Here is a 57,671-nt window from a genome sequence, read left to right as displayed (position 1 = left end):
GCCCCGGCCGCCCGCGCCACCCGATTTCGCGGCGCTCCGCCGCGTCCGGCACCGGGCGGCGTGCGCCCCCGGCGCGGGGCGCACGGGCCATCCAGGTGAGCGGCCGGCGGCCGCGCGAACGGCCGAAGTCCCCGGCGGCCAGGCCCGGGTGCCCCCGCCGGCGTACTCGAAAATCTGTGAATGCGACATGCGGCCGAGCTGCCATATCAAATACCCCGCCGAGTTCGATTTGCCGTAGCCGCGCTTCGCTGCGGCCACCGGGCGCGGTCGGTGTCATCCTGGTATGGCTACCTTTGGCGGATTTCATGCGGAGGGGTCCCATGGGCAGGGCAGACACCACCGGGCACGTGCGCGAACGAGCGGCGGACGCCCCCGACCTCTTCGCGGAGCTGCGGGAACGGGAGTTCGGATACCTCGACGAGGGCGGGCACACCTATCTCGACCACACCGGCGCAGGACTCCCGCCGCGCTCCCTCGTCGCGGGCAGCGCCCGGCGCATCGCCGGCGGGCTGTTCGGCAACCCGCACTCCGAGAGCCCTGCCTCACGGGCCTCGGGCGACCGGCTCGCCGAGGCCCGTGAGGCGGTGCTGCGGTACTTCAACGCCGACCCCGCCGAGTACGCCGTGATCTTCACGCCCAACGCCACGGGCGCGCTGCGCCTGGTCGGCGAGGCGTATCCGCTCGGGCGCGGCAGCAGGCTCGTCCTCTCCCTCGACAACCACAACTCCGTCAACGGCCTGCGGGAGTACGCGCGGGCGCGCGGCGCGGCCGTCGAGTACGTCCCGCTGCGCACGCCGGACCTGGGCATCGACGAGGACCGGATGCACGCCGCGCTGGCCGTACGCACCCGGCGCCCCGCGCTCGCGCACCACGGTCCCCGGGGGCTGCTGGCCTACCCGGCGCAGAGCAACTTCACCGGCGTACAGCACTCCCTGGACTGGATCGCCACCGCCCAGGCCCACGGCTACGACGTCGTGCTCGACGCGGCCGCGTACGTCCCGACCAACGCCCTCGACCTCGGCCGCCACCACCCGGACTTCACCGTCGTGAGCTGGTACAAGCTCTTCGGCCACCCCACGGGGCTCGGCGCCCTCGTCGCCCGCAGGGCGGCCCTCGCGAAGCTGCGCCGGCCGTGGTTCGCCGGTGGCACGATCTACGCCGTCAGCGCGCAGGCGCAGTGGCACGTCCTCGCCGACGACGAGGCCGCGTTCGAGGACGGGACCGTCAACTTCCTCGCCATACCGGACGTCACCGCCGGCCTCGCCTGGATCGAGGGCATCGGCATCGACCGCGTCCACGACCACGTCGACGCGCTGACGGCGCATCTGCTCGCCGGGCTGCGGACGCTGCGGCACGGCGACGGCACGCCGCTGGTCCGGGTGTACGGCCCCGACCGGGCCGGCGCGGCACGCGGCGGCACCGTCGCGCTGAACGTGCTCGACGCCGAAGGGCGGGTCGTCGACGAGCGCGTCATCATCCGCGACAGCGGCGCGTCCGGCATCTCCCTGCGCACCGGCTGCTTCTGCAACCCGGGCGCGGGCGAGGCGGCGTTCGACCTGTCGCCGCGCCGGCTGCGCCGGGCGGCCCGCAGACGGCTCGGCTCGCTGGAGGACTATCTGAAGATGCTGCACCTGCCGTCGGCGGGCGCGGTGCGCGTGTCCCTGGGGGCGGCGTCGCAGCCCGCGGATGTCGAAACGTTTCTGTCGTTCGTGACGCAGACCTACCGGGACCGCGTCCCCGACGTGGCGGATCTCGCGCCGCGGCTGGGCTGCTGACCCCGCGGGCCCCGGACCCCGGCCCGCGTCAACGTCCCTGCCGGCTCCGCTCGGCGCCGTCCCGGCACTTGCGCACGACCACCCACCACGTCAGCGCCAGGAACAGCACCGCGAAGCCGGCCAGGATCAGCCACCCGCGGGCGGCCGGGTGCGCGAACGATTCTCCGTACGACGCCAGCAGCGGCCGCCCCGCGGGGGACGCGCCCGTACGCCACAGCGACTCCAGCCCCACCCCGCTGCCCAGCGCCTCGAACGCCCACCGGTTGGTCATCGCCAGGCTGATCGCCTCGCCGCCCAGCGTCATCCGCGGCACCGGCACGAACGCCCCCGAGAACAGCACCTGCGGAAAGCACAGCAGCGGCAGCATCAGCGTCGCCTGCCCCGGCTCCGCCACCGCCGCGGACGCCAGCAGCCCGAGCGCGAGAGCGGCGGCGGAGGCCAGCACGCTGGAGGCGAACAGCGAGGCATACGTGTCCCAGCCGGCCGGCGGCAGCCGGTCCAGCGCGCGCAGCACGGCCAGCAGCAGCGCGTCGGCGAGGGCGAGCGCGGGGAGCATGGTGGTGAGCTTGGAGGCGACGTACGGGCCGATCCGCAGGCCCGCGAGCCATTCGCGGCGCAGCACGGCGAGTTCGGTGCAGATCTGCAGCAGGCCGTACGTCAGCCCGAAGAAGAACGCGCCGAAGGCGATCCAGAACATGATCATCGCGGTGGACGCGGGGTCCGGGGACGCGGGGTCGAAGGCGCCGCCGCGGAAGAGCACCGCGAACATCGCCACGATCATGACGGGGGAGCCGACGAGGACGGCGACGGAGAGGCGGTTGTGGAGGAGCAGCGCGGTGCCGCGCCGGGTGAGCAGGGCCCACTGGCGCAGGGCGCCGACGCGGTGGGGCCTGGTGGCGGGGACGGCGGACGAGGGGGCCCGGGCGGGCGCGGCGGGGTCTGCCGGTGCGCCGGGGGCGGCGGGCGTTGCGGGACGGGCCCGGGCTGTCGGGTCGACCGGTGCGGCGCGGCCGGCCGCGGCCGCGGGGCCGGACCGGGCGGTGGGCTCGGCCGCGGTCGCGGTGGCGAGCCCGGTGGCGGCGACGGCTCCGGCCGCCGCGACGGCTCCTGCGGGTGCCACCTGCGCGGTGGGTGTCAGGTGGCCGGCGGGTGCGGCGTGGCCGGCGGGTGTCGCGTGGGCGGCGGGTGCCGCCTGGCCGGCGGGGGTCGCCGGACCTGCCGGTGCCGCCGGGCCGTTCGGCCGCGTCGCCTCCCTCGTCTCCCTCGTCTCTCTCCGGGCCGCCCGCCCCGGCGGTGCCGCCGGGCCGGAGGGCGCCCCGGGACCCCGGGTGCCGCCCTCCTCCGGGATGTCACCGGCGCCCGCTCCCGGCGCCCGTGCGCCGGCGGCCACCGCCCCGTACACCTCCTCCGCTGTGGCCACGCCGAACGTCTCGCACAGCGCGCCCGGTTCACCCGCGTAGGCGACCTCGCCGTCGGCCGACAGGAACACCACCTGGTCGCCGCGCGGCAGATCGGCGAGCACGTGCGTGGTGAGCACGACCGTCGTGCCGTCGTCGGCCAGCCCGCGCAGGGTGTGCATCAGCTCCGCGCCGGTGGCCGGGTCGAGCCCGGACGTCGGCTCGTCGAGGAAGAGCACCCGGGGCCGGGTCAGCAGCTCCACCGCGATGCTCGCCCGCTTGCGTTCGCCGCCGCTCAGCGCCCGTACCGGCGTATCGCGCCGCGAGGTGAGCCCCAGCGTGGCGAGCACCCGGTCGACCGTCGCGTCGACGGCCGCGGCCGGGGTCTTCGGCGGCATCCGCAGCCCGGCCGCGTACACCAGCGTGCGGTGCAGCGGCAGCTCACGGTGGATGATGTCCTCCTGCGGCACGTACCCGAACTCGGGCCCCGGCGGCCCCGGCGGTGCCCCGTCGTGCCACACCTCGCCCTCGCTCGGCACGCTCAGCCCCGCGAGCGTCTGCAGCAGGACCGTCTTCCCGGCGCCGCTGCTCCCGGCGATCACGGTGAGGGTCCCGGGCGCGACGTCGAGCGACACCCCGCGCAGCACCCGGCCCGCCCCGCGGACGTCCCGGCTCACCCGCCGCGCCCGCAACCGCAGGCCGCCGGCCGGCGAAACGGACACACCGGCGGGACCGCCGGGGGAGACACCCGGGCGCAGGGGCGGCGTCGACATGAGTGCAGCATGCCAAAGGTTCGGGGTGCCGGACCCCCGCGGCTCGCGCGGGGTACCAACGATCGGACGATCCGTCAGCCGCCGTCGCCCGCCCGCGCGGCCGCGTCCGGCCGCCAGTCGTCGGCGAGCAGGCCGAGGATCATCTCATCGAGGAAGGTGCCCAGCACCCAGGCCGCGGAGCGCAGCACGCCCTCGCGGACGAAGCCGTTGCGCTCGGCGGCGCGCACCATGGCGGTGTTGTCGGCCAGGGTCTCGATCTGCAGCCGGTGCAGGCCGCGTACGACGAAGCCGTAGTGGCAGAGCGCGGCGACGATGTCGGTGCCGTAGCCCTTGCCGCGCGCGTACGGCATGAGTCCGAGACCGACGTGCCCGGACCGGTGATGGGCGTCGATGCCCCACAGCGACGCCGTGCCGACCAGCGCACCGCCGTCCAGTTCCACCACCGAGAACGGGACGACGCCCTCGGCCTTGTCGTCCACGAGCAGCGGGTTGTCCTTCGACGCGGCCGCGATCGGCCGCCACGGCGTGGCCTGGGCCCGGGAGCCGGCGACGACGTCGTCGTAGAGGTCGGCCTGGAGAACCGGGATGTCGTCCGCGTGGCGGGCCCTGAGCCCGACCTTCGTTCCTCGTAGCATCCCTGTTTCCTAACCGGCGGGACCCACCGCCCGCAAACGCATTCCCCCGGCGGGCCGGGCCCGTTCGGGGGAAAGCGGACGTCGCGGCTTACGGGTCGCTCACGGCAGCGGGCTCGGGCCGCCCGGCCGCAGTCCGCCGCGGCGGACGTAGAGGAACAGGACGGCGCAGCCCGTGAGGACCAGCCCGATGCCCAGCGGAATGCTGTAGGCCGACAGGACGACGATGCCGGAGAGCTGGAGGACGAACTCCAGCACGAGGATGAACCTGAGCATCCGGATGCCCCCGGGCGGGCCGGTCATCGGGCCGCCCCGGATAAGCCTGTTGTCATACCTGTCCCTCCCTGGTGTGGCCTGCATTCTGCCGCGTTCCGCGCGGCACCGGCCGGAAAGCGAGGAAATCGGGTCAGGCGATGAGGAGACGGAGGCCCAGCTCGGCCGCGTCGAGGGCGAGGAGGTCGCGGTTGCGCTCCCTCCAGCGGCCCGAGGCCAGGTCGTCGCGCAGGCCGTTCACCGCCCGCCGTTCCGCCTCGGGGCCCACCCTGGTCCACACCGACACCGCGCGGCGCACGCGGTCCTCCAGGTACGCCTCGGGCCGCCGCCAGTGCGCCTCGAAGAAGCCGTCCGCGCAGTCCCACGGGATGAGCACCGGCTCCGCGCGCCCGCCGATCGCGCGGGTCAGGTCGGCGAGCGACGGCCAGTCCGTGAGGAGTCCTGCGAACTCCGGCAGGTAGTCGCGGGTGAGCCAGAACCGCTCGCGCCGGCCCGGGTCGCAGGCGTCGTACGTGAACACCACCACCCGCCGCGCCACGCGCCGCATCTCCCGCAGCCCGGCCACCGGGTCCGGCCAGTGGTGCACGGTGCTCACCGCCATCGCCGCGTCGAACGCCCCGTCGGGGAACGGCAGCCGCTCCGCGCTGGCCGCCACGCACCGCGCCGCTCCCGCCGGCCGCTGCGCCCGCATGACCGCCGACGGTTCGACGGCCGTGACGTCCCGGTCCGGCGGCTCGTACGAACCGGTGCCGGCGCCGACGTTCAGCACCGTACGGGCGTCCCCGAGGGCGGCCCAGATCCGCGCGGCGATCCGCGGCTCGGTGCGCCGGGTCGCGGGATACGCGGTGCCGATGGCCTCGTACAACTGTGGTCCGAACACTCTGAGTTGCTCCTCCGACGTCGTCCTGATGCCCCGCGCCCGCGCCGCCAGCTCCGCGTCGATGGCCGTCACCATGGCGGCGGCGCGCTCGCGCTGCGCCAGCAGCAGCGCGCGCAGCCGGCGCAGGTGGGCGACCGCATCGGTGGCCGGGTCGTCGACCAGCTCCGCGATCTCCCGCAGCCCGAACCCCAGCCGCCGGTACCCGAGCACCTCCCGCAGCCGCTCCACGTCGCCCGCGGCGTACGCCCGGTAGCCGGCCGCGGTCCGCGCGGAGGGCCGTACGAGGCCGATCTCGTCGTAGTGATGCAGCGTGCGCACGCTCACCCCGGCCAACTCGGCCACGCGCCCCACGGTCAGATGTTCCGCCACGCCCCCGACGATGCCCCCTCACGCCACGTGAGGGTCAAGCGGCCTTCCTCGCGCCCGCCGCCCCGCAGTACGTTGGCCCGGACGCACGCTGGCTCCACCGCGCTCCACCCGCGCTCCACCCCGCGACTCCCAGGGCGGTCCTGATGGCAGACCACGCACCGGACGCGATCGACACGAGCCGCCCGCATTCGGCGCGCATCTGGAACCACCTGCTGGGCGGCGAGGACAACTACGAGGCGGACAGGGCCGCCGCGGCGGCGATCCTCTCGGTCTTCCCGGGGATGGCCGACATCACGCGCCACTCCCGGCAGTTCACGGGCCGCGCGGTCGGCCACCTGGTGCGCGAGGCGGGCATCCGCCAGTTCCTGGACGTCGGCAGCGGACTGCCCACGGCCGACAACACCCACGAGATCGCCCAGCGCACGGCGCCGGAGTCGCGGATCGTCTACGCCGACAACGACCCCCTGGTCCTGGCCCACGCCCGGGCCCTGCTCACCTCCACCCCCGAGGGCCGGTGCCAGTACGTCGACGCGGACGCCCGCGACACCGGCCGGATCCTGGAAGAGGCGGCGCGCACGCTGGACTTCACGCGGCCGGTGGGGCTGATGCTGATGGGCATCCTCGGCCTGATCGAGGACTACGACGAGGCCCGGTCGCTCGTACGCCGCCTCCTGGCGGCCCTGCCCCCGGGCAGCTACCTGGCCCTCAACGACGGCACGACCACGGACCCGGCCTACGTCGAAGCGCTCGCCCGCCACAACCCGAGAGCGGCGGTCCCGTACACCCCACGCGCCCCGCACCAGATCGAGCGCTACTTCGAGGGCCTGCGACTACTCCCCCCGGGCGTGGTCCCGTGCCCGAGATGGCACCCGGACCCCACCGAGGAGCCGCCGCCGGAGATAGCCGCCTACGGCGGCGTAGCCCAAAAGCCGTGACGCGAGCGGCGGTCGCAGCCGTCGGGCGCGGGCAGGGGCGGCGGGGGGCTTGCGGGTGGGTATGAGGGCTGGCGGTTCTCGTCCGCTCCGGCTCCTGGCGGTGGCGGGCGTCTTGCAGGTGCTCGCGCTGCCGGTCCTTCTCGCCGAGTGGCCGCTGCGCGTGCTGTCCTGCGAGGACTTCGCCCGCGAGGGCATCGACGGCGAAGGCTCGTACCGAGTCGAGCACAGAGTCAGCCCGCTCGGCGTCCAGTGCCGCGTGGAGCAGGAGGGCGAGGTCGTCGCGTACGCCGACTTCCCCACCCTCCCGGCCGCTCTGGGCGTGCTCATCCTGCTCGCCTCGCTGTCGGCCACCGCCCTCGCCGCCCGGCGGCTCCGCGCCGCACGACCGGCGACCGCCCACCCGGACCAGGCCCGTTCCGAGCGGTGACCCGCACCCGGCTGCGCTGTTCGTCAGGCGGGGAAGGTGGCACCCCAGGTGGCGGGGCCGACGATGCCGTCGACGGTGAGGCCCTTCTTCGACTGGAAGTCCCGGCACGCCGCGTACGAGTTGGGGCCGTAGGCGCCGTCCGCGGTGAGGCCGTAGCCGTGGCGCGCGTTCATCTGGTTCTGCCAGGTGGCCACGCTCGCGTGGCTGAAGGTCGGCGGCTGGCGGAAGTTGACGCCGGGGTGGGGGAGCGGGCCGCCGCCGGGGTTCGTCGCACCGTTGAGCACGCCGTTCACGTACAGGTTCCCCGGGCAGCCGGTGCTCAGGTGGTCGCGATGACCGCAGATGGCGCGGGCCGCACCACCCTGCGTGCGCAGCCGGTTGACGGCGTAGCGGAAGGCGTTGATCAGGCCGGTGGTGATGGTGTCGTAGTCGCCTGAGGTCCCGCCGACGAGACCGCAGACGGCGTACCAGTTCTGGTTGCCCGGGTCGGTGCCGTTCGCCGCGGTGCGGCGGTTCTCACCGCGGCCCTGGAACACGTAGTCGTGCACGCAGACGAGGTGGCTGTACGCGATGTCCGCCCAGCCGTTGCTGTCCATGTGGTAGTTCTGGATCCCGCGTACCTGGGCGGCGCAGTCCGCGTGGTTGGCGCGGGCGACGCGGACGGCGTCGACGTGATGGATGGTCACCCCGCCGTTCTGCGGCGTGATGTTGCCGTTGGTGTTCCGCGGAGCACGGGCGCCCCACGTGGACCGGCTGACGAAGGTGGTCACTGGCCCCTCCGTCCGGACAGCGCGCAGTCGACGGTGGCGTTGAGCGGCTCGGTCTGCGCCTGCCGCAGGCCGGCGGACGGGTAGACCGCGCCGGGATGGTCGGGACGGTTCACGATCGGCAACTCGCGCGGCCCCGCGGCGAAGGCCGGACCGGAGCAGATCACGGGTGCGCCGGCCACGGCGACCGCGGCTATCCCCAGGAAGCCACGGCGGGATGGTCGTTGCGACATGTCGTCTCCAGACGGTCGTGGGGGTTTCGTCGGCTGACTCGCATGCGTCACAGCTTTCTCGCACACCAGAGGTACAGGACCCCGGTAGCGCCACGGTTGCGCCGCCGCGGCCCGGGTGACGCGGCGGGTTCCCTCTCCGGCCGCCGGCCACGGGCGGATCCCGGGTGCTGAACCGTTCGCCCTCCTGTGCCGTTGCCCTCCGTGCCGGCGTCCGTATGCGCGAGGAGGAACGTCATGGTGCAGCGCTCACCCCGGCGGCTGACGGAAGCAGACCTCGAAACCCTGGCTCGGGCTCTGATCCTGCGCGACCTGGGAGTCGACACCCGCCCCGAGCACACCCGCCCCGAGCACACCCACCCTGAGCACACCCGCCCCGAGGACCGCGGCCGTGAGGACCGGCGGACCGGAGTCCGCGAGGGCGGCGACGGCCCGGCGCCGGCGGCCGGGCCGTCGGCCGGCTCGCAGCTCCTGCGGCTCGGGACAGAGCTGCTGCGCCGGGGTCTGTCGCCGGGAAGTCCGCCGGCGCACGGCCGGGACCGGGGTGACGTACGGGCGCCCGGGCGGTCTTCGTACGAGAAGGAAGGTCTCGACCAGGCCGTGGAGGGTCTCGGCGACCGCGACCGTGCCGTCTTCGATCGGGTGCTGCTGCGGCTCATGGAGGGGGCGGAGGTGCGGGCGGCCTACGAGGCGAAACTGCGGGAACCGGGTACGTCCCCCGCGGACTGGCCCCCGCTCATGCGCTACGTCACGGACGCGCAGGCCGAGCTCCCGCAGAGCCGGGAACACCCACGGAGCCTGATCCGCGCAGACGTCGCCTCCTTCCTGCCCTCCCCGCCTGAGGGCTCTCCTCCCCGTGCGTCCGGCGAGCCCGCGCGTGGGCGCGGGCCGGCGCCGAGCAGCCGGGCGACGCGGCGATCCCCCTCGACGAACCGATCGAGGTGAACCGTTCTTACGCCGGGTCCGTGGCCAGTCCGCAGGAAGCAGATCTCGGACTCCGCGGAAGGGAACCCGGCATGGGCAGAAACAGAAGCAGCGGCAGTCGCAGCGAGACGGATCGCCACAGCCCCTCGACGTCCGCCTTCATCATCAATCTCAGCGACCTGGAAGACGGCCGCCGGCGTTACTCCGTCTACGACGCCCTGGAAGAGAGGATGCCCGCGGACCCGGTCCCGGAGAGCGGGAGGCGACGGTCCTCCTACGCCGTCAACGTCGTGGGAACCGGACCGGACGGAGCGCCGGGAGTGGAGGAGTACCAGGCCATCCCCGCCGACGATCACAAGCGCTCCGACAAGTGGCACTTGTACCAGAAGATCGAAGGGGGGTGGAAGGCCGTAAGCGACAACCAGGACATGATCCTGGGGTGGGTCAAGGCCGTCGCCACCGCTGCCCAGGCAACGGGCTACGCGATGCAGGCGTTTCCGGCGACCAAGGAGGCCGGGCAGATCGTTCAGGCCGGCGGCGCGGTGGCGGCGCTGACCGGCAACGCGGTGCAGGCGGGTCAGTTCGCCTACTCCGCCACCCAGGCCAGGACCGACGAGGAATGGCGGCACGACGTCGGGGGAGCGGCCCGCCATGCGGCGGTCGCCGCCGCGGGCGTCGCGGCCGCCGTGACGCCGCTCATCCCCGGCGTCGACCAGAACGGGGCCCAGGCGGCCTTCGCGGTGGTCAGCGCGGCGGTCGACCAGGGCAGACCCAGCAACCGGCAGCGTGCCGACGCCGAAGAGCGGCTCGACCAGTCCGGCTATGCGCAACACCCCAACGTCGCCGACTACTGGGGGGCACAGGCGGCCTCGGCAAACGCACCGCAGGCGAGCGACGTGGCGTACGCGCCGGCGGAGACGGGCGGGATGTCGTTCGCCGCCGTCAGCTATGCCGGGCCGTCGCGCACTCTGACCGCGATCTCGGAAGTGGAGCCGCACGACACGGCACGGGCCTCCGGCTCCATGACGGATCAAGGAGAACCCCAGGTGCCCGGCTGGAATCCGGGTTTCTCGATGACACCCCACCAAGGGTCCCAAGGGCTCCGCCGTCGCGAGTCGAGCGTCGTGCCGCCGGAGCAGGCCCCGCACATGCGCGGCGGCCACGGCACGGCCGGGCGCCATTCGAAGAAGTCCGGCCGCGCCAAGTAGGGGACCGGACGGCGAAGCCGCCCTCCCGGTGAGCAGATCCGTTCGGGAAGGAGCCCGGCGGTTCCGCCCCGGCCCGGTCACCGACCGGCCGGCCGCGGGGCCGCCGGGTGCCCGTCCGCGGCGTGCCTGGCCGGGCTCGGGCCGCGTCCCGAGGAGCACCCGAAGCCGGGAGTTGAACCCTTTGTCCCCGGGGGCCGTTGCGGTGTGCGTCGATGCCATGTGCCGACACCGGAGGAGGAGAACATGAACCGGGGCGACGAAGCCGGCGGGCCGGGCGAGGAGCACGGCACATTCGTACCCGCGCTCCCGGACGGCCCCGACCGGCCGGAGCCGGGGGAGCCGCACTTCGCCGTCGTCATCTCCGGCGACGGCACCGCGGACATCGGCGGCGTGCCCGTCCCGGTGCCGCCGGGCGAGGCGCTCGACGTGGCGATCCTCGACATGCTGCACGAACGCGCCCGCGGCAGGGGCGCCTCCGTGACGGCGGCCATCTCCGATCCGTCCGCGGGCTACGTGGCGATCGTCGAGGTCCGGCCCGACGGGTCCAGCAAGCTGGTGGAACAGCGCGCCCAGGACGCGGACGACGACGCCCCGGCGCCCGTCGTGCCCGCCGGTCCCGTGGTGCTCGACAAGCCCACCGGCCAGGGCGAGTCGCCCGACCAGGACGCGGCGTCCGGCACACTCGGCGCCGCCGCGCCGTCCGGGCCCGCCGCACCCCCGCCCGCGGCCGGGGAGCCGGAGGCCGGTCCCCTGCCTTCGCGGGGCCGCAGGCCCGGACGGCGGCGGGAGTCCCAGTCCGATGACGAGTTCCAGCGTCCCGGACTGTTCCAGCGGCCCCTGGGCCTCGGGATCGTGGCCGTGAGCGTCGTGACGCTCGTCATCGGGTCGCTCGTGGCCGTGGCGAGCGGATCGGACGGCGGTACGGAGCAGAACCGGGCCGCGAACGCGGACGAGAACGCGGACGAGGAGAGCGGCAAGCCCGAGATGTCCCTCCGGCCCCCGGGACCCACGCGCACCCCCAGTTCCTCACCCTCCCCCTCCGAGTCGCCTTCGCGCTCACCTTCCGCGTCGTCCTCTCCGTCGAAGTCGCCTTCGCCCTCGCCGTCGTCCGCGAGGCCGACGTCCCGGCAGCCGGAGACGGAGGCGCCCGAGCCGGAGAGGCCCAAGCCGGCCGCGGGCGGCGGCCCGCGCGTTCCCACGGGCGAAGTGCTGATCAGGAACCAGAAGTACGGCTACTGCGTGGACGTCCCCGGCGGCGGCAAGGGGAAGCCCCGCGGACCGGTCAACGACGAGCCCTCCTGCATCGCGACCAGCAGGGACAACCAGCTCTGGACCCTGGAGCGCAAGCACCGGGGTGACGGCACGGGCGGCGCCGACCTGTACCTGATCCGGAACGTCAAGGACCGCCTCTGCCTGGACCTGCCCGGCGCGGGGCCCGCCCCGCTCTCGGCGGGAGTGCAAGAGGACCACTGCGACGGCGGCAAGAACGAGAACCAGCTCTGGTGGTTCGACAAGCGCTCCAACGGCACCTTCTGGATCCGCAACCAGCAGAGCGGTGACATGTGCCTCGACGTGTCGCGGACCGACCCGGCAGCCGGTGACGCCAGGCTCACGATCTACCCGTGCAACGACCACGACGACCACCAGTGGCGCTTCGAGAAGAGCTGAGCCGGGGCGGCCGTCCGCCCCGGGACCGAGCCAAGGATGGAGTGGCCCGACCGATGTCCGACAACCCCCGCCCCGGGCGATCCGTGTTCGGGAACCCCCGCCCCGTCCGTACCGCCCTCGCGACGGCTGCGGTGACGGGCGCCGTCGTCACCGCGCTGTTCGCCGTCGCGCCGCGGGGGACGCTCTCGCCGGCCGGCGGGGAAGGCGGCGGCGGACCGATCACCGGGTTCGCCGGCAAGTGCGTCGACGTGGCGAACGGGAATCCCGCCGGCGGCACCGTCGTGCAGCTCTACGGCTGCAACGGCACCGAAGCCCAGCGCTGGTCCAGCCCCGGCGACGGCACGCTGCGGGCGTTCGGCAAGTGCCTGGACGTCGCCGGCGGCGGCACCGCCGCGGGGACGTCCGTGCAACTGTGGGACTGCAACGGCGGGCCTGGCCAGCAGTGGAGGTTCTCTCCCGCCCGGGACATCGTCAACCCGGCCGCGGACATGTGCCTCGACGTGCGCGCCTATGTCAGCGATGACTGGACGCCGCTGCAGATATGGACCTGCACGGGCGCCGACAACCAGAAATGGACGGCGGCCGAGGCGAACAATCCCCCCGCGCCGGAAACACCCGCGAACGACGGCGACGGCGTGGATTCCCCGTCGGAATTCGCCGTCACCGAGGACCAGTTCAACGCCATGTTCCCGGACCGCAATCCCTTCTACGGCTACGGCGGGCTGCGCGAGGCGGCCGCCGCCACTCCCGCCTTCGCCGCCGCCGGCGGCGACACCGCGAGAAAGCAGGAAGCCGCCGCGTTTCTGGCGAACGTCAGCCACGAGACCGGCGGTCTCGTCCACGTCGTCGAGCAGAACGAGTCCGCCTACGCTCACTACTGCGACGCCGGCCGGCCCTACGGCTGCCCGGCCGGCCAGGACGCCTACCACGGCCGCGGCCCCGTCCAGTTGAGCTGGAACTACAACTACAAGGCCGCGGGCGACGCACTCGGCCTCGACCTGCTGAACGATCCGGGACTGGTGGCGAGCGATCCGGCGGTGGCCTGGCGGGTCGGCCTCTGGTACTGGACCACCCAGGCCGGTCCCGGCAGCATGACGCCGCACGACGCCATGGCCGGCGGCCACGGCTTCGGGGAGACCGTACGTTCCCTCAACGGCGCCCTGGAATGCGACGGCGGGAATACCGCCCAGGTGCAGAGCCGCGTCGACAGCTACCGTCGATTCACGCAGATCCTCGGCGTGGATCCAGGGCAGAACCTCTTTTGCTGAACCGCGCCGCGGCGAAGAAACCGGGATCGGCCGGAACAGACCCGTGAACCGCTCGCTCCGCGCATCCGTCGTGCCTGTGCAGGCGCCCTCTCCAGAAAGGCGAGTCCCATGCGCGTGAGACCATTCAAGCCGATTCTGCTGGCATTCCTCATCGTGGTGGCGGGTGTGTCGGTCATGTTCGCGACGGCACAGGAGTCCTCCGGCGGCCGTGCGGACAGCGTCACCGCCGCGGCCGGGGACGGCGGGTACTCCGTCACGCTGCGGAACGAGACGGACGAGCCCGTCTGGGTGGGCTCGACGGTCAGCGCCGACGGCACGGAGCCCCTCGTGGGGCTGCCGAAGCTCGACCCCGGCCAGTCCGGCACCGTGACCATCCCCCAGGACACGGCCGGGCACTGGCGCGGCAGGTTCTTCGCCCGCCAGGGCTGCGGCACCGACCAGGCGACCGGCACGTTCCGCTGCGCGGTGGGCGACTGCGGGCCGGAGGAGGACCGCTGCACGACCGGGGAACAGCCCACCGGCCTCGCGGAGTTCAACTTCGACACCCGCGACGACTCCGCACCCTGGTACAACGTCTCCTACGTCGACGCCGTCTCGGTGCCCATCACCATCACCCCCGACGGGGCGCCGCCCACGGACGGCGGCGCGTGCGCCCCGGTGGGCTGCGACGTCGACCTGCTGTCCGCCTGCCCGCCCGAGAACCTGACCACGGACGAGTCCGGCAAGCCGCTGGTGTGCGTCAACCCGAACCGGGACGCGAAGACCCCCTACAGCGACGCGCTCGCGGCGAAGTGCCCCACGGCGTACTCCTGGTCCAAGCACGACGCGGAGTCCGGCAACCAGGTCGTGCGCCAGTGCAGCGAGTGCGGCGGCTTCACCGTCACCTTCCACGGCGACGGCGCTCCCGCCCCGGGGGAGGACCCGGCCCCCGACCCTCCGCCCGCCGACGGCGATGACGCACCCCCCGTGGAGGGGATTCCCGGGCAGCACCTGAAGGGCGTCGCCCTCAACTCCGGGCCGGGTGTCGCCGAGGCGCTCGCCGACTCCGGCGCCACCTGGTACCACAACTGGACCTCCTCCAGCGGCGCGGTGCAGCCGCCGGAGGGCGTCGAGTACGTGCCCACGATCTGGGGCCCCGGTTCGGTGACCCCGGCCGAACTGGACAGCGCCCGGCGGGAGGGGAAGCACCTCCTCGGCTTCCACGAGCCGGACAACCCCGGGCAGGCCGCCATGACCGTCGGGCAAGCCCTCGATCTGTGGCCGCAGTTGGAGCAGACCGGCCTGCGGCTGGGCGCCCCGGGAGTCGCAGGCGACGCCGCCGAGGCCGGCGGCTGGCTGGACCGCTTCATGAAGGGAGCCGAGGAGCGCGGCCTGCGCGTCGACTTCATCCCGGTGCACTGGTACGGCTCCGACTTCGGCCCCGACGCCGCCTACCAGCTCGCCGCCTACCTTCAGCGCGTCCACGACCGGTACCAGAAGCCGGTCTGGCTGACCGAGTACGCCCTGATCGACTTCGAGCAGGGCACCTACCCCAGCCAGGAGGAGCAGAAGAACTTCATCACCTGGTCCCGCGGGGCGCTGGAGGCCCTGGACTTCGTCGAACGCTACGCGTGGTCCCCCCTCACCGAGGACACCGGCCCGACCGGCCTCTACGACGGCACGACCCCGAACGCCAGCGGCGACGCCTTCCGCGCCGACGGCTGACCGGCGGACGACCGCGCCGTGGACTCCGCCGCGGAGTCCACGGCCCGGTCGGGCGCGGGCCGCCCGAGGCCCGTCCGGCACAGCCCGGCCGGGGCCTAGCCCCTCTCACTGATCCACTCGCCGCCGCCCGGCGGGTAGTCGTAGTGGGGGCGGTCGGCGGCGGCGCTGGTGCGGAACGGTATGCCGTCGTCGTCGATGTGCACGCTGCCGGTACGGGCGCCGCTGGACCAGTTCAGGGTGAGGTCCCAGCGCACGTCGTGCGCATCGGTGCGCGCGGTGATGACGAAGACCTCCGGATCGGACTCGCTGACCTTGAAGGGGAAGTCCTGCCCGCCCGGGGTGATGGCGGGGCTGCCCCCGTCGAGGTCGAGGCCGAACGCCGCCTGCCTGACCTTGCCGCCGCAGCCGACGCCCATCGCGTACTCGTTCCAGGCGAGCGGGGTGCCCTTCGAGACGACGCGCACGTGCAGGGATTCCAGGACGACGGTGTCGTCCCCGGTCCCCTGCACGGTGAGGACGACGCGCTGCTCGTCCGCGGAGACCGCTCCGTACGCGCCGGCCCAGCGGCGCGCGTCCTGCTCGGTGGCGGGCGGGCCGACCTGTTCGGGCTCTCTGTCGACGAGGAACTCCTGGCTGCACGGAGTCTCGTAGTGGTAAGGGTTCGCGACGACGGTGAGCGGCACCTCGTCGGTGTCCTCGGCGGCGTCGCGGTCGTCGCCGCCCAGGGCGGCGGGCTCCGACGCCGGGGCGGAGGGGCCCGCGGTCCCGCTCCGGGAGGCGGAAGGGGAGGCGGAGGGGGAGGGCGACTCCGATGCCGGCGGCTCCTTGCCGCCGTCCCCGGCGGCGCCCGTGTCCTCCGCCGGGGTGGCGGCCCCGACTCTCTCTCCGCCGCCGCCCGAGGACGGCAGGTTCACCGCGAATGCGACGGCGCCCAGGAGGACGACCGCGGTAGCGGAGGCGAGGAGCGCGGTGCGCCGTCCGCGGGTCCGTACGGGGGCGGCCGCGCCGGCGGCGCCGAAGGACCGGTCCCCGCTTCCGCCCGGCTCGCGCGGCGTCTCCCCCGTCCAGGCCGGCGTCCCCGGACCGCCCTCGTGCTCCGCCGCTTTGCTCCGCCGGGCCGCGTCCGCCACGATCCACCGCCGGTGCAGCTCGACCAGTTCCCCGGGACTCGCCCGGCACAGCCGGGCGAGCCGCTCGGCCGGCGCGTAGTCGGGCGGAACCGCGATGCCACTGCAGTAGCGGTGCAGTGTCGACGTGCTCATGTGCAGCCGCCCGGCGAGCGTCGCGTAGCTCAGTCCCGAGCGCTCCTTGAGCGTCCGCAGCAGCTCCGCGAATGCCTCCGCTTCACCGGAAGCCCCCGCCCCTCCTGTTGCACCTGACACGTCTCATCCCCTCCCGGCATGACCCGTAACGTCCCGTATCCGCGTCCCATGAACATCACCTTTCCCCTGTTCAAAGGCCGTTCCAACGTCCCGCCGTCCCCGACCGCCCCAGCCTGCCTGGCGGCTGAGACGGATCTCGGCACAAGCTCCGGAAATCCCACGGCACTTCCACCGAGCAACCGACGGAGTCCATCCACATGTTCTGCGCCCGCAGCATCCGCACCCGCTTCCTGCCCGCCGCCGCCGTGATCGCCGCTCTCTCGCTGACCGCGTGCGGCGGATCGGATGCCGAGGGGGCGGGCGGACTCGACACGGGTACGCCGGCGGACACCTCTGCCGATACACCGTCAGGCTCCTCCTCCGGTTCCCTTCCCGAAGACGACGCGGAGAGGGGCGTGCCCGGTTCGCCCGCGGCCGGGGACGGCTCCCGGGCGGCGGGGGAGGGCGGCGCCGCCGCGGACGGCGACGGGACGGCCACCTGCGACGGCTCCCGCACCAAGACGGTCGCCGCCCCCGTGCACCGGCCCGTGAACCACATGCTGCTCACGGTCACCAACACCGGCAGCGGCGACTGCCGTCTCTACCACTATCCGGCCGTTCGCTTCGGTGCGGCCCAGTCGGTGCCGCCGGTCGTCGAAGCCTCACAGCCGCAGAGTGTCGTGACGCTTGCCCCGGGCGAGTCCGGCTACGCCGCCGTGAGCCTGGCCGCCGTCGACGGCAGCGGCACGAACTCGCGCACCCACGAGTCCCTGACCGTCTACTTCCGGGACCGTGCCGGCGGCGACGCCGGCCCGGCGGCCCGCCCCCCGCTGCCCGCCGGGGGCGTCCGCGTCGACGACACCCTCATGGTCACGTACTGGCAGCCGGAGCTGGACGCCGCCCTCGCGTGGTGAGCACCCGGGAGTGCCCGGATCGCCCCGTTCCGCAACTCACCGCGACCCGACCTCTTCGAACCGGAAGGGCTCTGATCATCATGACGAAGGCCAGACGCGTCCCGCGGCGGTACGGCCCCGGCCGCCCCTGCCCGCTCCTCGGGCCGCCGGCGTGCCGCCGGTGACCTCGACCGTGCGGATCGGTTCCGCGCCCCCGGCGTACGAGGAAGCCCTGCGCTTCGCCGTGCTCGGACCCGTCAGGGCCTGGCACGGCGAACGCGAGCTGGATCTGGGCTCGCCGCAGCAGCGCGCGGTGCTCGCGGCGCTCCTGCTCAGACGGGGCCGGCCCGTCACCGTCGGCGAACTCATCGACGCCGTATGGGGTGAGGAGCCGCCGCCCGCCGCCCTGTCCGTGCTGCGGACGTACGCGTCCCGGTTGCGCAAGGTGCTCGAACCCGGGCGCGTCGACGGTGCGTCCCCGCGGGTGGTGGTCTCCGCCGCGGACGGGTATCTCCTCCGCGTGCCGGAGCGGGCCGTGGACCTGGGCGTGTTCGAGCAGCGCGTCGCCGCGGCGAAGAGGCTGCGTACCGCGGGCGAGGTGTCGGCCGTCGCGGAGCTGCTGAGCGCCGCGCTCGACGTGTGGGAGGGGGCGCCGCTGGCCGGACTGCCCGGTCCGCTGGCCGAGGCCGAGCGCTCCCGGCTGGCCGAGGTGCGGCTGGCCGCGCTGGAGGCCCGCCTGGATGCCGACGTCCGACTCGGGCGCCACCGCGAGGTGATCGCCGAACTGACCGCGCTCACCGCCGAACATCCGCTGCGCGAGCAGTTGTGTGCGCTGCTGATCCTGGCGCTGTACCGGTCCGGGCGTCAGGCGGAGGCGCTGGCGGCGTACCGCAGAACGCGCGGCACCCTCGTGGCCGAGCTCGGCATCGAACCCGGCACGGCGCTGCGGGAGCTGCACGACCGCATCCTGACCGCCGACGCCTCGCTCGACGTCCCCGCCGAGGCGGCCGCGGGGTCCCGGGAGCCCGCGAGCCAGGACGCGGACCCGCTCGTGCCGCCCGCCGCGAGGCAGCTCGCCCGGCCCGCGCAACTCCCCGCCGATCTGCCCACCTTCACCGGCAGGACGGCCGAACTGGAGGCGGCCGAGGCCCTGTTACCCCGCCCCGGTGAGCGGCCCGGTCATTTGCGGATCAGCGCGATCGGCGGCATGGCGGGCATCGGCAAGACCGCCCTGGCCGTGCACTGGGCGCACCGGCTCGCCCACCGGTACCCGGACGGCCAGCTCTACGTCAACCTGCGCGGCTTCGACCCGGCCGGCCCGGTCGTGCCGCCGGCGGAGGCCGTCCGCAGCTTCCTCGACGCACTCGGCGTCTCCGCGCAGGGCATCCCCGCGTCGCTCGACGCCCAGGAAGCGCTCTACCGCAGCCTCCTCGCGGACCGGCGGATGCTGATCCTCCTCGACAACGCCCGCAGCGCCGAGCAGGTCCGCCCGCTGCTGCCCGGCTCCGCCGGGTGCCTGGTCATCGTCACCAGCCGCAGCCGGCTCACCGGTCTGGTCGCGGCCGAAGGGGCGCGCCCGCTGACGCTCGGACCGCTGACCCCGGCCGAGGCGCACGCCTTTCTGGCGCGCCGTATCGGCGCCGCGCGGCTGGCGGCGGAACCGCGGGCGGCGGAGGAGGTCATCGCGCGCTGCGCCCGGCTGCCGCTGGCCCTCGCCATCGTCTGCGCCCGGGCGGCCGCCCACCCCGCGTTCTCGCTCGACGCCCTCGCCGGGGAACTGCGCGACAGCCGGGGCAGCCTGGACGCGTTCACCGGGTACGACCTCGCGGGGGACGTGCGAGGGGTCTTCTCGTCGTCGTACGACGCCCTGTCCCCGCCGGCCGCCCGGCTGTTCCGCCTGCTGGCACTCCACTCGGGCCCCGACCTCTCCGCGCCCGCCGCCGCAGCTCTCGCCGGGGCCTCCCTGAAGGAGACCCGCCCGCTGCTCGCCGAGATGGCCGGCGCCCACCTGCTGACCGTGCCCGCGCCGGGACGGTACGTCCTGCACGACCTGCTTCGCGTCTACGCCGCCGAACGCGTCGCCGCCGAGGAGCCGCGGGCGGAGCGCGAGCAGGCACTGGAGCGGCTGCTCTCCTGGTATCTGCACACCGCGGACGCCGCCTACGTCCACCTCACCCCGCGGCGCCGCCGCATCCCGCCGCGGCAGTTGCCCCGCGGCTGCCGCCCGCTGGCGTTCACCGTGTACGACCAGGCCCTGGAGTGGTGCGAGACCGAACGCCCCAACCTCGTCGCCGCGGTGCACCAGGCGGCCGGGTCCGGGCGGCCGGGCCTCGCGTGGCGGCTGGTGGCCGCGCTGTGGGGGTTCTTCTACCTCCGCAGCCACCGGCACGACTGGCTCGACGTGGCCCGGGCCGCCCTCGACGCCGCGCGCGCCGCCGGCGACCGTACGGGAGAGGCGTGGGCCCTCGCCGACATGGCGGCCGTACTGACGGCATTGCAGCGGTTCGACGAGGCGATAGACCACCTCCGGCTGGCGATGGCCCGGTGCCTGCGACTCGGCGACACCTACGGCAGGGTGCAGGCCGTGGCCAACCTGGGCAACGCCTACCTCCAGGCCGGCCGACCCGACAGGTCCGTCGAGTACAGCCGTCGCGCGCTGGCCGTCCACCGGGCCGCCGGCGACGCCTGGGGCGAGGGCATCATCCTGGCCAACCTGGGCGACGCCTACCGGCGACTCGACCGGTTCGACGAGGCCCTCGACTGCCTGGAGCAGGCGCTGACCGTCCTGCGCTCCATCGGCAACCGCTGGGTCGAGGGCGTCACCCTCGACACCCTCGGCGCCGTCCACCACCGGCTCGGCCGCCGTGCCGACGCGGTCGCGTACTACCGCCGGGCGCTCGCCGCACACCGGGACGTCCGCAACCGCTGGGGCGAGGGCCACACCCTCTGCCACCTCGGCGACGTCCACCGGGAGGGCGGCGACCCGGCGGCGGCCCACACCGCCTGGCGGCTGGCGCTCGCGGCCTTCGAGGAGTTCGACCATCCGGATGCCGAGGAGGTACGGGTGCGGCTGCGCGGCCTGGACGCCGGCACCTCCGGTCCCGCGGCCCTGCCGTGACCCGGCCGGCGGCCGCGCCGCCGCCGTCACGGGGCCGGCCGCGGGCCGAACGGGTCGGCGGTCTCGACCGGGGGAGACTCCTTCGCACGGTGGCTGCCCGGCTTGCAGCCCGCGAACGGCCCCATCGGGTCGCGCAGGGAGCTCATCACGGGACCCAGATAGTCGCGGTGCCAGTTGGCGGCGCCGCACATCCCGGAGCCGGGCCCGGTCAGGTCCCCCCAGGCGAGCCACAGGCCGTGGAGCAGGGCGACCGCCTCGGCGTGCTCCCACCAGCGGGAGCACCAGGGAGCGGCCGAGGTGACCTCCCGGCCGTAGACGGGCAGCAGCACGTGGTGGGTCCAGAGGGTCAACTGCCGCAGGTTCCGGAGGTATTCGGGCCCGCTCATATAGAGGATGAACTGCGGCGGGGCCGGGTCCTGCCGCTGCTCCCCGGAGACGGCTCCTCCCGTCCCGTCGGACGCCGTTTCGGCGGGGGCCTCGTGCGGCCCGGCGACCGCACCTCCCGGGGTCTCAGCGGACATCGCCCTCCTGCTCTCTCGGCGGCTTCGGCTCGGTCGCCGCAAGGACGACACGTGCGCACGCCGTGACCGGTTCACGCCTGAACCGGTCACGGCCGGCTTCCGTGGTGGCCTACCGACCCGCGGCCGGCGGGGAGCCCGCCCGCGGCCGGGCCGTTCCCCGCCCACTCGCCCCCTCCACCGCCCCGCCCCACCGACGCACCGACGTACCGGCTACGGAGGTCTCACCGTGCCCTTCCCGCCCCGTCTGCGGACTCCCGCCGGCACCGACGCGGTGCCCGGAGGCCGGCGCATACCCGAGGTCGACGTCCTGCGCGGGTTCGCGCTGCTGGGCATCCTGCTGGTCAACGCCCAGGCCATGGCCGGACCACGGCTGGACCCGGCGGGCGGGCCGGCCGCGTCACGGGCGGACGAGGTGGCCGCGTGGCTGCTCACGATGCTCGTCAGCGGCAAGTTCTACCTGCTCTTCGCGTTCCTCTTCGGGTACTGCCTCACGCGGCAGCGGCTGTCGGCCGAGCGCGCGGGGGCGCCCTTCGCACCGCGGCATCTGCGCCGGCTCTGCTGCCTGTTCGCGCTGGGCACGGTGCACGGCGCCGTCCTCTTCCGCGGCGACATCCTGGTGACGTACGCCGTGCTGAGTCTCGTGCTGTACGCGGCCCGGGACATCGCGCTGCGCACGGCGGTGCGGACCGCGGCCGGCCTCGTCGCCGTCGTCGCGGCGTTCCTGCTGACCTGGGGCCTGTGCACGGTCGCCGTCGCGGCGCCGCCCGACCCGCGGCACGCCGCCGCCGCGACCCGCGCCGCGGCGGCGGCCTACCAGGGCGAGCCCGCGGCCGTCGTCCTGGCCAACCTGCGGTCGCTGCGCGACACGCTGGGCTGGAACGTCCTGTACGGCGCCGACGTGCTGGCGGCCTGCCTGTTGGGCGTCGCCGCGGGGCGGCGCCGGCTGCTGGCCGGCACCGGCAGGCACCGCGCGCCGATGGTGCGGACCGTCGCCTGCGCCCTGCCCCTGGGCCTGGCCGGCGGCGTACTCACGGCGATCTGCCGCAACGGGCCGCTGGACGCCCGCTGGTACGACGTCGGATCGGCCGTCGGCGTGCTCACCGCCCCGGCCCTGACCGCGGCGTACGCGTGCGGACTGCTGCTCCTGCTCGGGGCCCGGCCCGGCCGCCGCGTCGCCGGTGTCCTGGCCGCGGCCGGCCGGCTGTCCCTGACCCACTACCTCACCCAGTCCCTGGTGATGGCGCTGGTCTTCACCGGCCACGGCCTCGGCTGGTACGGCCGCCACGGCACCGTGGCCGTCCTGGCCGGGGCCCTCCTGCTGTACGCGGCACAACTGTCCGCCGGACCCTGGCTGCTGCGCCGCGCCCGCTACGGGCCGGCCGAGTGGCTGCTGCGCGCGGCCACCCTGGCGCGCCGCCCCTGAACGCGCACCTCGCCTGCCGCTACGACGGCTTCCGCAGCGATACGGCGTCCCGCTGCCACCGGTCGGCGGCGTCGGCCGGGGGAGGGGCCGCACCGGCCCAGGCGTGGGCGGCGCGCTCGGTGATGGCCGCCGTCTCGGCCTTCGCCGCCGCCGAGACGGCGCCGGCGCCGGCCTCCTTGTACCAGGGGCGCAGGCGGATCAGGGCCGGTCGCACGCCGGTGGCAAGCAGCAGCGCGGTGCCCTTGGGCAGCGCCCGGATACGGTCCGCGGGCAGCACCGGGTCCAGACGGTAGGAGTAGGAGCGGGAGGTGCCGTCCTTGCTCCGGGAGACCGACGGGGTGCGCACGTCGCGGTTGCCGACGAGCTTGGAGACCTTCTCCACGAAGTCGGCGTCGTCGAGTCCCGCGCCGAGCAGCTTGATCGTGGCCGCGCTCCACATCGCGTCCATGCCCGCCTCGCCCCACACGCGGCTGCCCTGCCGGTAACTCTGCAGCAGCGTCACGACGTTGATGCCGCGGGAGCCGAAGTGGCTGTAGAGGTCCGGCAGATCGGAGATGCGGCAGACGTTGGCGGCCTCGTCGAGGACCGCGGTCATCGGCGGGTCGAGCCGGCCGCCCATCCGCTCCGCGGCGACCACACCCGCGCGCATCGTCGCGTCGGCGAGGCCGGCGATCACGCCCGCGGCCGAGCCGCCGCCGTCCTTCGACAGCAGGTACAGGGTGTCCCGGCCGAGCACGTGCCGGTGGGGCCGGAACTGCGGCAGCCGCGGGTCGGGCGTCACCCAGGCCACGATCTCCGGGTCGAGCAGGCAGGCCACACACTGCCGGGCGGTCTCGTAGATGCCGTCGCGGGTCTCCACCGCGCCGCGGACCGTGCCCTGCAACTGCTCGGCCATGGCGGGCATGCCGGCGTCCCGGAGGAGGTCGACCGGGGTGCGGTCGGCGGGGTCGGCGAGCCAGCCCAGCAGGTCGACGACCGAGGCCCCGCCGCGCGTCGCGGCGAGGAAGAGCGCGGTGAGCGTGTTCTGCGCCGCGGAGATCCAGAAGTCCTTCTTCGACTGGTCGTCGTTGACGGAGGCGACGAAGTGCCCGGACAGGCGGCGGGCGCCCTCGATGGTGTGGCAGTCGGCGAGGATGTCCCACCACATCTCGCGGGGGGCGTGGGCGATGCCCTGCGGGTCGAACGTCCACACCTTGCCGGCCTTCTCGCGCTCGGCCCGGGTGACCGCGTAGACGTCGGACTTGTTGGAGGTCAGCAGCACCGCGCCCTGGGCGCGCAGCACCCGCGGGACGGCGATGCCGGTGGACTTGCCGGCGCGCGGCGCCATCAGGTCCAGCTCCACGTCCTCGTACGAGGAACGCAGCTCGGGGCCGCCCGGTTCGAGGTCGCCGAGGAGGTTGCCGGTCTCGTCGGGGTGGAGGCGGTCCCGGCCCTTGAGCGAGGGGCGCAGCTCGCGGGCGCGCCTGGCGATGCCGGGCTGGCACATGGCGGCCAGTTCCCGCTTCCCGGCCAGCCCCCTGGACCGGGAGAGGTACCGCATGCCCGTCCTGACGGACACCACCAGGGCGGCGCCGGCCGAGCCGAAGACCACGGCGATGCCGGTGGTCACCGCGGCCGGCGGCGCGTCCGGCCAGAGGCCGGCCGTGCCGTCCGTGAGCAGGGTGGCGAACGTCGCCCTGCCGAACGGCGGCGGGTCCCACCCGGCGCCGGACAGCGCGGCACCCAGGGTGCCGCCGAGCCAGACGCCCGTGAAGAGCACCAGGCACACACCCGTCACCAGCACGATCGCCCACGGCAGCAGCTCGCCGCCGTACGTCCGGCCCCTGTCCGCGCTCATGTCGTCCGCCGCCCGGCCGCCGGCGACTGCCCGGCCGGGCCGGGGACGCGGTGGTGCCGCTGCCCGGCGACCGGTTCGTCCGGTGCCCAGCGCTTGTTGGTGTCGTGCAGGCGCCGCTCGGTGTCGGTGATGGCGACCTGGATCGGGATGCCGGGCCGGCCGCCCACCTTGATCAGGAACCGGCCGCGGCCCGGCGGCTCCTCGCGTGCCCCGTGCGCGGCCCAGCCCGGGGGCGAGGACCAGGAGGCCACCAGCTCGATCTCCCGCCGGGACAGCCCGACGACGTGGCCCAGTTCCTCCATCTCCTGCCGCGGCAGCCCCGCGCACACCACCATGCCGGCGCGTTCGACGAAGCCGCGCGCCTTGACCTTGTCGGCCTCGCTGCCCAGTGCCTCGGCGTCCTTCAGCGTGTGCGTGATCTTGGCGTCGCCCAGGCCGAGCGTGCGGTTGAGCCGGGTCAGGGCGTCGATGCGGTCCACGATGCCGGACGCCGCGCGCAGCGGCCGCCACAGCTCGTCGAGCACGGTGAAGAACCAGCGCCGCGGCTGGAGTCCGGCGTCCGCCAGGGCGTGCGAGGCGGCCACCGTACCCAGGCCGTCGGACCAGGCCGCCAGCATCGCCGCCGCGGTGAGCTGGGTGTCGGCCTCGCCGATCCGGGAGATGTCCACGCACACCGCAGGGGCGTCCAGATCGATGCGGGTCGAGGTCTCGGAGCCGAACGTCTGACCCAGCGGCCCGTCCAGGACGCCGAGCAGCGAGCGGTGCAGCGGATCGATGGCGTCGCGGTAGCGGCTCTCGTCGCCGCGGTCCAGGGTCACCGCCCGCACCCGGTCGGGACCTTCGGCGAGGACGCGCACCAGGCCGGGCAGCAGGGGCTGCTGACCTGGCGGCGTGCGCTCGCGCAGATGGTGCAGCGCCGCGGAGAGCGCCGACTGCTCGTGGTCCTCCATGGCCCGGTTGCGCACGATGGTGATGAGCGCGGCGACCATGTTGAGGACCCGGCCGTGGGTCTCGGCGGCCAGCTCCCGTCCGGCCTCGCCGCCGATGCGCCGGGAGGCGGCGCCCATGGCCCCGGGGTCGAGCACGTTGATGCCCCCCACCCCGCGCCCGATGGGCAGGACCTGCCCGCCGAGGGCGCGCACCGTGTCGGCGTAGTCCGGCTTCAGGTCGCCCAGGACCAGCGGCACCACGCCCGTCGCGGCCAGCCCGATGAGCATGCGGTTGACGAGGGTGGACTTGCCCAGGCCCGGCATGCCGAGCATGAACAGCGACGGGTTGGAGATGTAGTGGGCCCTGGTGAACCACGAGAGCGGGTCGCCGCACACCGTGGCGCCGGTGTACAGGTGCCGGCCCAGCGGGACGCCGCTCATCGGTGCCCCGGAGCCCGCCGCGAACGGCCACAGCCCGCACGCCTGCACGGTGGTCGCGCGCCACATCGTCGGCGGGTCGACGTTGGCGACCTGGCCGCCGCCGGGGCCGGGCCAGCCGCGCGGGGCGGGCGGGCCGGTCCCGGGCCCGGCGGGCTTCCCCGCCTTCGCCGCGGCCTTCTTGTTCCGCTCGTTCCGCTCGTTCCGCTCTTTCCGCTCGTTCCGCTTGATCCCCGCGGTCTTCGGCGTCCTCACAGCGCTTCCTTCACTTCGCGCGGCACCAGCGTGTACTCCCAGGGCAGGATCCCGGCCGGGAGCGTGCAACTGAACGCCGCCGCCTGCATCCTGTCGGCCGGGCGCATCGACAGCCGTGCCCCGGCCAGCAGGTTGCGCACCGTCGCGCTGGCGTCGTCGACCTCGTCGGCCGAGTCCACGGTGACCGTGACCATCAGCGAGAACTCCACCAGGCCCGCACCGGTAGCCTCCTCCACCGCCGTCTGCTCCGCGGCACGCACCTCGCTGGCGGCCCGTGCCTGCACGTTGCCGCGCCGGGAGGTGGCCATGAACTGCGCCGCGCGCCGGTCGGCTTCGACGATGCGCGCCGACGTCGCCGGGTCGATCGGCCGGTACAGCAGCGCCACCCGTTTGCGGCGGGTGCCGGGCGCGTCCTCCAGCAGCCCGCGCAGCACCTGGGCGCGTACCGTGCCGCGCGGCGCGAGCGTGAGCATCCAGGTGCGGGAGACCCCCGAGTCGTGCTGGTACGCGCCCACCGTCTCGACCGCCGCAGCGGGACCGGCGTCGTCCCACTCCAGGCCGGTGCCGCCGTGGACGGCACGGGCCTCCAGCACGTCCGCCGCCACGGCCGGGTCGTAGGCCACCCGGACGACCTCGGCGATGCGCTCGGCCGACAGCGGGGTGGCGGGCCCGCCGCCCGCGCCGACCACTCCCACCAGCAGGCCGGGGACGCGCAGGGCGAGGTCGGCGACGACGTCCTCCGTCCTGCGTTTCTGGCCGGGCTGTACCCCGTAGGTCAGCGCGATGTACGTGTGCATCTCCGACGACGCGGCCGGATAGCTCCCGACGACCTCCTCCATCACCGCCCGTGCCGCCGGCGGGGCGTCCGGTGCCAGGCGCGGCAGCACCTCGTTGGCCAGCCGGGTCCCCGTGTCCGGGGCGGTCTCCACCACCACGGACGCACCGCGCAGTCCCGGCTCGCCGGAGAGCCGGGCGAGCCAGTGGCCCCAGGCCGCCACCCAGTTGTCGATCTGGTCGGGGTCGACGAGGGAGCCGCCGTCGGGCTCGCAGCCGAGCACGATCGTGTACAGGTTGCGGCTGCGGTGGTGCAGCACGCCGAACGGCTGGTCGTAGGCGTCCCTGCCCTCCAGGACCCGGACCCGGCTGAGCAGTCCCGGCGGGGGGTACCTGCCGCCGGGCCGCCGGGAGAGCGGACCGGAGACATAGGTGGTCACGCCCTTGGCCTGGCGCCGGAACCAGCCGATGCGCACGGCGAGGAGCTGGTAGACGTTGCGCCCGTCCTGGGTGCGGACGGCCAGCGGGAGCAGGAGGAACACCTGGAGCACGAACACCACCAGCGTCAACTGCAGGGAGATCAGCGAGATCAACAGGTCGAAGACGATCCCGCCGAAGACCCCGACGGTGCCGAGGAGTCCGAGCGGCCCCAGGCCCGGACGCCGGGGGCGGCGCCAGTTGCCGTAGGTGGGATCGACGTGGGCGGCTTGGGGGGACATGGGGGTACCTGCTCTTCCTTTCGGCCGGGGGGCGTCGCGGCGGTTCAGCGCCCGTCGTCTTTGCCGGCGTCCTCCACGCCGCTCGCGGCGACGTCCGCCGCGCTCTTGGCCCGATTCGCCGCGAAACTGGCCGCGTTGATCGCGGCGGTGATGCCGACGCCCACCGCACCGGCGGCCGTCGCGCGACCGGAGCCGCCGCCCCTGCCGCTGCCTCCGCCGCTGCCTCCGCTGCCCCCGCCGCCCTCGCCGCCTCCGCTCCCTTCCGAGCCGCCGCCGGACGGCTTGCCGGAGCCGGCTTTCGCTCCCGAGGGCCCCGGGCCGTCTCCGGAGCCGCGGCTTCCGCCGCCTCCGCCCCCGCCGCCGGCGATGGCCCCGGTGGCAGCCTTGCCGCCCGACTCGGCGAGCGACTTCGCGCCGGAGGCGACGCCGCCGAGGAGGCCCATCGTGGCCTCGCCGGTCTTGTCGCCGCCGAGTGCGGCCGTCGCCGGCACGATCACCCGCATCAGCGCGGGCAGGGCGATGGCCGACAGCAACAGCAGGCCCATGCCCGCGATCTGGACGTCCACCTGCTTGTTGTTCGCGTTGTAGATCATGACGGCGCCCGAGTAGAGCACGAGGCCGACCGTGGGTTTGTACAGCAGCCAGGCGATCATCCAGCCGAGGTGCTTGCGCCACCACGTGCCGCCCCACTCCGTCATGGACGCCGCGGCGGCCAGGGGGAGGGTGCCCATCAGGACGATCATCACGCCGAGCCGGATGTAGAGCAGGATCGTATGGATGATGCCGGAGATGATCAGAAGACAACCGAGGATCAGCATCAGCATGGGGTGGACGCCGTTGCAGTCGATGCCTCTCAGGAGCCGCGCGAGCGCCTGGTCGAAGAGGTGGGTGGCGTACTCGTCCATGACCTCGGCGAACGCGATGATCACCGTGGACCCGGCCGCGCTCACCGCGACGACGCGCAACAGGCCCTTCAGCGCGAGCTGGCCCGCCTCGGCGCGCCGGTCCAGTGCCATCTTGGCGGCGGCGAAGAGGAGCGACCCGATCGCGAGATAGATCACGAGCCACCGCACCTGACCGGTGATCGTGTCCGACGACTCCTGGTCGTACGTCGAGGGGCTCCCGATTCCCTGGAAGATCTCCAGGGCACCGCGCATCGCGATCTTGCCCACGACCTTCATCATCTCGCCGACCGGGTCGTCGAACATGCCGAGGAAGTCGATGCCGCCGGTGCACTTGTCGCCGAGGACGTCGCCCTGAGCGATGAGGTTCGTGCCGCTGTTCGCTGCCATGTCACCCTCTCCAGCCGAGGAAGCCGTCGGGAGTCGCCTGTTTCGCGGCCGAGTAGGGAGACCCGTCCTCCTGCGGTGCCACCTTCCAGTCGCCGTCCCGCCAGAGCACGGTCACCGACATCGACAAGTGGCCGCCGACACGGCTGGCGACCAGCAGCCGCACGGTCGCGGCGTCGCCCGAGTACGACGTCAGGGCGAACCCGGAGAACCTCGCGATGGCGCCGTTCTCCGGGTCCGGTCCGCCGGTGGCCGTCATGCCGGCGACGAACGTGTCGCGTTCGTCGCCGGGCACCAGTTGCTGTTCCGCCACGACGCGCCAGGCGCTGCCTTCCAGTTGGATCGGAATGACGTGCGCCGCCAGCACCGCCCCCAGGGGCGTGCGGGCGAAGCACCACCACATTCCGGCGTCGATCCGCCGGGGCCCGGCCGACGGCGAGGTGGGCACCATGAGGCCACCGAGCCTCTCCCACCCGATGTCCCCGGGCGCGGCGGTGGGCTGCGCGGTGTCCCGGTCGTCCGTACGGCAGCCCTCCGGCCGCCCGTCGGCACCCTGCCGGACCCCCTGCGGATCCCCGGGGGACAGCGGTCCTCCGATCCCGGCCAGGGGGTCCTGGCCGCCGGGCGCGGCATCGGCCTCCCGCCCGGCCGGATCGCTCGTCAGCAGGGCCACGAGCGACATGAACACGAGAAAGCCGAGGAACGCGGCGGAGTTGATCCAGCCGCGCTGTTTGTAGAAGGGCCCGTCGGGCGGTATCCGCGTACGTCTCCGGCCGAACACGTCGATGTCGTCCCCCGCACCCGGCTACTCGCCGCCCCCGCCGCCCTCGTCCTGTTCGCCGAAGAAGAACTCGACGATGGGCCCCGCGGCGGCCACCAGGATGCAGCCGCCCAGCACCATCCCCAGGCGGCTCATGTGCTCGGAGCCCTCGCCGCGCTTCACGGACACGGCCATCATGATTCCGGTGACGATGACGCCCGCGATGCCGGCGGCGGTGCCGGCCCAGGCCGCGATGCCCAGCACGGTGCTGACCGCGTCGGAGAGCTGACCGGGGGCTTTCCGGTCCACCGAGGGCGGCTTGTTCTCGCCCTCGCCGGCGAGGAAGACCCGCCCCTCGACGTAATAGGCCAGGAGGCTCTTCATCTGTTTCTCCGTAAGGGTGAGTAGATGGGGTGACGTGTCGCTACCGGACGAGATAGGGGTCCACCACGAAGTCGACGAGCGGTCCCGCGGTGACCCCGAGGAGGCAGGCGCCCGCGACGACGGCGCCGCCCCTGAAGAACACGGAGCCCTCGCCCGGTTCGCCGCGGCGCAGTTGCAGGGCCATCTGGATGCCGATGAGGAGCAGCCCCCCGATGGCGGTGGCGGTCACGGACCACGCGAGATAGCCGAGCAGGGCGTCGGCCTCGCCGCCGGAGGGGTCGAAGGTGTCGTCGGGCTCGAACTCGTCCGGGGTGACCGGGTTCGCGAGGATGAGGCCCGTCAGGTTCACAGCGGCCTCCCCGCACGACCGGACGCGCCCCCGACGAGCGCGGCCAGCGCGCGCACCTCCCCGGGTGGGCGCTCGGTCTCCCGGCCTACGCGCCACGCCGGCACCCAGGGAATCCGCCGGACCTCGGCCGCCGAGCGCAGCACCCGCACGCGCCGGCCGAGTTCGCGTGGCAGCCGCCCCGGCGCGTCGGCGACGAGCACGACGGCGACCAGCTCCACCCCGGCGGGGTGCTCGCCCAGGCGCAGCGCGTTCAGTGCCTGGGACGCGGCCCGGATCCCCGCGGCGTGGGTGCGGGCCACGAGCAGTGTCCGGCCCGGCTCGCCGCCGGCCCGGTCGGGCCACCGGCGGCCCACGTCCGCGCCGCCGAGCGCGCGCGCGAGCGTGCTCGCGCCCGCGCCGCCGTGCGCGCCGACCCAGCTCACCTGAAGGGTCCGGGGGTCCGACGGGGCCCGTTCTGCGGGTGCTGCCGGCCAGTACCGCGCGGGGGGTGCCGCGCGCCGCGGCGGTACGGCGGACGCGCGCGGTACGGCGGGTGCCGCCTCCGGTTCCGTGTCCGGTCCGGGCGCGGCCGGTTGCGTGGTGGGCCCGCGGACCCACGACTGGGAGCCGGCGGCCGACGCCGAGGGGACGCCCATCTGCCTCCACCTCTTCCTGACTTCTCCGCCCGCTTCGCGTACCGCGGCGGTTTCCGTTCCGAACCGGTGTGAACTGATGCGCCGCCGGGCCCGTTGCAGCCTGCGGGCCCGCGGCGATCCGTCGGGGAGCCACTACGGGAAATCGCGAGATCCGGTTCACGGTCTCCGGGACCCGTTTCGCGCCGTCGGGCGAACGTCGAGGAATGGGGTGCGACCGGTCGTGGGACGAGGTGCCACCGGCGAGGGTCAGGAGTCCCGCCAGCAGAAGACGCAGACGACGCTGCTGCTCGGCGGATTCGTCGTGGGCAGTCTGGGGTGCGTCGGGACCGCCCTGTTCATCATCGTTCTCCTGGCGGCCGTGCTCATCGTGTGCGCCATCGGCTTCCTGCTGTGGCCGCTGGTGATGATCTGCCAGATCTTCGACGTCTGCGGCAGCGACGGCGAGAACAACGACGAGATCGTGCGGGTCGTCAACGGCAACGGGAAGGACGCGCTGTACGCCCCGGCCGTGCAGGACGACCTGCTGGAAGCCGTGCGGAAGGCCGGGCGGGAGTGCACGGAGATCGGCCCCGTCGTCATCGCCGCGCAGATCCAGCAGGAGTCCGGGTGGAACGAGGACCTGGTCGGCCCCGACGGGGAGAAGGGCATCTCCCAACTGCCCCCGGACAAGTTCGACGAGTTCGGCGAGGACGAGGACGACAGCGGCGAGACCTCGGCGACGGATCCCGAGGACTCGATCGTGGCGCAGGGCAAGTACCTGTGCTCGCTGGCCGAGGAGATCGCCGGGCTCCTGAAGAGCGGTGCCGTCGAGGGAGACCCCCTGGACCTGACCCTGGCCGCGTACGACGTGGGGCTCGACGTGATCAAGGACGCGAAGGGCATCCCCAAGGGCTCCCCCGCGAACGGTTACGTCTCCGCCGTCAGGAGCGCGTTCCCCCTGTACGCGGGGACCGTCAAACCCCCGGACGGAGAGGACTACCCCAGCCTGGAGCCACGGCCCACCCCCAGCTAGGGCCTGTCCAGCGCATCTTCGCCGGGCTCACCGGGCTCCCCGGGGACGCCGCCACCGTCAATCGAGCGTCAAAGCGATGTGGAACCCCGCTCGCGAAGCTTCCTGCGCCCGGGACCGGGACCGGTCCCGGGGCCCGTACCCCACGAGGCCACACAGCGAGGAAGTGCGATCGTGAGCTGGACCGTGATGGGTTCCTCGGCAGCCGTGAATGCCCGGGAACGTGCGCTGCGTACGCTGTACGACGAGCAGGCGGGCGCCCTTTTCACCTATGTGGTACGGCTGTTGGGAGGTGACCGGCACCGGGCCGAGGACGTGGTGCAGGAAACGCTGCTGCGCTGCTGGCGCACGCAGGACCTGGACGTCGGCCGGCCGATCCGGCCGTGGCTCTTCCGGGTGGCCCGCAACCTCGTCATCGACGATTACCGGCTGCGGATGGCCCGCCCCCAGGAGGTCGGCGGCGACGCCTGGCTGGACGACTTGGTCACGCGCTCCGACGACGTGGACCTGCTGCTCTCCTCCCTGCTGCTCAGGAGCGCCTTCCAGCAGTTGTCGCCCCACCACCGCGAGGTGCTCTACGAGACGTACTACTCCGGCAGGTCGATGCGCGAGGCGGCCCGGCGGCTCGGCATACCGCCGGGCACCGTCAAGTCGCGGGTGCACCACGCGGTACGGGCGCTGCGGCGGGCCATGGACGTCGACGGCGCCGACGGGAAGCCGGGCGCGAGACCCGCGTGGCTGTCGTGACGTCGCCGCCCCGCCGGGGCGGGCGGGGCGGACGCCCGCGGGCCGGGCTCTGGCCGTGCCGTGCGGCGGGCCGTCCCGGAGGCGCCGCCGCTCATCCCGCCGACCGGGCGTGCACCGCGGGACGCTCCCAGGACGGGACCGTACGGGGACGTCGGTGGTGGCGGGCAGGTGCCTCCACCGCAGGTGCGTCCACCGCCGGTTCCGGCAGGGCCGGGGCAGGTGCGTCCACCGCGGGTTCCGGCCGGGCCCCGGCAGGGGAGCCGACCGCCGGTTCGGGTCGCCGCGGGGCAGGCGGGGCCGGCTCCGGGGCGGGGCGCCGCGAGGGGTGGGAGTCCGCCGCCGGGAGCGCCGGCCTCTCCGCCGCGCGCGCGTCCTGCGCCTGCGTCAGCCACGCCTGGTGTTCCAGCACCGCGGCGAGCGCCTCGCCCGCCCTGCCCGGGAGTTCGCGGCGCATGCGGATCACTTCGTCCCCGGCGGCCAGCGCCTGCTCCCTCCGGCCGATCTGCAGCCACAGGGTCTCGGCCCGGCTCGCGATCGTCTCGGCCCGCTCGCCGTCCTTCCGGTAGTGCCAGCGCTCGGCCACGTCGCGGTAGAGCCGGATGCCGCCGAGCGCGTCCCCGGCGAGGGCGACGACCCGGGCGCGGATCTCGCGGATGCGCAACGCGTCGGGGTGGGAGACACCGAGTCGCAGCGCGGCCAACTCGTCGAGCCGGGCGGCGAGCACGGCGGCCTCGTCGACACGGCCGGCTTCGAGGTGGTCCCGTACCTGCGCCAGGAACGCCGCGTACGCTTCGGGCTCCGCCTGCGCGCCCGGCCCGGCGGCGTCCGCCCCGGCCGCCGCCGGCTCGCCGGCGATCGCCTTCGCCGCGCGTTTCGCGCGGCGCTTCTGCTGCGCCGTGGCGCGTCCGCCGTCCGGAACTCCGCTCACGGCTCCCTCGGGCGAGATGACGAGGTGCCACACGGCGCCGTCCGCTTCGGTGGCCCTGGCGCGTACGGGGCGGCCGAGCCAGGCCGCGGCGCCGGCCACCGCCGCCACCGCGGCGGCCCGGGTGGGGTGCCCGGACGTGGTGACCAGCGGGCCGGACGCGAGGACCCGGCCGTCGCCGTGCACGGTGAGGCCGTAGACCGGCCAGCCGGGCACATCCGCGTGTTCCTGCGCCGCCGGGGGCGTGGGCGTCGTCGTCATGAGGCGCTCCTCGGTGCTTTCCGGACGTACGTGAGGTCTGGGCTAGTTGACGGTGACGCCGGCGACCCGCCATGCCTCGCCGGGCGCCGTACGGGTCAGGTGGACGTACGCCGCCACGACGACGGGGGCGCCGCGCCATCCGTCGCGTCCCGCCGGGGTGGCCGTGACCCTCCACTGCCGCCACGCCCCCGTGCCGGTGTCGGCGGGCTTGGCGGCCTCGTCGGCCGGCTCCAGCGCCACGGAGGTGGAGGCCCGGTGGCCGGCCCACTCCCGCCACCGGGCGCCGGGGGCCGGCGGGGGCCGGCCGGTGCGCAGCCGGTCCGCGTACTCCGCGGTCAGCCAGCCCGCGTCCGCGGCGCGCAACCCGGCGTCGCCTGGCCCGTCGTCGACGGCCGTGTCGTACGTCCACAGCACGGTCAGCGCGCCCCGGCTCACGGCGTCGGCGTCCGTCCGTTCGACGTCGCGGTGGCGGACGACGCCGCCCGCCGGCGTGCCGGGGTCCTCGCGATCCGGGGGCGCGGAGGCGCCGTTACCGGGGTTCGAGGGAGTCGGGTACGGGCCGGTGCCGGTCGCGGCGGGCACCGGGGGTGCCGTACGCGCGCCGTCCCCGGCCCCGCCGGCAGCACCGCCGGCAGCACCGCCGGAGCCGCATCCGCTCGCGGCGAGAGCGAGCGAGAGCACCGCCGTGGCCGTCGCGGCGAGGCCGCGCCTGCTGCGGGAAGTCACCCGAACCGCCTCACCTTCTGCGGCTTGCCGGCGTAGTGCGGCTCGGCGAGGCTGCTGATCCTGACCACGTCTCCGGTCCTCGGCGCGTGGATGAACTGCCCCCGGCCGATGTAGATGCCGATGTGGTCGTAGCTGCCGCCCAGCCGGAACCCGATCACGTCGCCGGGACGCATGTCCTCGCGTGCCACCGCACGGCCGGCGGTGACCTGCATCTGGCTGACGCGCGGCGGGACGACCCGGCCCCCGCTCGCGTGGTAGACCGCGTACTGCACGAGGCTGGAGCAGTCGAACCCCACGGTGCCCGCGCCCTGCGCGAAACCGCGCCCGGGGCCTTCCGGCCCGCCGCCGCCCCACGAGTACGGGGTGCCGAGCCACTTCTCGGCGGCGGCCACGACCCGGTCGCCGAACGGCCCGCCGGGCGCGGCCGGTTCGCTCGCGGTGTACCGGGACATGGACGTGATGATCGCCGTGACGTAGCTCTGGGTCTCCGGGTACGGCGGAATGCCCCCGTAGGCTTCCACCGCCCCCGGGCCCGCGTTGTAGGCGGCGAGCATCAGCCGGGTGGGGTCCTGGTCCAGGTCCAGCGCCCTGACCTCGTCCGCCAGCCAGCAGTCGTAACGGGCCTGGGTCATGATGGCATCGCCGGGAGTGAACGGGTCGGCGATCCCGTCGGGTTCCGCGCTCCCGTCCCTGCCGGCCGCGTCCACGCCCCACGTCGCCCAGGTGCCGGGGAGGAACTGGCTCAGCCCCTGCGCGTCAGCGGGGCTCACGGCGTCGGGTGACCAGCCGGACTCCGCCTCGATCTGCGCGGCCAGCAGCGGTGCGCCGACCTCCGGGCAGAGGCTGCCGGCGCGCTCGATCCACCGCACGTACGCGGCCGGTACGCGGGCGGTGTCCAGCCCGGTCTCGAACCCCGCGGGGGCCGCGTCCTGTTCCCGGCCCACGGCACCCAGCACCGAGAGGCCGAGCAGGAAGCAGACCAGCCCCACGACGGCGCAACCCGTCAGCAGTGCCGCCGGTCTTGGGTCGGACATGGGTGAATCGCCCCTTGTTGCTCTAGAAGTTCCTATAAGAGTCTCTTGCGAGGATTATCAATCTATGTATATCTTCTGCGTGTTGTGTCGGAAGAGGGAGGGACTGCCGTGGAAGGGAATGCGCCGGTCGCCAACCCCTGGCTGCCGCAGCCGGGCCTTCCGGAGGGCTCCCACGGGAAACCTCCGCCACCGGTTCACGGGCGACCGGCCGGGCTCACCGGCCCGGCGGCGCCCCAGGGCGCCGGGGTCCCGCGGCCGGAGCGGCCGCTGCCGGTCGCCCGGGCGCGGCCGGACGGCGGGCAGTCCTGGTGGTGGCTGGGCGTCCACGGCGGCGCGGGCGTCAGCACGCTGGAGCGCACCGTGCCCGGTGGCCGCGACGCGGCCCGCGCCTGGCCGGTGGCCGGTGAGCCGCAGCCGGTGGTGCTGGTCGCCCGCTCCACCGCGCACGGCCTGGACGCCGTGGGGTACGCCGCCCGGCAGTGGTCCTCGCGCATGGTCACCGGTGTCGAACTGCTCGGTCTGGTCGTCGTCGCCGACGCCCCCGGACGGCGTCCCCGGCCCCTCCGGGACCGGGTCCGGCTGGCTGCCGGCGCGGTGCCCCGGCTGTGGGAGGTCCCGTGGGTGGAGCCCTGGCGGCTCGGCGAGCCGCATGTGCCCCGGGAGTGCGCGTCCCTCGCGCACGACCTGATCCGACTCACCCGACTCGCCTAGAGAGGTGCCGAGTTGTCCAGCCTGCTGGCGGCCTTCGTGGACGCCCCCTCGTATCTGGCCCAGACGGTCCAGCCCTCCCCGCAGCCCTCGGGCGTTCCCGACGTCGGCGAGGGAGAGGCCCCGCCCGGGGCGAACGACCTGCTGACGGTGCTGCGCTGGGCGGCCTGGAGCGTCACCGCGCTGTGCGTCGCGGGCATCTTCGGCGTCGCCGGCCGGATGGCGGTCGACCACTCCCGGGGCGGCGGCCGGGAGCACGCCCGGGGGCTCGGCTTCGTCGTGGGGGCCTGCATGCTCCTCGGCTCCGCCTCGGGCATCGTCGGGGCACTCGTCTAGCGGCCGGCCGGCATCCGATCACCGTGAGGAGAGGGGAAGGGACCATGGCAGACCCCGGCGGCCGCGCCGCGGCCGACGAGCCGCGCAGCCCGTGGCTCCGTACCGGATTCGTCCTCGCCGCCGCGTTCCTGGGCTTCGTCGCCGTCGTCGGCGGGGCGGCCGTCGTCACGTCGGACACGCCGGGCGGCTCCGGGACGGACGGCGCCGCCGCCGACGCCCCGCCGTCCGGCGGCCGGGAGGGCGGGGCGGTGCCGCCGGCGCGCGGGGGCGGCGCCGGCGGTACGTGCCCCGAACTCGCCGACGCGCGGCAGGACATCCCCACCGCCGCCCCCCGCGGGACGACCTGGAGCCTGTACGAGGGCGTCGCCCTGCCCGCGTCCGAACAGGCGGGCCCTGCCGTGGCCGACGCCGACGTGGCGCGCTGCTATGCGCGTACGCCCGTCGGCGCGCTGCTGGCCACCAGCCAGATCAGCGTGCGCTATCTGGCGGCCCGCGACTGGCGGAAGGTGACCCGGACGCAGACCGTCGGCCCGGGCCGCGACGCCTACCTCGCCGAGCGGGCCGAGGCGGAGGAGAGCGCGCCGCCGACCGGCCCGGAAGGCGGCGCGCACGGGCAGATCGCCGGGTTCCGGTTCGTCACCTACACCGGCACCACCGCCGTGATCCAGACCGTGTGGCGCTTCCCCGACGGCCGGATGCAGGCCGCCACCACGACCGTGCTGTGGCAGGAAGGCGACTGGCGGCTCGAATACCCGGCCGCTCCCGCCGCCGCCACCCCCGTCGACTCGCTGGCCGGGTACGCCGAGTGGGGAGGGGTGTGATGGCGGGCTGCGACTTCGGCTGGGTGGCCCCGTCGGTGGGCGGCTACTGCGTCGGCGACGGCGCCGGGACGGCCCCCGGGAACCTCGGCGACAGCGCGTTCGACGACATCGCCGAGAGCGCCGCGGAGGCCGCGGCCATCACCGTCAAGGCGCTCGGCAGCGCCTGGATGCACCTCGGCAGCCCGGACCTGGGCGACGACGCCGGTCCGGTGGCGTTCCTGCGCGGCTCGACGCTGTGGCTCACCGCGTTCACCGCCGTCCTGTGCCTGCTGGCCGCGGCCGGGCAACTCGCCTGGCAGCGCCGCGGCGAGCCGGCCCGGCAGGCGCTTCAGGGGCTGCTCAACCTGGTGGTGGTCTCCTCGGCCGGGGTCGCCGCCGTCGGCCTGCTGGCATCGGCGGGCGACAAGTTCGGCGTCTGGATCGTCGACAGATCCACCGGGTGCCGGCAGATCAGCGCCGCCGGGGAGCCGGTCGCGCAGTGCGTGGCGGAGTTCGACAAGCGCACCTCCGCCATGCTGGCGCTGGGCGGCACGGACTCGTCGTTCCTCGTGCTCATCATGGCCCTCCTGGTGATCGCGGGCACGGTGGCGCAGATCGCCCTGATGATCGTGCGGGTGGCCGTGCTGGTGATCCTCACGGGCACGCTGCCGCTGGCCGCGGCGGCCAGCTCCACTCCCGCGGGACGGGTCTGGTTCCGCCGCTCGACCGGCTGGCTGCTGGCCTTCGTGCTGTACAAGCCGGCCGCGGCGGTCGTCTACGCCGCCGCGTTCTCGATCACGGGCCGACGGCAGGACGACGAGGTCGTCTCCATGATCTCCGGGGTCGTCCTGATCACGCTCGCCTGCTTCACACTGCCCGCCCTGATGCGGTGCGCCGCCCCCGTCGTCCAGGCGGCGGCCTCCGGCCGGGCGGGCCGTGCGGGCCGGGCGGCCGCGGCAGGGCCGGCCGCCGCGGTCACCGGGGCGCTGCCCGTACCGCATCTGCGCAGCCTGGCCACCGGCCGGTCGGTGGCGGGGGCCGCCGTGAGCCCCGACCCGGCCGGCGCCCGCGCGGGCCGTACCGGCGGTACGAGGAGCGCGCGAGGCGCGGTGGCGGCCCGCGGGAGGCCGGACGGCGAGCGCGGCGCGCCCCCGGCCGCCCACGACGTACCCCCGGAAGGCCCGCCGGTGGCTGACGCCCCGGTTGCGGACACCCTCGAGGCGCGGCCAGGGGACCGGGACGGCGCGGCGGCACTGCTGCCGGTGCCGGCCCGGCAGGATCCCGACGACGAGGAGGAGCGGCCCAGTGGCGGCTGACCAGCAGATCACGCGCACGTACGGCAACTTCCGCAAGCCCCGCACCTCCGGCCTGCGCGGCCTGTCCCTCGGGGCGACACTGCTGCTGTTCGCCGGGCTGACCGCCGTGGTGCTCGCGACCCTGGTGTCCGTCTGGGCCGCACTGGCCCTCGCGGTCTCGCTCGCGGTGGTCATGGCACCGCTGGCGCTGAAGGACCGGCACGACCGCACGCTGATGCGGCGGGCCGCCGTTCGCGCTGCCTGGTGGCGCACCACCTCGTCCGGCGGCAACCTGTACCGGTCGGGCCCTCTCGGCCGGACCGGCGGCAGTTGCCGGCTGCCCGGCCTGGCAGCCGAGTCGTCGCTGACGGAGGCGAAGGACGGCTACGGCCGCCCGTTCGCGGTCGTGTCCATCCCGTCGATCGGCCATCACGCCGTGGTCATCTCCTGCGACGCGGACGGGGCCGCTCTGGTCGACGAGCGGCAGGTCGACACCTGGGTGGCCCACTGGGGCCAGTGGCTGTCGGCACTGAGCGAGGAGCCGGACCTCGTCGCCGCGAGCGTCACCATGGAGACCGCGCCCGACACCGGAGTCCGGCTTCAGCAGGAGATCGACGCCAACGCCGTGGCCGAAGCCCCGGCGCTGGCCGTGGCGATGCTGGACGAGGTGCTGTCCGCGTACCCCGCGGGCTCGGCGCAGATCGCCACGCGGATCGCGCTGACGTACTCCGGCGCGGCCCGCCCGGGCACGCCCCGGCGCGGCGCCGAGGCCATGGCGCTGCACATCGGCACCCGGCTGCCGGGCCTCACCGCCGGCCTGTCGATGACCGGCGCCGGCGCGGCCGTGCCGATGACCGCGACCGAACTCGCCGAGGCGGTGCGCGTCGCGTACGACCCGACCGTGGCGCAACTCGTGGAGGAGGCACGGGCCGCCGGCGGCACCGGGCTGACCTGGCGCGAGGCGGGCCCCATGGCGGCGCAGGAGGCGTGGGACCACTACCGGCACGACGGGGCGTTCAGCGTGACCTGGGCCATGACGGAGGCCCCGCAGGGCGAGGTCTTCTCCAGCGTCCTGACCGGTCTCGTCCAGCCCCACGGCGACATCGCCCGGAAGCGGGTCTCGCTCCTCTACCGCCCGCACACCCGGGCCGAGAGCGCCCGCGTCGTCCAACAGGACTACAAGAACGCGCTGTTCAACGCCCAGCAGGCGCAGATCGGCCAGGCCCGGGAGGACGCGGAGGTGACCGCGGCACGCCGGAGCACGGAGGAACAGGCCCAGGGCCACGGCGTGATCCGCTTCGGCCTGCTGATCACGGCGACGGTCAACTCCGCCGCGGAACTGCCGAGAGCGGCGGCGGCCGTCGACAACCTGGCGCCGGCGGCCCGCATCGCGGTGCGGCCCGTCTACGGGTCGCAGGCGGCGGCGTTCGCGGCGGCGCTGCCGCTGGGACTGGTGCTGCCGCTGCATACGGCGCTGCCGCAGACGGTGCGAGACGCGATGTGACGGGGCCGGGGAGAGCACGGCACAGAGTCCCGGACCGGCAAGTGAGAACCGAAAGAACCCGAAACGGAACGAAGGCTACGAAACCGCAAACAAGAGGGAGAAAACTCCATGCCACGCATGCCCGGCAAGCTCCGCGGACGGCCGCGCCCCACGGCCCGGGGCTGGCCGGGCCCCGGCGGCGGCACGGTCGGCTACGTCGACCCCGCGCCGGAGTGGCGCGGTACGTCCGTGCAGGTGTGCGGCCTGTGGCCGTTCGGCGCGGGCGCCGGGACCCCGATGGTCGGGGTCCCGCTCGGCCGCGACCTGGACTCCGGGGCCACGGTGTGCTGCGACCCCGTGTCGTGGTTCATGCGCACGGGACTGCTGGCCAACCCGTCGATGTTCGTGCTCGGCCGGCCCGGGCTCGGCAAGTCGACGGTCGTCCGGCGCATGGCGCTCGGCCTCGCCGGCTACGGCGTCCACCCGCTGGTCTTCGGCGACCTGAAGCCGGACTACGCCGACCTCATCCGCGCGATCGGCGGACAGGTCATCAGCCTCGGCCGGGGCCGCGGCAACCTCAACGTCCTCGACCCCGGCACGTCCCTGCAGGCCGCGTCCCGCCTGACCGGAGGCGCCCGGCGCCGGCTTCTCGCCGATATCCGCGGCCGCCGGCTGCACATGGTCTCCGCGCTGGTGACCATCCTGCGCTCGGCGCCGCCGACGGACCGCGAGGAGACGATCCTCTCGGCGGCCCTGAAGGTTCTCGACGACCGGCACGGATCGGGCGCCGGCCCGAACGGGATTCCCGTGCTCGCAGACCTGGTGCGGGTCATCAAGGACGCGCCGGAGGCGGTGCGTTCGGTCGCCCTCGACCGGGGCGACATGGCCCGCTACCGGGACATCACGGAGCACCTGGAGGCGTCGCTGACCGCGCTGCTCGGCGAGGGCCGCCTGGGCGGCACGTTCTCCCGGCCGACGACGGAGGCGATGAAGCTGGACCGCCCGGTCTGCTTCGACGTCAGCGGCATCGACGACGGCGAGGTCCTGCTGCAGGCCGCGGCGCTGCTGTCCTGCTGGTCGTACGGCTTCGGCGCGGTCTCCGCGGCGCACGCGCTCGCGGACGCGGGACTGGAGCCGCAGCGCAACTACTTCCTCGTCATGGACGAGTTGTGGCGCGTTCTCCAGGCGGGCCGCGGCCTGGTCGACCGCGTGAACGCCCTCACCCGCCTGGACCGCCAGCGCGGCGTGGGCCTGGCCATGATCACCCACAGCATCGACGACCTGCTCGCGCTGTCCTCGGAGGAGGAACGCACCAAGGCGAAGGGCTTCGTGGAACGCGCCGGCATGGTGATCTGCGCGGGCCTGCCCCCGGCGGAGATACCGCAGCTCACCGACGTCGTGGAGTTGACGGAGGCGGAGAAGCGCCTGCTGGTGGACTGGTCCACACCGCCCGCCTGGGACGCAGCCGGCGGCCGCCGCGCCGAGCCGCCGGGCCTCGGCAACTTCCTGGTCAAGGTCGGCAGCCGGCCCGGGATCCCCCTGCACGTAGACCTGACGACGGCGGAGCTGGAGGTCAACGACACGAACAAGCGCTGGCACACGCCGGAGGGACCGGAACCACGGCCGGAGAGCCCCGCCCCGGGGCCGACGCCGGTCACAAGAAGAGAAGACGACCGATCCGCCGACTGAGCCCCGACCGCACCCAACACGCCCACCCGGTTGCGCCCTCCCCGCCCCCACAAACCGGCCACCGCATCTGGCACGCCGCAAGAAGCCCTCCAGCGACCACGGGCCACACGACCGAACGCCCGGCAAGCAAGACATCGCGCCGGGCGTCCCTTCAAAACACCCAACCAGGCCACGACGGTTCTCCACCCCCCCGGAAAGCTGCTGGGGCGTACACACAGTGATCGTCATCCCATGCCGTCCCGGTCCCGCTTCGGCGGCGAGACCGGGACGGGAGGCTGGTCTACCTGGTGATCTCGACGGTGGCCGCACCCGTGGCCGTGGTGTGCCAGTCGTCGCCGGCGTAGGACACCTCGTACGTCACCTGACCGGGATCGCTCGGGCGGTCGGTGAACGAGAAGGCGCCATCGGCTCCTACGGTGGCGCTGCCGCCGGGGAAACCCGTCGGGTGACCGTCGTCGTAGCGGGTCACGGTCACGGCCGTGCCGGGACCGAAGGTCCCCGCCGGGGTCAGGGCTCCGGTGACGGTCAACTCCCTGTTTTTCTTGCTGGTGGCGGGGGCATCGAGGGCCAGCGCCGTCGGTGCGGTTCCGAAGCCGCCGTCCAGAACGTGCAGCGAAAAGCTGTCGGCGCCCCGGCTCACCACGAAAATACGGCTCCGGTCCGGAGCCCAAACCACCCCGCGGGGCAGGAGATAACTCGACCGGGCCAGATCGAGATCGACGCTCTGCAGCGGAGCATACGCTCCCGGTTTGAACACGTGCAGGTCGTCGCCGTCCGACTGGTAAGCTCCCGCAGCCACGGTGCCGTCAGGTGCAATGTCGACGGAATTGGCGTCGGTGGTCATGGGATAGGCGCCGCGGAACGACAGGTCATCGATATCGAAGACCTGGAGTTCGCTCCTGGGAAACACGTCGGTGGCGGGAAGGAAGCTCTCTCCGTCCGCGCTCACCGCGATATCCGTCAGATAATCGCTGCCCTCCGGGCCGAAGTCGCGCTGCTTGTCCAGCAGTTGTGCGGTGCCGGTGCTGACGTCGTAGGACGCGACGGAGGCCGGCGCCAGATTCTTCTCCCCGGCCACGAGGCGATCCGGGGCCGCGGGCGCCGAGGCGAGCAAGGGTGCCGAATTCCAGCTCCCGCCCTGCTCTGTCCGGAGCACAGGCTGCTCTCCGGACACGTCGAGTGAGCCAATGTCGCCAGGTGCCAGCGGCTCGGTTCCGCTGTACCCGAACCAGATCTTCCCACCGGCTGGTGCCAGTGACACAGGAGTGTTGGGCGAGGTGGCGTAGCGTGCGGTCTCCGTCAGCGTGTCGGTGTCGATCGCGGCGATGGCGTCGGCATCTCTGAGAGCCACGTATACGGTGCCGGAGTCAGGCGAAAGCGCCAGCCCTGAGGCGCCCGCCATGCCCGTCAGGTGCGCAACGGTTTGTCCCTCGTAGTCCGTTACAAGGACGCTGTCTCCGGTCGGATCGCTGAGGAAGACCCTCTGACGGCTGCTCTCGACCACCGTCTCCCAGTACGACGAGATGGGCAGCTCGACCGCCATCGCGCTTGCCGTACCGGGCGTGGCCGTGGCGGGAGTCGAGGGAAGTGAGAGCGCGAACGTGCCGAGTAACGCGGTGAGCGCGACGCCCGCCGCGCGTCTGGGTATGCGAAGGATGGGTGACCTCCCGGTGCGAATGGCCCTGCCGATGTGCGCGACAGGATGACGTGTCCATACCGTCTCTGCGGCTGCCCATCGGAATCCGTTACTGCGCTTCCTGGTCAGGCTGGCGGGCCCAGGCCGGCGAAAGCCGCCCGGTCTCTGGCTCCGACTTCCAGAGCACCGGCATGACGGCGCGGCGTAACGCCACGAAGCGTCGTCCGTCGCCCTCGCCAGTGGATGCACCGCAGGGGCGTCTCCCAGTGGCTCAACTCCGGCGTTCCTGCGCCGGAGGTGGCCGCCCGCGCTGGTCACTCGGTCGACGTGCTGTTGAAGATCTACGCCAAGTGCAGCGAAGGCCAAGAGGACGAGATGAATGACCTGATCATGCTGGGCCTCGGCGACGAGGACCGTGACACCTGATGTGGCGGTTTGCCCACGTGTGGGGGATGGGCAGAACTTCGCGGTCAAGACCGAGCACGGACGGGGAGGGTGACGTGGCAGAGGAAGCAGGAACAAACGGGATCAAGGCTCAGCGAATAGCTGATTGGGCTGAGGAGTACGCAAGGGACACCGACGACCGGGTGCACCTGAGTAGCGTCCTCGCTCAGAACGCGATCGCCTACGCGTTACTGGAGTTGGCAGAAGCCGTACGCGAGTCTGGTGGGACACAGGACGACTGACAAGGAAGAACGTGCTGGACGCGATGAGAGCCACGGAATCTTCCGGGGCTCTCATCGTGCTCGGTTGGGCATTCTGTGACCTCACAAAGCGACTCTGATCGGCGGAAAGCGCTTCGAAGATCATTACGTGGTCATTACGTGATCAGTGACATGGGGCTGCTTCCGGCGGCATTCGGCTGCGTACGCAAGAAGACCCCGTACTCAGCGCTTGCGCTGGTCACGGGGTCTTGGGCACCTCAAACGAGGTGCCCCCGGCAGGATTCGAACCTGCGCACACGGCTCCGGAGGCCGTGGCAGTCCCAGGAATCTCTGCAGTTCAGCAGCTTAGGTGACGCACTGTCAGGGATACTGTCCCGTGGATCTCCCGCGATCTGGAAATGCACGATTTCAACCGGTTCCGCCCAGATTCCGGTGTCCTGGCTTATCTCAGTACTGGCGATGGGGAAGGTCCTCTTCGCGCAAGGCGAGATAGGTTTCAGGGGTCGCCGCTTCGAGAAGACCCGCGCCCGTGTCGAGGTCGAGCCGGGGGCTCTTGGCCGCCAGGCAGGAGTTGGTGCCACTGGCTTCTTGGGGGTGAAGTCGTGCATTCCGATGTACGCGTACAGCGGTGCGACTCGGGCTACCAGCTCTCCCAGAGCCAACCGCGGGATGCGCTGCAGGTTCGGCGTGACATCACGGCCCACCTGGTGGCGGCCTTCAGTACTTCGCGCCATGTCGTGCTTGGCGCGTACCAGCCGTTGGTCGCAGGGAAGGCGGCTCCCGCCGTCCAGGGCTGCGCGGTTGCGGTGCGCCACTGCTTCCATGGCCGGCCAGCAGGCTTGTCGCGAAACAAGACCGGTATGTCGACACTGTCGGTGTAAGTCGGAGGCGGGGCATCGTTCATGTGCGCAGGAATCACGTCGCCAGTTTCGCAGCGAGTTCTGGCACCTCAGCTTGAATCCTTGGCATGTCACGTCTCCACGATCACGCTCGCCAAGGCGCCAAGACTCAGATCTTGATGACGGTGACGCCTGTTCCGCAGAGCGCGGTGAGGTCTTCGGGGTCTGAGGTGAGAACCGTCGCCGGCCTGGGGGCGGCGAGGGCGGTGGCGCTGAGCATGGCGTCGATGGCGTGCTTGTGGCCGTGGAGGCCAGCGTCGGCGAGGAGAACGGTAGCGTGACGGGCGATCGGCTCAGTGACCGGTTCGATGACGAGTCGGGAGAGCGTCCACTCCAGGGCCGGGCGGTTGATGCGGGGGTGTACTACCTCGACGAGGGTCGCCGTGGATGTGATCACGCGCAGATCGTCGGCGCGGGCGAGGGCGAGCCAGGCGGTGACGGTGCGGTCGCGCAGGACTGCCTTGGCCAGGCCCTCGCTGTCGAGGACCAGTGTGCCGCCGGGTACGGCGGGGGAGCGGGTCACGCGGCGTCCGCTCCGCCCTGCGTCTGCCCGGCCTGATCGCGGCGGGCCTGGTGCATCTGGTCACGCAGGGCGTGGATCTCCTCGTCGGTGATGGGGCCGTGCTCAGCCTCGGCGACGGCGATGAGCTCGTTGAGGTTGTCTCGTTCGACCTGCCTGGCGACGGCGCTCGCGACGTATGCGGACAGGCCGGAGGGGCCGCTACGGGCTTTGGCGGCTTCCGCGATGTCGCGGGGCATGGTGATCGAGTACTTCGAAGTAGGCTCGCTCATGCTACCTATCCTACCTCTCATCCCCTCTCGGCCTTGGCGAGATCTCTCCTGGGCGGCCCCCGCCCGCGGGTCAGCGGTTTTGGCGGGGGAAGTCTGCGCTGCAGGTGGCTCGGCCGTGGGGGCCGGTGGCGGTGGCGCGTTGGGCAAGGTTGCCGCGGATGGAGAGGGTGCAGGTGGCCTCGCTGCCGTCGTCGGAGAGGACGAGGGTGATCGTGGGGGTTTTGCCGAGGGGTACGCGTACGGTCTTGCGCCAGGGCAGGGCTGCCGCCTGGACGGTGGTGCCGGCGCCGGTGGTGCTTCGTGCGACGTAGGTGATCTGGGCGGTGCCTTCGCCGTCGACGGTGTACGTCACCGGGGCAGTGGGCACCGGGCGTTGCTCGGGTGGAGCGTCGTCGCCGCGGGTGAGGGTGTAGCCGAGGAGGGCGGCTGCGGCAAGCGCGGTGGCGGTAAGGACGGCGGTGACGGTTCGGCGGTGCCGCGAGAGGAATCCGGGTGGCGGGTGCGGGTTATCCGTTTCGGCTTCCGCGGTCGTCGCGGTAGGCATGGGTGAGGATCCCTTCGCCTTCGGGCACTGAATTCCTGGCAGGCCGAGAGTGTCACACGCCCGCCTGCAGAGGGGAAGAGTGGCTATCCCCTCTCTCGTTCTGGCGAGAATTCACCGTGCACGGGTGAGTCTCGGTTTCCGGCGGCACGCGGCTGCGGACCACCCCGCTGTGGTGCGTTGACCAGCGGAAGCTGAGGGATTCACTGCGTGTACGCGGCGCTACGATGTGTCGCTCACTGCGGCCAATTTGTCCAAGTTTCCATGGATATCGCCAAACACTTGACAGGTACACCGCGACCCGTTGAAGATCGGGCGGCTACCCCCCATGCACTGCGTGCGTTGTGCTGGCCGGGCATTTGCCCCGCCGGTTATTCGGCGTGCCGTTTTCCGCGTGTATTCACGCGCGGGGAAATGGCGTGAAGGGGTGCGGAATGAAGGCTCGGCTGGGGCGGTTCGTTTCGTCGGCGGTGGCGGCGGCGTTTTTGGTGACGCTGTTGCCGCAGCCGGCTTTTGCGGCGGGTTCCACGCCCGGGGCCGGCGGGGTCGTCGACACCATCGGGGACTGGTTCAGCGACGACGATCCGGATGACGACGAGCCGCCCTCGAGCGACAGCCGGAACCCTGCGAGCCGGGAGAAGCTGCCTGCGGGCAAGGCCGAGCCGGCGGCGAAGCGGGTGAAGGAGCTGACCGGGCGGCGTACGCCGGAGGCGCGGTTCTGGCGGATGTCGGACGGCGGTGTCGAGGCGGAGCTTGCTGCCGCGCCCACGTCGTACGAGACGCGTGGCGGGGCGTGGAAGGCGATCGACACCGCGGTGGCGGAATCGGATGCCAGGGGTTACGTGTACGCCAATACCACCAACCTCGCGCGCAGTTACTTCGGCGATTCGGCCGAGCGGCTGCTGAGGGTCGAGGGGGAGCTGGGTCAGTCCGTGACGTTCGGGCTGAAGGATGCGAGCGGTGGGCTGAAGCCGCGGGCCGGGGGCGACACGGTCACCTACCCCGACGCGATCAACGGTGCGGACATCTCGTACCGGGTGGGTGCGGGGGAGGTGAAGGAGGACATCGTCCTTAACGAGCGGCCTGAGGGGCCGGTGTCGTTCGCCTTCACCATGGACGTCACCGAGGGGCTGACGCCCGAGTCCCGTAAGGACGGTTCGGTCGCGTTCTTCCACGAGACGAGCAGTGAGCCGGTGCTGGTGATCCCGGCGCCGTTCATGACGGATGCGGTCAAGGACGCCTCCTCCCCGTACGGGAAGGCGTGGAGTCCGAAGGTCACGCAGAAGCTGAGCCGCCACGGGAAGCAGTGGCTGCTGACGCTGACCCCGGATGCGGGGTGGCTGGCCGCGAAGGAGCGGCAGTACCCGGTGAAGATCGACCCGACCATCACGATCGCGCCGTCGCCGTCCCAGTCGCAGGACGTCATGGTGCTCTCCGACGAGCCCGGAGTGAACTTCGCCCCGGCATGGAACCTTTCGGTGGGCACCACGAGAACAGGTGTGGCCCGCTCGCTGATCAAGTTCCCGCTGAACGAGATCCCGGCGGGCGTGACCGTGGATTCGGCCCGGCTGAGCCTGTACTACGACCAGACGCACACCACTGGCGACAAGAGCGTGAAGATCGAGGCGCACGAGGCCACCGGACCCTGGGACGAGACGACCGCCACCTGGGACAACACCAAGAACCTGCTCGGCGATCTGTCGGGCACGAAGGTGCAACTCGACGACGGCCGCGCCGGCACCGCCGCGGTCGGCGACTGGACCCGGATCGCGGGGGCCGGGATCGAGTCCGACTACCGCTACAACCAGAACTCAGCCACAGGCGAGTCGTACACCTGGCAGCCCGACGTGCCCGAGACCGCCAGCTACCTCACGGACGTGTACATCCCGGGGGTGGGCGACGCGGCGTCGGCGGCGCCGTACGAGATCAAGCACCGCGGCGGCACGGCGAACTTCACCGTGGACCAGCGCGGGACGTCCGGTCGGTGGGTGGACCTGGGCACGGAGGAGCTGAGCTACGCCAAGGGCACGGCGAACACGATCAAGCTGGGTGACACCGGGGATGCGTCGAGCAAGAACGTCGCGGACGCGGTGCGGCTGGTCAACCGGGCGGAGTTGTGGAAGGACGTCGGCGAGTACAACCAGTGGCACAACTTCCCGGTGAAGAACTCGGTGCAGGAGTGGGTGAACGGCACCCTGCCCAACAACGGCTTCGTGCTCAAGGCGTACGACGAGGGCCCGACAGGCGTTGACGCGCGCGGTGGGCCGCGGTACGAGGCGGGCGACGGCATCTACGGCGGCGAGACCTCCTCCATCCCCAGGCTCACGGTCTCCTACGGCCGCATCGGCACGGCCCTGGACTCCCCGACCGTCGTGCACGGCACCGGCCCGGAGCTGAAATGGAAGCCGTACGCCAACACCACCGCCGATGCGGGGGCGGACTTCGTCGAGTACCAGATCCACCGCTCCACCCAGCAGGCGTTCACCCCCTCAGCGGCCACACTCATCGCCCCCATCGGTGAGCAGACCGCAGACCATTTCACCGATACGACCGCCACGCCGTCGCCGGATCCGGGTCCGGAGATCGGGAAGTCGTACTACTACCAGATCGCGGTCAAGACGGCAGACGGTGACCTGCTGGGCTCGCCCACCCGGATCGTGGGCATCCCCAAAGCGGGCCGGACCATGAAACTCATCCAGGGCTCCGCCGGCGGGACGGTGGCCGACACGACGCTGTCCTCGGCTCAGCCGAACACCAACCAGGACACCATCCAGTCCTGGAACGTGGGGCAGAACTGGCTGTCCGTGGGCAACAACTCTGACACCTACGGCACCACCCGCGCCGCGCTGGACTTCGACACCTCCACCATCCCCGCCACCGCGACCGTCCTCGAAGCCCAACTGCAGATGTGGGGCACCGAAACCACCCGGGACACAGGGTCGACCGGCGCGGGCTACGAGCTGCGCCCCCTCGACCGCAGCTTCGATGAGACGACCGCGACCTGGAATAACGCCAACGCCACCACCGCTTGGACCAAGCCCGGCGGAGACCACAGCGCCACCGTCTCGCATACCGTGCCGCAGTGGAGCAACGAGGTGGGCCGCCAGACGTGGAATGCCACGTCGATGGTCCATGGCTGGGTCCGTACGCCTGAGTCCAACAAGGGCGCGATGGTCAAGCTGGCAAACGAGTCCGCCACCGGTCCGCGGGAGCGGTCGCTGTGGTTGTCGAGTGAGGGCCAGGACCAGCAGCTCGGTCCGCTGATGCGAGTCATCTACGTCGACGCCACCGCCGAGTCCACGTACTACGCACCTGACACGCCGCAGCGGATGACCCCGAACAGCACGTACAACGTCGAGGTCACGTTCACCAACACGACCGACTTCACCCTGAACGCCAACCCGGGCACCTGGGGGCTGTCGTACCGGTGGACCCTGCCCGACGGCAGCACCCCGCCGGGCCTGGGGCAGCCGGTCGTCACCGGACTGCCGGCGAGCATCCCGCCGGGCACGGAGAAGACCGTCATCGCGCAGGTGAAGACGCCGATCAACTCCGATTCGGGCAACAAGCGCACCGATTACCAGCTGACCTGGGACGTGTACCGCGGTGACGTGAAGAGGTGGCTGTCGGACCAGGAGGGCATCCCCGGCCTCACCCAGCGCGTCGCGGTGGAGGACCCCACCTCCGACGAACTCGGCCTGGAGAAGTTCTACTCCTACACCGGCACGTCCACCGGCGCCGGCTCGACGGTGATGAACAACACCGCCGCCGGTAACGCGGTGTGGTCCTACGACGCCTTCACCAACCCCGGCCGCGGCCTGAACACCTTCTTCCGCGTCGCCTACAACTCCCTCGACACCTCCGACACCATCACCGGCCACGGCTGGTCCGCCCAGGCCGCCGGCCCACTACGCCTCGGCGCCCCGCTGGACTTCCACCCCAACCCGCGCCCCACGGAGGTCCGCTGGCCGGACGGCGACGGCACCACCCACGTCTTCCGTAAACAGGAAGACGGCACCTTCAAAGCCCCCGCGGGCGTCCACTACAAGCTCGAACCCAAACTGAACCTGGACTGCACTCCGGCGAAGGACCCGATCCCGGACGCCTGGACGGCGACCCGCCCGGACGGTACCCGGTTCTACTTCGGCTGCGACGGTTACCTGACCTCGGTCGTCGACCCCAACGGGAACACGCAGACGTACACGTATACCGAGCGCAAGTCCAACAACAAGCCGGTGAAGTTCCTCGACTACATCACCGACCCCGCCGGCCGGAAGTCCCTTGAGATCGAGTACTACCAAAAGGGCGACGCGTCGTACGACTTCATCAACGACGCGGGCCAGCAGGAAACCGATACGGGGAAGCTGAACAATTCCAAGATCTACGACCACATCAAGTCGGTCACCGACATCTCCGGCCGCAAACTCGCCTTCTTCTACACGACCAAGGGCCTGCTGGGCCGCATGGTCGACGGCGCGGGCAGCGCACAGCCCAAGGAATTCGACTTCACCTACGACGCCGCGCAGGGCAACAAGAACGTCAAACTCACCGGCGTCCAGGACCCACGCCAGAACACCACCCGGCTCGAGTACAACGCCCCCGGTGCCGGAGACAACCCCAAGTACCACTGGTGGACCAAGACCATCACCGACCGCCTGCAGAACCCGACAGGCTTCGTCTACGCACCGGACACGGGCAACGTCAAGTTCACCGACACCACGGTCACCGACGCCCAGGATAAGGCGACCACCTATGTGACGGACGACTTCGGCCGACCGGTCAAGACCACCAACGCCAAGAACGAGACCACCGAACTGTCGTGGGACGCGGACAACAACGTCACCCTCCTCCGCGAGGCCAACGGCGCCGAAACCGCCTACTGCTACGACCCCGCCACCGGCTACCCCCGCTGGCAACGCGACGCCGAACAGAACAAGGCAGCAGGCGGCGTCCCCGACCCGGCCGTCTGCACCGACGGCGCCACCCCCGACAACGCCACCGCGTACGAGTACTCACCCCGAGTCGGCGACGAGTACGTGAAGGACCTGTGGCACAAGACCTCGCCCGAGGGCCACACCTGGACCTTCACCTACGACGAGCACGGCAACCTGCTCACCGTCACCGACCCCAAGGGCACCGCCACCGAAGAAGCGGGCGACTACACCACCCGCTACACCTACGACGGCCACGGCCAGCTCCAGACGGCCACCGACCCGCGCGACAACACCACCATCAACGCCAACTTCACCCCCACCGGCTACCCAGAGCTGATCACCGATCCGAAGGGCAACGGCACCGACTTCGTCTACGACGAACGCGGCCAGGTCCTCAAGGTCGTCGACGCCCGGAAGAAGACCACCACCCAGACCTACGACACCTACGGCCGCCCCGGCGAGAGCGTCGTCCCCAAGGACCAGGACGCGGGTGAGTTCATCACCACCCCCGCCCCGGTCTACGACGCCAACGACAACATCACCCGCGCCACCGCCCCCAACGGCGCCGTCTCCACCGCCGTCTACGACGAAGCCGACCAGACCACCTCGGCCACCGCCCCCGACAACAACACCACCGGCCGGGAGACCCGCTACACCTACGACCGCGTCGGCAACCTCCTCACCACGACCGAACCCAAGGGCGTCGCGACAGCGGACAACCCTGACGACTTCGTCACCACCAACACCTACGACGCGATCTACCAGCTCACCGACCTGGTCAACGCCGACGGCGACAAGCTCTCCTACCGCTACGACGACGTCGGCAACGTCACCCACGTCATCGACCCCAAGAAGAACGAGACCCCCGACACCACCGACTTCACCACCCACACCACCTACGACCGCAACCACCGCCCGGAAACGGTCACCGACGCCGCAGGCGAAACCACCACAACCACCTACGACAAAGACTCCCTGGTCATCGCCAGGACCGACCAGGCCGGGAAAACGACCGAGGTAGATTACGACCAGCGCGGCCTTCCGGTGGAGCAGCGCGTCCCGTACACGGACACCACAACGCGCACCACGAAGTTCACCTACGACCAGGCCGGCAACCCCACCAAGGTCGAAACCCCCCGCGGCGTCAACACCGCAACCCCGGACGACTACACCCACCGCACCACCTACGACGAACTGAACCGGCCGGAGCGGCAGTACCAGCCCTACGAACCGGCCGACGCCCGCTACAACAACCCGGACGTCTACACCGAGACGCTCTACGACGAGGTCGGACGGGTCAAGACGGTCTCGGCACCCCCCTCGGAGGGGCAGACGGTCCGTAACGAGACCACCTACGAGTACTTCGACACCGGCTGGATCCGCACCGCCACCGACCCGTGGGAGATCAAGACCGAGTACGACTACAACGACCTCGGCCAGCAGAAGAGCCGACTGCTGACCTCCGCAGGCGGCTCCTCCAAACGCCCGATGGACTGGGCCTACTACCCCGACGGGTCCCTGCAGACCAAGAAGGACTCCGGCGTCCCCGACGGCTCCGCCGTGGTGCTGGTCGACAACTCCGACACCCAGCACACCTCCACCTCCGGGTCCTGGAAGGCGTCGAAGTCCATCCCGCTCTCGGGCGATCCGAAGGACACCGGGTTCAACCACCGCAGCCAGGCATCAGGTAACGGGACGTTCACCTGGCAGACAGTCGTCCCCCGCGACGGCGAGTACACCGCCTACGCCAAGTACCCGCAGAAGTCCGACGCCGGCACCGCCACCTACCGCATCGACCACGCCGGCGGCCCCGCGACCAAGAAGATCGACCAGGCCGAGAACGCCAACAGCTGGGTGAAGCTCGGCACCTACCGCTACAAGCAGGGCACCAAGTCGATCACCGTCTCCGGAACCGGCCAGGGAACCGTCAGCGCGGACGCCGTCAAGCTGGTCCGCTCGTACGAAGCGGCAGCCGACACCGAGGAAAAGGTCTTCGGCTACCGCTACGACCTCAACGGCAACCTGACCGACATCGACGACACCAGCTCGGGCGCCAAGATCGATGCCTACACGATGGCCTACACCGGGCTGAACCAGCTTGAGAAGGTCACCGAGAACCTGGCCGGCGAGGAGAAGAAGGCCACCGCCTTCACCTACGACGCCAACGGCCAACCGGAGACCGTCACCCACCCCGACCAGTGGGCCGGCTACACCTACAACGCGCGCAACCTGCTCGAGACCGTCAAGATCGCCGACACCACCTCGGAGACCGACCCGACCCGCAAGACCACCAGCTACACCTACACCCCCCGCGGCATGGTCGACACGGAGACCAAAGCCAACGGCAACCTTCTCGACCACGACTACTACGCCAACGGCGCACTGAAGACCGACCGGGAGACCAACGACGGCGCCCTGGTTGCCTCCCACGCCTATGACTGGGACCCCAACGGCAACAAGGCAAGAGACGTCTTCAGCCGCATGAACGCCGACACCGGCGCGCTGGCGGACACCACCAGCACCTACACCTACGACCCCGCGGACCGCATCGCCAAGCTCGACAAGACCGGTCTGGGCGCCGGCACCGAAACCTACCGCCACGATGCCAACGCCAACGTCGTCGAGCAGACCGTCGACGGTGTGAACACCCGCTTCGACTACAACCTCAACCGGCTGCAGCAGGCCACCGCCACCGGCGACGGCTCCGGCGGCCTCACCTCCGCCTACACCTACGACCCCTACGGGCGCCTGGAGACGGTCACCGCCGACGGCAAGATCCTTGAGCAGAACGCCTACGACGGCTTCGACCACGTCGCCGAACACACCAAGCTCCAGGCAGACGACACCACGGCGACGACGAAGTACATCTACGACCCGCTGGACCGCACCACATCCAAGACCACCGATGTCGGCAGCTCAAGCCCGAAGACGACCGACTTCACCTACCTCGGCCTGTCGAAGGAAGTCCTCGACGAACGCGTCGGATCCGAGATCACCAAGTCCTATCAGTACGGGCCGGGGGGACAACGCCTGTCGCAGATCACCCACAAACCCGACGGCACCCAGCAACTCGGCGTCTACGGCTACAACAGCCACTCCGACGTCGAGACCGTCACCGGCGAGGACGGCGACACCGACGCCACCTACGGCTACACCGCCTACGGCACCGACAACGACGCCGAGTTCACCGGCATCGACAAACCGGACCCGGTGAATCCTGACAAGGAAGCCTTTAACCCCTACCGGTTCAACGCCAAACGCTGGGACGCCTCCACCAGCACCTACGACATGGGCTTCCGCAACTACAGCCCCGGTCTCAACCGCTTCCTCACCCGCGACACCTACAACGGCGCCCTGGCCGACATGCAACTCGGCACCGACCCTACGACCGGCAACCGCTACGCCTTCACCGGTGGCAACCCCACCACCAACATCGAACTCGACGGCCACCGCCTCGCCTGCGGGGGCGAAGGTGGGGAAGCGGCGGCCTGCCCTTCCGGGCACAACCAGAACACCGGCTACATCCCCAGCCCGGACGAGGAAATCGCCATCACGCCGGACGAGGATGGCTCCTCAATCGAAGTTGAAGGGCAACGCATCCCGACGGAGAAGGAGCTGGCGGCCCTTTATCCGACACGCTCCTATCAGGAACAAATCGAGATGTGGACGGCAAACCGGTGCCACAACCCCGAGGACCAAGACAGCTTCTGCGATGCCGCCGAGGACCTGGGCTGGATATCGTTCGACAGCCCTGGCCTTGATGTCCTGGGAGTCCTCGGTATCCGGGATGCCATCGCCTGTGTCAAGGAGCGTGACGGCGGAGCGTGCGCCTGGGTGATCGCGGATGCAGCTACCCGTGGCGCGAGCAAGGTGCTGAGGCTGGGGAGACTCTGCACACGACACAGCTTCACCCCCGGCACGCGCGTCCTCCTCGCCGACGGCCAAACCAGGAAGATTGAAGACGTCGAGATCGGTGACCGCGTCGTCGTCACCGACCCCGACACCGGTAAAACCACCATCCGCACCGTCAAACGACTCATCACCACCCACGACGATAAGAAATTCGTCCGCCTCACGCTCACCACGAAAAACGGACAAACGGGTCAGCTCACCGCCACCACCACCCATCCGTTCTGGGCCGAGTACGCAGGCGAATGGATCAACGCCGGCGACCTCCTCCCCGGCACAACCATCCGCACCACCACCGGCGGCACCGCCACCGTCCAGGCCGCCGACCACTACACCAAGCGCCAGACCACCCACGACCTGACCATCCGCGACATCCACACGTACTATGTACTCGCCGGAAACACGCCGGTGCTCGTGCATAACGCAGGAGGAGCGGCGTGTGTTCGGGCAGGTCAGGTGGGCGAAACTGCGGCGGGGATCACCAAGAATACCGAGAAGCTCCGAATAAACGGCCGCACTCGGATACCCGATGAACTGGACCACACTGCTGGTGTGATTGGCGAGGTGAAGAATGTAAAATATCAACACCTGTCTACCCAGATCAGGGACGACCTTCAGTATGCCGCGGCAAACGGATACCAGTTTAAACTCTATGTCCGCGGCAGCACGCGACTGTCCGGGCCGCTGCAGGCCAGGGTAAATTCGGGCGAAATCGATCTCATCAGGAACCTGCCATGACGGAAATGAATGAACCCCCCACTGCTGGTCGGCGGCTCACCCAGGCCGAGAAGCAGGCGGCGATCAACAGTCCGGGGGCGCTTGCGGCAAAGTCCCGCGACCCCTACGTGGTCAAGCGTCGTCAACTCTATGCAGAGAGTGCCGCAGGTGTGCTGGCAGACCTGGCCGAATACGGGTTTCCGGTCGGCAGCGTGGGCGAGTTGCGTCGCGGGGGCGTGAAGTACCAGGCCGCGGTGCCAGTGCTAGTCGACTGGCTCTCGCGGATCTCGTATCTTCCGCTCGTTGAGGACATCGTCAGAACGCTTTCAGTTCCCTTCGCGAAGAAGCAGGTGCTTCCGATCTTCCTGCAGCTCTTTCGGGTTCCTCCGAGAGTGGAAGACCCCATGCGGCCGAAGGATTCGCAGCCTGGCGAGGAGCATATCCGCTGGGTGATCGGCAATGGGCTCTTCGTATTCGCAGGGCCAAGTGTCGCCAACGATCTGATCTCGCTTGCTACGGCCCGGGAATACGGGGACGCCAGGAGTCAGATCGTTCTGTCGCTTCCCAAGACGAAGGACGGCAGAGTGCCCGGAATCCTACTTGACCTGGTGGATGACTCCAGTGTTGCACCTTCTGCAATCGAAGCGCTTGGAAAGATGAAGTTCAAGGAAGCGCGTAAGCGTATCGCCCCCCTTGTGGAGGATCCTGACGAGAATGTTCGGAGTCAGGCCAAGAAGGCACTAAAGCGTATAGATGCTTAATTCCGGGAATGTCCTTCGTGAAGCACGTTGCCCCACCAGAAATTTATTTCTTGTGGGGCAACGTGATTGACAGCAACGCCGACGGCAACGCCAGCGGACGAGACCTGCTGCGGGCGGGGGTTCGTCAGGCTCGTGGCGGTCGTCGACGAGGTTGACGAAGTGCTGGAGGTCGGCGTCGGCAGGGGGCGAGTTCGGCGTAGTTGCGCAGCGCGTTCCAGGTGGTGAAGAGGACGTGCCCGGCACGCGCTGGGTATACGCGGGGAACTTGAAGGCCGGCAGCACTCTCCGCTACGACGCGGCCGACGAGATGACCACCTCAGAGGTCGCGTTCCTGCTCGACGAGGACGCTGCGGTGGGCGGAGCGGCGCTCGATGCCACGTGCGGGGATCTGGCGCAGTCTTTTGACGACGCACTGGGTCACCGTCCTAGCTCCGGTGCCGACCGTGGCGTTCTCCTACTGACCTTGAATGCGTGGTGTCGTCATGGTGGTGCGGGTCGGAGTCCTGTGCCGGTGAGGCAGCCGTTGAGCACGTCGGGCCGGTATTGGAGCCGACGTAAACCTTGCCGGACGGTGGCGATCAGATCGTCGGGGTCGGCGAAGGCCCGGTTGGCGAGGACGGAGCGCCGCAGCACGGACCAGATGCCCTCGACGGGGTTGAGGTCGGGTGCGTAGGGCGGCAGTTGGAAGACCGTGAGCCAGTCGCGGGCGGCGATGTAGCGGCGCATTCCGGCGGTGAGGTGGGTGTTCAGATTGTCCCAGACCAGCACGATCGGGCCGCTGAGCTGGTGGTGGGCGGTCTGGATCAGATCGCGGTAGTCCTTCCAGGAGAAGCTCTTGCGGCCGTCGGGGCGGGCGTCCGGGCAGGGCCGGTATATCAGCCGGGAGCGT

The 57,671-nt window shown here is 72.2% G+C and carries 46 protein-coding genes and 1 pseudogene; 23 read left to right on the top strand and 24 right to left on the bottom strand.

All coding sequences use genetic code 11. The annotated features are described in order from the left end of the window. Nucleotides 1–320 precede the first annotated feature (320 nt). A complete protein-coding gene (locus ACFYVJ_RS28700; protein WP_388897381.1) occupies nt 321–1,775 on the top strand; it encodes an aminotransferase class V-fold PLP-dependent enzyme in 1,455 nt (484 codons plus the stop codon). A gap of 28 nt (nt 1,776–1,803) precedes the next feature. On the opposite strand, the gene ACFYVJ_RS28695 is transcribed toward ACFYVJ_RS28700, so the two are convergent. From ACFYVJ_RS28695 to ACFYVJ_RS28680, 4 genes are all read right to left on the bottom strand, one after another. After that, nucleotides 1,804–3,945, bottom strand: coding sequence for an ATP-binding cassette domain-containing protein (locus tag ACFYVJ_RS28695; protein WP_388897378.1), 2,142 nt, complete (start codon nt 3,943–3,945; stop codon nt 1,804–1,806). Nucleotides 3,946–4,019: 74 nt separating this feature from the next. Continuing rightward, a complete protein-coding gene (locus ACFYVJ_RS28690) occupies nt 4,020–4,580 on the bottom strand; it encodes a GNAT family N-acetyltransferase (RefSeq protein ID WP_388897375.1) in 561 nt (186 codons plus the stop codon). Between the two features lie 99 nt (nt 4,581–4,679). Next, entirely contained in the window at nt 4,680–4,880 is a 201-nt protein-coding gene (locus ACFYVJ_RS28685) for a hypothetical protein (RefSeq protein ID WP_388897372.1), read from the bottom strand. 103 nt (nt 4,881–4,983) lie between these two features. Then, nucleotides 4,984–6,072 carry a methyltransferase domain-containing protein gene (locus ACFYVJ_RS28680; RefSeq protein WP_388897522.1) on the bottom strand — a complete coding sequence of 363 codons (1,089 nt, stop codon included), beginning with the start codon at nt 6,070–6,072 and terminating at the stop codon, nt 4,984–4,986. Between the two features lie 170 nt (nt 6,073–6,242). Between ACFYVJ_RS28680 and ACFYVJ_RS28675 the strand changes: the two genes are divergently transcribed. Both ACFYVJ_RS28675 and ACFYVJ_RS28670 read left to right on the top strand, forming a co-directional pair. Continuing rightward, a complete protein-coding gene (locus tag ACFYVJ_RS28675; protein WP_388897369.1) occupies nt 6,243–7,034 on the top strand; it encodes an SAM-dependent methyltransferase in 792 nt (263 codons plus the stop codon). 100 nt (nt 7,035–7,134) lie between these two features. Beyond that, a complete protein-coding gene (locus tag ACFYVJ_RS28670) occupies nt 7,135–7,461 on the top strand; it encodes a hypothetical protein (RefSeq protein WP_388897367.1) in 327 nt (108 codons plus the stop codon). Nucleotides 7,462–7,484: 23 nt separating this feature from the next. Here the strand turns inward: ACFYVJ_RS28670 and ACFYVJ_RS28665 are convergent, their stop codons facing one another. Both ACFYVJ_RS28665 and ACFYVJ_RS28660 read right to left on the bottom strand, forming a co-directional pair. Continuing rightward, a complete protein-coding gene (locus tag ACFYVJ_RS28665) occupies nt 7,485–8,231 on the bottom strand; it encodes a peptidoglycan-binding protein (protein ID WP_388897364.1) in 747 nt (248 codons plus the stop codon). Then, nucleotides 8,228–8,461 (bottom strand): twin-arginine translocation signal domain-containing protein, encoded by a 234-nt coding sequence (locus ACFYVJ_RS28660; RefSeq protein WP_388897361.1) that lies wholly within the window; start codon nt 8,459–8,461, stop codon nt 8,228–8,230. The genes ACFYVJ_RS28665 and ACFYVJ_RS28660 overlap by 4 nt, the downstream gene beginning before the upstream one ends. Nucleotides 8,462–8,695: 234 nt before the next feature. Between ACFYVJ_RS28660 and ACFYVJ_RS28655 the strand changes: the two genes are divergently transcribed. From ACFYVJ_RS28655 to ACFYVJ_RS28635, 5 genes are all read left to right on the top strand, one after another. Continuing rightward, nucleotides 8,696–9,403, top strand: coding sequence for a hypothetical protein (locus ACFYVJ_RS28655; protein ID WP_388897358.1), 708 nt, complete (start codon nt 8,696–8,698; stop codon nt 9,401–9,403). Nucleotides 9,404–9,474: 71 nt separating this feature from the next. Beyond that, on the top strand, nt 9,475–10,590 hold the full coding sequence (locus tag ACFYVJ_RS28650) for a hypothetical protein (protein ID WP_388897356.1): 1,116 nt from the start codon (nt 9,475–9,477) through the stop codon (nt 10,588–10,590). A gap of 243 nt (nt 10,591–10,833) precedes the next feature. After that, nucleotides 10,834–12,258, top strand: a complete 1,425-nt coding sequence (locus tag ACFYVJ_RS28645) for an RICIN domain-containing protein (protein ID WP_388897353.1) — start codon at nt 10,834–10,836, stop codon at nt 12,256–12,258. Between the two features lie 53 nt (nt 12,259–12,311). Beyond that, nucleotides 12,312–13,526: a glycoside hydrolase family 19 protein gene (locus ACFYVJ_RS28640; RefSeq protein ID WP_388897350.1), complete on the top strand. Its 1,215-nt coding sequence runs from the start codon at nt 12,312–12,314 to the stop codon at nt 13,524–13,526. 108 nt (nt 13,527–13,634) lie between these two features. Then, on the top strand, nt 13,635–15,230 hold the full coding sequence (locus ACFYVJ_RS28635) for a glycosyl hydrolase (protein ID WP_388897347.1): 1,596 nt from the start codon (nt 13,635–13,637) through the stop codon (nt 15,228–15,230). 95 nt (nt 15,231–15,325) lie between these two features. Here ACFYVJ_RS28635 and ACFYVJ_RS28630 read toward each other — a convergent pair whose 3' ends face one another. Then, nucleotides 15,326–16,612, bottom strand: coding sequence for a helix-turn-helix domain-containing protein (locus tag ACFYVJ_RS28630; RefSeq protein WP_388897344.1), 1,287 nt, complete (start codon nt 16,610–16,612; stop codon nt 15,326–15,328). Nucleotides 16,613–16,809: 197 nt separating this feature from the next. Here ACFYVJ_RS28630 and ACFYVJ_RS28625 point away from each other — a divergent pair, with 197 nt between their 5' ends. Both ACFYVJ_RS28625 and ACFYVJ_RS28620 read left to right on the top strand, forming a co-directional pair. After that, nucleotides 16,810–17,505: a DUF4232 domain-containing protein gene (locus ACFYVJ_RS28625; RefSeq protein ID WP_388897341.1), complete on the top strand. Its 696-nt coding sequence runs from the start codon at nt 16,810–16,812 to the stop codon at nt 17,503–17,505. Between the two features lie 160 nt (nt 17,506–17,665). Next, nucleotides 17,666–20,602 (top strand): BTAD domain-containing putative transcriptional regulator, encoded by a 2,937-nt coding sequence (locus tag ACFYVJ_RS28620; RefSeq protein WP_388897338.1) that lies wholly within the window; start codon nt 17,666–17,668, stop codon nt 20,600–20,602. Between the two features lie 26 nt (nt 20,603–20,628). Here the strand turns inward: ACFYVJ_RS28620 and ACFYVJ_RS28615 are convergent, their stop codons facing one another. Then, nucleotides 20,629–20,988, bottom strand: a complete 360-nt coding sequence (locus tag ACFYVJ_RS28615; RefSeq protein ID WP_388897518.1) for a DUF4913 domain-containing protein — start codon at nt 20,986–20,988, stop codon at nt 20,629–20,631. A gap of 361 nt (nt 20,989–21,349) precedes the next feature. Here ACFYVJ_RS28615 and ACFYVJ_RS28610 point away from each other — a divergent pair, with 361 nt between their 5' ends. Then, nucleotides 21,350–22,546, top strand: coding sequence for a DUF418 domain-containing protein (locus tag ACFYVJ_RS28610; RefSeq protein ID WP_388897334.1), 1,197 nt, complete (start codon nt 21,350–21,352; stop codon nt 22,544–22,546). A gap of 19 nt (nt 22,547–22,565) precedes the next feature. Here the strand turns inward: ACFYVJ_RS28610 and ACFYVJ_RS28605 are convergent, their stop codons facing one another. The 8 genes from ACFYVJ_RS28605 to ACFYVJ_RS28570 are packed head-to-tail and all read right to left on the bottom strand — an operon-like array spanning nt 22,566 to nt 30,702. Continuing rightward, nucleotides 22,566–24,383, bottom strand: a complete 1,818-nt coding sequence (locus ACFYVJ_RS28605) for a type IV secretory system conjugative DNA transfer family protein (RefSeq protein ID WP_388897331.1) — start codon at nt 24,381–24,383, stop codon at nt 22,566–22,568. Beyond that, nucleotides 24,380–26,005, bottom strand: coding sequence for an ATP/GTP-binding protein (locus ACFYVJ_RS28600; protein ID WP_388897328.1), 1,626 nt, complete (start codon nt 26,003–26,005; stop codon nt 24,380–24,382). The genes ACFYVJ_RS28605 and ACFYVJ_RS28600 overlap by 4 nt, the downstream gene beginning before the upstream one ends. Further along, the gene (locus ACFYVJ_RS28595; protein WP_388897325.1) at nt 26,002–27,498 is read right to left on the bottom strand and encodes an SCO6880 family protein; all 1,497 of its coding nucleotides are present in this window, start codon (nt 27,496–27,498) and stop codon (nt 26,002–26,004) included. The genes ACFYVJ_RS28600 and ACFYVJ_RS28595 overlap by 4 nt, the downstream gene beginning before the upstream one ends. A 44-nt stretch (nt 27,499–27,542) precedes the next feature. Next, on the bottom strand, nt 27,543–28,790 hold the full coding sequence (locus tag ACFYVJ_RS28590; RefSeq protein ID WP_388897322.1) for a hypothetical protein: 1,248 nt from the start codon (nt 28,788–28,790) through the stop codon (nt 27,543–27,545). A 1-nt stretch (nt 28,791) separates the two neighbouring features. Beyond that, the gene (locus tag ACFYVJ_RS28585; protein ID WP_388897319.1) at nt 28,792–29,568 is read right to left on the bottom strand and encodes a hypothetical protein; all 777 of its coding nucleotides are present in this window, start codon (nt 29,566–29,568) and stop codon (nt 28,792–28,794) included. A 24-nt stretch (nt 29,569–29,592) separates the two neighbouring features. Then, the gene (locus tag ACFYVJ_RS28580) at nt 29,593–29,931 is read right to left on the bottom strand and encodes a hypothetical protein (RefSeq protein ID WP_388897317.1); all 339 of its coding nucleotides are present in this window, start codon (nt 29,929–29,931) and stop codon (nt 29,593–29,595) included. 40 nt (nt 29,932–29,971) lie between these two features. After that, nucleotides 29,972–30,280 (bottom strand): hypothetical protein, encoded by a 309-nt coding sequence (locus ACFYVJ_RS28575; protein WP_388897314.1) that lies wholly within the window; start codon nt 30,278–30,280, stop codon nt 29,972–29,974. Then, nucleotides 30,277–30,702 carry a DUF6668 family protein gene (locus tag ACFYVJ_RS28570; RefSeq protein ID WP_388897311.1) on the bottom strand — a complete coding sequence of 142 codons (426 nt, stop codon included), beginning with the start codon at nt 30,700–30,702 and terminating at the stop codon, nt 30,277–30,279. The genes ACFYVJ_RS28575 and ACFYVJ_RS28570 overlap by 4 nt, the downstream gene beginning before the upstream one ends. 433 nt (nt 30,703–31,135) lie before the next feature. Between ACFYVJ_RS28570 and ACFYVJ_RS28565 the strand changes: the two genes are divergently transcribed. Continuing rightward, nucleotides 31,136–31,927 (top strand): lytic transglycosylase domain-containing protein, encoded by a 792-nt coding sequence (locus ACFYVJ_RS28565; RefSeq protein WP_388897308.1) that lies wholly within the window; start codon nt 31,136–31,138, stop codon nt 31,925–31,927. A 171-nt stretch (nt 31,928–32,098) separates the two neighbouring features. After that, a complete protein-coding gene (locus ACFYVJ_RS28560; RefSeq protein WP_388897305.1) occupies nt 32,099–32,671 on the top strand; it encodes a sigma-70 family RNA polymerase sigma factor in 573 nt (190 codons plus the stop codon). Nucleotides 32,672–32,762: 91 nt separating this feature from the next. Here ACFYVJ_RS28560 and ACFYVJ_RS28555 read toward each other — a convergent pair whose 3' ends face one another. From ACFYVJ_RS28555 to ACFYVJ_RS28545, 3 genes are read right to left on the bottom strand one after another with little or no spacing between them, the layout of a single operon-like run. Continuing rightward, nucleotides 32,763–33,857: a hypothetical protein gene (locus ACFYVJ_RS28555; RefSeq protein ID WP_388897303.1), complete on the bottom strand. Its 1,095-nt coding sequence runs from the start codon at nt 33,855–33,857 to the stop codon at nt 32,763–32,765. A gap of 42 nt (nt 33,858–33,899) precedes the next feature. Next, the gene (locus tag ACFYVJ_RS28550) at nt 33,900–34,583 is read right to left on the bottom strand and encodes a hypothetical protein (RefSeq protein WP_388897300.1); all 684 of its coding nucleotides are present in this window, start codon (nt 34,581–34,583) and stop codon (nt 33,900–33,902) included. Further along, the gene (locus tag ACFYVJ_RS28545) at nt 34,580–35,617 is read right to left on the bottom strand and encodes an NlpC/P60 family protein (protein WP_388897297.1); all 1,038 of its coding nucleotides are present in this window, start codon (nt 35,615–35,617) and stop codon (nt 34,580–34,582) included. The genes ACFYVJ_RS28550 and ACFYVJ_RS28545 overlap by 4 nt, the downstream gene beginning before the upstream one ends. A gap of 108 nt (nt 35,618–35,725) precedes the next feature. Between ACFYVJ_RS28545 and ACFYVJ_RS28540 the strand changes: the two genes are divergently transcribed. From ACFYVJ_RS28540 to ACFYVJ_RS28515, 6 genes are all read left to right on the top strand, one after another. Continuing rightward, nucleotides 35,726–36,328, top strand: coding sequence for a DUF6668 family protein (locus ACFYVJ_RS28540; RefSeq protein WP_388897294.1), 603 nt, complete (start codon nt 35,726–35,728; stop codon nt 36,326–36,328). Between the two features lie 12 nt (nt 36,329–36,340). Next, nucleotides 36,341–36,661, top strand: coding sequence for a hypothetical protein (locus ACFYVJ_RS28535; protein ID WP_388897291.1), 321 nt, complete (start codon nt 36,341–36,343; stop codon nt 36,659–36,661). A gap of 44 nt (nt 36,662–36,705) precedes the next feature. Then, nucleotides 36,706–37,482 (top strand): hypothetical protein, encoded by a 777-nt coding sequence (locus ACFYVJ_RS28530; protein ID WP_388897288.1) that lies wholly within the window; start codon nt 36,706–36,708, stop codon nt 37,480–37,482. Beyond that, the gene (locus tag ACFYVJ_RS28525) at nt 37,482–38,777 is read left to right on the top strand and encodes a hypothetical protein (RefSeq protein ID WP_388897285.1); all 1,296 of its coding nucleotides are present in this window, start codon (nt 37,482–37,484) and stop codon (nt 38,775–38,777) included. Before ACFYVJ_RS28530 ends, ACFYVJ_RS28525 begins: the two co-directional genes overlap by 1 nt. Next, entirely contained in the window at nt 38,767–40,260 is a 1,494-nt protein-coding gene (locus ACFYVJ_RS28520; RefSeq protein ID WP_388897282.1) for an SCO6880 family protein, read from the top strand. The genes ACFYVJ_RS28525 and ACFYVJ_RS28520 overlap by 11 nt, the downstream gene beginning before the upstream one ends. A 108-nt stretch (nt 40,261–40,368) precedes the next feature. Then, on the top strand, nt 40,369–41,928 hold the full coding sequence (locus ACFYVJ_RS28515; protein WP_388897279.1) for an ATP/GTP-binding protein: 1,560 nt from the start codon (nt 40,369–40,371) through the stop codon (nt 41,926–41,928). Nucleotides 41,929–42,208: 280 nt separating this feature from the next. Here the strand turns inward: ACFYVJ_RS28515 and ACFYVJ_RS28510 are convergent, their stop codons facing one another. Continuing rightward, nucleotides 42,209–43,471 carry a YncE family protein gene (locus ACFYVJ_RS28510; RefSeq protein WP_388897276.1) on the bottom strand — a complete coding sequence of 421 codons (1,263 nt, stop codon included), beginning with the start codon at nt 43,469–43,471 and terminating at the stop codon, nt 42,209–42,211. 345 nt (nt 43,472–43,816) lie between these two features. On the opposite strand from ACFYVJ_RS28510, the pseudogene ACFYVJ_RS28505 reads away from it, so the two are divergent. Together ACFYVJ_RS28505 and ACFYVJ_RS28500 are read left to right on the top strand one after the other, a co-directional pair. Beyond that, nucleotides 43,817–43,990: pseudogene (locus ACFYVJ_RS28505) on the top strand (site-specific integrase); the annotation flags it as partial. Between the two features lie 74 nt (nt 43,991–44,064). Beyond that, on the top strand, nt 44,065–44,250 hold the full coding sequence (locus ACFYVJ_RS28500; protein ID WP_388897274.1) for a hypothetical protein: 186 nt from the start codon (nt 44,065–44,067) through the stop codon (nt 44,248–44,250). 987 nt (nt 44,251–45,237) lie between these two features. Here the strand turns inward: ACFYVJ_RS28500 and ACFYVJ_RS28495 are convergent. The 3 genes from ACFYVJ_RS28495 to ACFYVJ_RS28485 all read right to left on the bottom strand — a co-directional run bounded on the left by ACFYVJ_RS28495 (nt 45,238) and on the right by ACFYVJ_RS28485 (nt 46,464). Then, nucleotides 45,238–45,651, bottom strand: coding sequence for a type II toxin-antitoxin system VapC family toxin (locus ACFYVJ_RS28495; protein ID WP_388897271.1), 414 nt, complete (start codon nt 45,649–45,651; stop codon nt 45,238–45,240). Beyond that, a complete protein-coding gene (locus ACFYVJ_RS28490) occupies nt 45,648–45,920 on the bottom strand; it encodes a CopG family transcriptional regulator (protein ID WP_388897268.1) in 273 nt (90 codons plus the stop codon). The genes ACFYVJ_RS28495 and ACFYVJ_RS28490 overlap by 4 nt, the downstream gene beginning before the upstream one ends. A gap of 70 nt (nt 45,921–45,990) precedes the next feature. Next, nucleotides 45,991–46,464 carry a hypothetical protein gene (locus ACFYVJ_RS28485; protein ID WP_388897265.1) on the bottom strand — a complete coding sequence of 158 codons (474 nt, stop codon included), beginning with the start codon at nt 46,462–46,464 and terminating at the stop codon, nt 45,991–45,993. A gap of 431 nt (nt 46,465–46,895) precedes the next feature. Here ACFYVJ_RS28485 and ACFYVJ_RS28480 point away from each other — a divergent pair, with 431 nt between their 5' ends. Beyond that, complete coding sequence (locus ACFYVJ_RS28480) at nt 46,896–56,042, top strand: DNRLRE domain-containing protein (protein WP_388897262.1); 9,147 nt, start codon at nt 46,896–46,898, stop codon at nt 56,040–56,042. Further along, complete coding sequence (locus ACFYVJ_RS28475; RefSeq protein WP_388897259.1) at nt 56,039–56,782, top strand: HEAT repeat domain-containing protein; 744 nt, start codon at nt 56,039–56,041, stop codon at nt 56,780–56,782. The genes ACFYVJ_RS28480 and ACFYVJ_RS28475 overlap by 4 nt, the downstream gene beginning before the upstream one ends. A 480-nt stretch (nt 56,783–57,262) precedes the next feature. On the opposite strand, the gene ACFYVJ_RS28470 is transcribed toward ACFYVJ_RS28475, so the two are convergent. Then, nucleotides 57,263–57,671, bottom strand: a 409-nt coding sequence (locus ACFYVJ_RS28470) for a transposase (protein ID WP_388897256.1), incomplete at its 5' end; no start/stop codon positions are given.

Origin of the sequence: Streptomyces sp. NPDC004134, assembly GCF_042874195.1 — a bacterium.
Taxonomy (GTDB): Bacteria; Actinomycetota; Actinomycetes; order Streptomycetales; family Streptomycetaceae; genus Streptomyces.
The sequence above is the reverse complement of the archived record's forward strand: the minus strand, read 5'-3'. Positions and strand labels throughout refer to the sequence as shown.

What these genes read in the sequence shown, in the direction of transcription:
- ACFYVJ_RS28700 (WP_388897381.1), top strand. Translation starts at nt 321, where the DNA reads ATGGGCAGGGCAGACACCACCGGGCACGTGCGCGAACGAGCGGCGGAC.
- ACFYVJ_RS28695 (WP_388897378.1), bottom strand. Translation starts at nt 3,945, where the DNA reads ATGTCGACGCCGCCCCTGCGCCCGGGTGTCTCCCCCGGCGGTCCCGCC.
- ACFYVJ_RS28690 (WP_388897375.1), bottom strand. Translation starts at nt 4,580, where the DNA reads ATGCTACGAGGAACGAAGGTCGGGCTCAGGGCCCGCCACGCGGACGAC.
- ACFYVJ_RS28685 (WP_388897372.1), bottom strand. Translation starts at nt 4,880, where the DNA reads ATGACCGGCCCGCCCGGGGGCATCCGGATGCTCAGGTTCATCCTCGTG.
- ACFYVJ_RS28675 (WP_388897369.1), top strand. Translation starts at nt 6,243, where the DNA reads ATGGCAGACCACGCACCGGACGCGATCGACACGAGCCGCCCGCATTCG.
- ACFYVJ_RS28660 (WP_388897361.1), bottom strand. Translation starts at nt 8,461, where the DNA reads ATGTCGCAACGACCATCCCGCCGTGGCTTCCTGGGGATAGCCGCGGTC.
- ACFYVJ_RS28655 (WP_388897358.1), top strand. Translation starts at nt 8,696, where the DNA reads ATGGTGCAGCGCTCACCCCGGCGGCTGACGGAAGCAGACCTCGAAACC.
- ACFYVJ_RS28650 (WP_388897356.1), top strand. Translation starts at nt 9,475, where the DNA reads ATGGGCAGAAACAGAAGCAGCGGCAGTCGCAGCGAGACGGATCGCCAC.
- ACFYVJ_RS28645 (WP_388897353.1), top strand. Translation starts at nt 10,834, where the DNA reads ATGAACCGGGGCGACGAAGCCGGCGGGCCGGGCGAGGAGCACGGCACA.
- ACFYVJ_RS28640 (WP_388897350.1), top strand. Translation starts at nt 12,312, where the DNA reads ATGTCCGACAACCCCCGCCCCGGGCGATCCGTGTTCGGGAACCCCCGC.
- ACFYVJ_RS28635 (WP_388897347.1), top strand. Translation starts at nt 13,635, where the DNA reads ATGCGCGTGAGACCATTCAAGCCGATTCTGCTGGCATTCCTCATCGTG.
- ACFYVJ_RS28625 (WP_388897341.1), top strand. Translation starts at nt 16,810, where the DNA reads ATGTTCTGCGCCCGCAGCATCCGCACCCGCTTCCTGCCCGCCGCCGCC.
- ACFYVJ_RS28615 (WP_388897518.1), bottom strand. Translation starts at nt 20,988, where the DNA reads ATGAGCGGGCCCGAATACCTCCGGAACCTGCGGCAGTTGACCCTCTGG.
- ACFYVJ_RS28605 (WP_388897331.1), bottom strand. Translation starts at nt 24,383, where the DNA reads ATGAGCGCGGACAGGGGCCGGACGTACGGCGGCGAGCTGCTGCCGTGG.
- ACFYVJ_RS28595 (WP_388897325.1), bottom strand. Translation starts at nt 27,498, where the DNA reads ATGTCCCCCCAAGCCGCCCACGTCGATCCCACCTACGGCAACTGGCGC.
- ACFYVJ_RS28590 (WP_388897322.1), bottom strand. Translation starts at nt 28,790, where the DNA reads ATGGCAGCGAACAGCGGCACGAACCTCATCGCTCAGGGCGACGTCCTC.
- ACFYVJ_RS28580 (WP_388897317.1), bottom strand. Translation starts at nt 29,931, where the DNA reads ATGAAGAGCCTCCTGGCCTATTACGTCGAGGGGCGGGTCTTCCTCGCC.
- ACFYVJ_RS28555 (WP_388897303.1), bottom strand. Translation starts at nt 33,857, where the DNA reads ATGACGACGACGCCCACGCCCCCGGCGGCGCAGGAACACGCGGATGTG.
- ACFYVJ_RS28545 (WP_388897297.1), bottom strand. Translation starts at nt 35,617, where the DNA reads ATGTCCGACCCAAGACCGGCGGCACTGCTGACGGGTTGCGCCGTCGTG.
- ACFYVJ_RS28530 (WP_388897288.1), top strand. Translation starts at nt 36,706, where the DNA reads ATGGCAGACCCCGGCGGCCGCGCCGCGGCCGACGAGCCGCGCAGCCCG.
- ACFYVJ_RS28525 (WP_388897285.1), top strand. Translation starts at nt 37,482, where the DNA reads ATGGCGGGCTGCGACTTCGGCTGGGTGGCCCCGTCGGTGGGCGGCTAC.
- ACFYVJ_RS28515 (WP_388897279.1), top strand. Translation starts at nt 40,369, where the DNA reads ATGCCACGCATGCCCGGCAAGCTCCGCGGACGGCCGCGCCCCACGGCC.
- ACFYVJ_RS28510 (WP_388897276.1), bottom strand. Translation starts at nt 43,471, where the DNA reads ATGGCGGTCGAGCTGCCCATCTCGTCGTACTGGGAGACGGTGGTCGAG.
- ACFYVJ_RS28490 (WP_388897268.1), bottom strand. Translation starts at nt 45,920, where the DNA reads ATGAGCGAGCCTACTTCGAAGTACTCGATCACCATGCCCCGCGACATC.
- ACFYVJ_RS28485 (WP_388897265.1), bottom strand. Translation starts at nt 46,464, where the DNA reads ATGCCTACCGCGACGACCGCGGAAGCCGAAACGGATAACCCGCACCCG.
- ACFYVJ_RS28480 (WP_388897262.1), top strand. Translation starts at nt 46,896, where the DNA reads ATGAAGGCTCGGCTGGGGCGGTTCGTTTCGTCGGCGGTGGCGGCGGCG.
- ACFYVJ_RS28475 (WP_388897259.1), top strand. Translation starts at nt 56,039, where the DNA reads ATGACGGAAATGAATGAACCCCCCACTGCTGGTCGGCGGCTCACCCAG.